Here is a 56,101-nt window from a genome sequence, read left to right on the forward strand (position 1 = left end):
GTGATCCGTTCGCTGTTAGGGTATGAGTACGCCGTTCCCGAAAACGTGAATATCATGCCCGAGTACATCCCTATCGCAACGCAAATTCCACACGCAGTGGGTGTCGCATGGGGCTGTACGCTGCAGAACGACGATGACACCGCTGTGTTGTGCCACCTCGGGGACGGCGCGACGAGTGAAGGGGATTTCCACGAAGGGTTGAACTTCGCCGGTGTGTTCGACGTTCCTGTCGTGTTCGTTTGTAACAACAATCAGTGGGCGATATCGGTTCCGCGTGAACGCCAAACAGCCAGCGAGACGCTCGCGGTAAAGGCTCACGCCTACGGATTCGACGGCGTTCGAGTCGATGGTTTGGATCCTCTCGCCGTGTACCTGATTACGCGGAACGCGCTGAAGAAAGCGAAAGCCCCGAGCGATGGGGAACGGCGCCCGACGCTCATTGAGTCGGTCCAGTATCGGTATGGTGCCCATACAACCGCTGACGATCCAACTGTTTACCGGGAGGAGACAGCCGTTACGGAGTGGAAAGAGCGTGATCCACTCAGCCGCCTCGAAACGCACCTGTACCGAGCAGGACTCCTTGATCGAGAACAGCAGACCGCCATCGAAAGCCGAATCGAAACCCAGGTTCAAACTGCGATCGACACGGCGCAATCGGTGTCGATCGATCCCGAACGGGTGATCGAACACACGTACGAATCGCTTCCCGATCGGCTTCAGGAACAACAAGCGGAACTCCTCGCGTTCGGGGACCGCAACGACGATGCGTCCTCAACCGAGGAATCCTGATGCTGTTCAGGTCCGGATTTGTCTGTGCGCGTCCGAGATACGTGGACGCTATTCGTCCGTGACCTTCACGAGCTGCTTTCCGATGTTCTCTCCTTCGAACAGCCCAAGGAACGCGTCGGGTGCGCTTTCGAGTCCTTCCGTGACGGTCTCGCGGTAGGTGATGTCACCGGTTGCGACCCACTCCCCGAGGCGCTGGGTCGCTTGCTCGAATCGAGGCGCGTAATCGCTGACAATGAACCCACTGACTGTCGCGCGGACCGGCAGGAGCTGGGGTAGCTTTCGCGGCCCAGTTACCACTCCCTCCTCGTTGTAGTGAGCGATCTGTCCGCACACGGCGACGCGGGCGTCGGTGTTGAGCTTGGTGAACACGGCGTCGGTGATCGGTCCGCCGACGTTATCGAAGTATACGTCTACACCCTCTGGCGCAGCGTCGTCGAGTGCTGCGCGGTAGTCGTCGGTTTGCTTGTAGTTGATCGCGGCGTCGGCTCCGATCTCTTCGAGATACTCAACCTTGGTATCGCTGCCGGCGAAGCCAACGACACGGCACCCTGCGATCGACGCGATCTGAACAACGGTGGAACCCACCGCTCCGGCCGCGCCCGAAACGACGACGGTATCACCGGGGGTTGGCTTGCCTTCTTCGAGTAGTCCGAAGTACGCCGTCCGACCGGGCATGCCGAGCACACCGAGATACGTCGAGAGTGGTGCCAGATCGGGATCGACTGGGTGAAGGGCGCTACTGTCGGTCACTGTGTACTCCGCCCAATCGAGTTCGCCAGTGACGTAGTCGCCGTCGTCCCACTGATCGGTCTCGGAGTCGACGACGCGACCGACGACGGCTGCCTGCATCGGGTCACCAACGTCCCACGGTTCTGCGTACGATTCGCCCGCTCGCATCCGATCGCGCATGTACGGATCGACGGACAGGTACACCGTCTGTACCAGCACTTGGCCGGTCTCAAGCTCAGGGATCTCGGTCTCTTCGAGTTCGAACGTCTCCTTGTCCGGAACGCCCTCGGGGCGCTTTGCGAGCACGTACCGCCGATTTGTTTCGTGCATATTGGTGTTTCGAGAGGATCACATTATGTCTCCGCGATCCCGGAGAGTGTCACCGGATTCGAAACTGTCCCTCTCACCCACTGATCGATGACCGTTCTACGACAGTTGTATGACAACAATGATGTGTCTGTGAGTAGCATACAACATTGTATCAGGTTTTTCGTATAAGTGGTCGTGTCTAATTCCACAGCATGAACATGTGACTACGCACACTCTTTTCGACGGCAGCAAGAATTTCTGACGCACTCTATCGTATCGCGTTGCTCTCTGTCCTCTCGATTCGATCGAATCCGAACGGCTATGATCTAAAATCACAAATATATCTTCAGAACAAACATAACTCTGACAGTCATACGATATTCATCGATCGCCCCTGCCACGGAGCGACTGGATTCGAGTACTTGACGGCGACGAAAACGGTGCGGTGATCCCGAGCGTAACTCGTTGCTAGGCATCTTCGAAAACCATATGTATCTTGTCACCGTTCAATGTGTATTCACAGCTGATCAGTACGGCAGGCTTTCACGATGAGCCTCTTTTTATACGTCTTCTGATGTGTGCTGCTCACTGGGGAAGACGGATTTCATATAGTGGTATGTGATGTACACACATGACAGCGTTGTGGTTAGCAGAGCGAGTAAATGTTCGACTCATACACAGTCCGAACACGGTTCCCCCAATCATGGGTGTAGGTGTCGATGATGTCCTGTGCGACGTCCCCCCGGAGATACTTCACGATCCCGCGATCACCGGTCCGGTCGCGCAGGTAGGTTGTGAAGAAGTGACGGAAGTAGTGGGGTGTGACGTTCTCCGAAGCACCCCCGCCAACGCGGTACCATCCGTTCTGTTTGGCATGCTTTCGGACGAACGCCCGCACCTGTGATGGTTCGAGACGGTGTCCCCAGCTTCGTCCCGTATCCCCAAACAGCGGCTCTGCGGACGAAGGGGTATCGGGACGGATCGCAAGCCATCTGATGAGCGCCTCTTTTAACTCCGTGTCGATGGGGATCATCGTCACTCGCTTTCGTTTGTTCGAAGCGGTTCGCTCTTCTCCGTTGACTGTCTGTCCGGCAGCGATGTCGTTCGAAATGAACAGGGTATCAGTTCGCCCGTCCAGTTGCGGTCGGTGGGTGTAGTCGTACTCTGCACGGACGGCAGGCGCGTCGAGGTTGAGATCCCGGAGATCGAGATTGCAACACTCCCCGACGCGCAGTCCCGTTTTCAACAGCAACAGCATGACGGTCCGCTCTAACGGATGAGTGATTTCATCGAGGAACGTGCGCATCTCTTCGATAGAGATCTCACGCCGGGTCGGGTCCGTGTTGATGGATTCGTCCATTTCTGCCATCACGAGAGTCATCGGATTCGTATCGAGCTCCCCTGTTTGGGTCATGTAGGCGTAAAATCGGTGAACGTAGGACGCATACGACGCCACAGTGCTCCTTGCGAGTGAATCACGAAGCGAATGGACGAACGCCATACAGTCGCGCTGGCTAGCCGTCGCTGGCGTGGCGTCTCGATCGATCAGAAACTGCTCGAAACGACGGAGCACACGCTCGTACGCCGTGAGCGTGCGCTCGGATTTTCCGTGATAGGTGAGGTCCTCGATAAAATACGTGATGGGATCGGCCCCATCCGAGTCAATTCGTGCGTTCATCCTGTATCGTATACCCCCCGTTTCGGCCGCTGTATTTGACCTGGTTGGTTTCTTGGAGTGAATCGAGCGTCGCTTCGAGTTGCTCTTCGATGTCGTCGGTGACACCGGCGAGGAGCTCCTCCCAATCGAGATAGTCACGATCGGAATTCCGGAGTACATCGAGGACACGTGTTTCGAGGTCGTTACCCCTAGGGGTAGCATCCGAAGAACCGGCCTCCGGTGGCTCCGACGATTCCCAAAATCCCCGGCGACCAGCCTGCACCATTGACCGGACGAACTCGCTTTGGCTCATGTCGAGTTGGTCAGCGTTAGCAACCCAGCGCTTTTTCTGCCACTGTGGCATATGTACTTTTATCGACACAGTGTCGTCGTCTTCCACCATGACTGTTGGGTCTCCCCCGCCGCACATCAATCTGTCCCTATCTATTGGGATAAGGATTCTTATCCCGATGCATGTCGAAGGATATCGGATTTATATCTTAGCTCATGTGGTCACTATATTCGAGGATTACCCCGTGATATAGGATATATCGCCCGCTCCGAGTCGACCACGGGTGACTGCTACTGCAATCATCATCGCATCGCTTCGATTCTCATCTTCCGCATCATCGATATTTTCAGATTTCTTTCTCGGTCTGAGGGATAAACAGCGGTACACTTGGAAAACCGAGTCGGTTCTGTCAACTGTGCTTAGAGTGACTACCGGAGCATTGTGCAGTAAGAATCTTACACAGAACTGCCGATTCCGATAGGTCGTTGAGTCGAAAATCGTCTTGTTACTTATTCAGACAATATAATACATTGATAAATTACATATAACTGTATAGAATTGGATCGATCGTTTACTCACACTGTCTCAGCTTCTACGGAGCGTCTCGTGCGTTCGCAGTTTACAGAACCGTCACAATGACACGACAGCATCCATAAACTGTTCATACCAAAAAATACATGGTATTCGTTTATTAATTCCATCCAATGGTATCCCGTCGCGCATTTCTCGGTGGAGGTGGGTGTATGATAGCGACCGTCTTCGCTGGATGTCTGAATAGTAACGGTTCATCGATCACACCTGGGACGAATACAGAAACTGATTGGCCTGTTTCCCGGGCTGATACTGCCAACACGGGTCATGTTCCTGATGCGAAAGCACCACGGGAATCTGTTCGGAAACGGTGGAGTGTTGCGGACGGAACGGCAACTGGGACCCCTGTGATCGTGGATAAGAAGGTGTATCTCCCGACAGCAGGTACGCTCCGTGCTCTGGACGCCGAAAGCGGAAACGAACTGTGGCGGTTTCCCCTTCCAAACGGGAAGAATCCATCATCACCCATCGTCCACAACGGTCGGGTGTATACAACGAGTGGCAAACATCTGTACGCTCTTGATCCGACGACGGGTGTCCCCTACTGGTCTCACACTACCGATGATCACGAATACACTGCCCTCACAGTTGTCGACAGTGAAGGGGTTCCGACTCCACACCTTGTCGTCGGCACGAGGGGTGGCACAATGCTTGGAGTTGCTCCCCAAAGTGGAAAACAGATGTGGCAAAAAGATCTCTCAAGCCCGATCTCGGCATTTGGGTTCCGGTCATTCGTTCTGTACGTGGGTACTGACGAGGGAACGGTGTACGCGCTTTACTGGAAAGAGAACGACACACTCCCACATGAAGCGTGGCGCAGTACGGTGGACGGTGCTGTGAGGACGGCGATACCTTGCTCGGACGGCGTCGCAGTCCACACTTCCGGTGGTCCACTGTGGTTACTTCAAGGAGGAGAATCAGCTGGGACGACTCTCTGGACTATCGATCGTGAACGCTCGACTGTCGCCCCTGTTTACACCAATCCGATGTTCTATACGGTCGGTTCCGAGGGAATTACGGCGACCCGAGAGTACAACGAACAGACCGACTGGCAGATCGATAGAGGCTACGACGCAGTCGCCCCTGTCGCTGCCGGGGACACCTTGTATCTCAGTAGCGGTGACACGGTCCACGCGTACGCGGCTGACGGTGGTTTCGGGATCGGCTCGATACGCACAGGCGCAAAACGGTGGTCCTACTCGACACCCGACGCTGTCACGGGACTCGCGCTTGCTGACGGTGCCCTCTTCGTCGCGTGTGATGGATCGAATCAAACCCTGTACTGCCTCGAACCGGCGTAACGATCCCATGATCGCTGATCATGTTGTACAATTAATCTATCACGGCCTGCACGATCACACACTGTCTTTAGGTCTGTCCATCAGTCGTCGTTTGATGCTCCATCACGTTTTATATCATCCTCCTCGGTAACTTCGATACTGGGGAATGATACGAACCATCGTCCACACCGTATACAAGATATAATTCGTACTGACACTATCGACAGGATAACAGCCAATCGACATCGGTTGGCGACCACTTTGACGTACATGTGGGTTAGTCGCCGGTCGACTGGGCGTATCCTGATCCGTTCCTTCAGTACTACTGTGGATGATGCGTTCGTTAAGTTATAATCTGAACCCAGAACAAGACAATCATGACACGAACACTTCGAACCGTACTGACCGTTGTTCTGCTTGCGACGCTCCTCGCAGGCGGCATGGGTACTGCTGCTGCCGAACAGACCGACATCGACAGTGGGTGTGATACTATCGTCAACGACGACGATCTGGTGGACGCCGACAACGTTGTGAACGACATCAACGCCAACGTCTTGGGACTGCAGTCTGACGACTCCGAAATCGGCCAACTCACCGCGTAACGGAGTCACTCGAATTTTTTATCGCTCGTAATTCTGATCAAACATTTGCGCAGACAGCGGTACTGGGTCTCCGTCAGTGAGATTGTACTGCGAGAAATCCTCAACGCCGGACGCTCGAAGGACTTCCTCGTCATAGAGTGCGTTTCCAGTGAACTGGTCGGGATCACGAGCAAGGATTTCGAGTACCGCGTCCGCTACAATGTCCGGTGACCGCCAGTCGTCCTCGGTGCCCATTCCGAAATACCGCGTTGCGCGAGTATCGATAGCGGTGACTGGCCAGAGAGTGTTGGCTGCAATCCCATCGCTGGCGAGTTCCGAAGCAAGCGAAAGGGTTACAAACGTCATACCGAGTTTCGACCACGAATACGCCGCACTGCCCGGCGACCGGTCTTTGGTGATCGGCGGTGCGTTGGTCAGAATGTGACCACCACCGATCTCGCGCAGGTGCGGAATGAACGCCCGACTGGTGAGGTACGTTCCGCGGACGTTGACATCAGTCATTAGATCGAATCGATCAGCTGGCATTTCATCGACAGAGGCCAATTGGATGGCGCTCGCGTTGTTGATGACGATGTCGATCTCACCGAACACGTCGATTGCCTCCTCGACAGCAGCCTGCACGTTCTCCTCGTCCCGGAGATTCAGTCGCACAGCGTGAGCGTCTACACCGCGCTCTTCGCACTCGTGGGCGGTCTGGTGGATCGTTCCGGGCAACTCTCCACCCTCTTCGGTCGTCTTTCCCGTCGAAACGATGTTACACCCTGCCTCCGCAAGACTGAGCGCGATCTGTTTCCCGATCCCTCGTGTCGTCCCCGTAATGAATGCGGTCCGTCCGTCGAAATCCGGCACTGTCACCATACCCGCTACTTGATTCGGTCACGGATAAGCGATGTGAGTGCGACAGAATCGGCCGCACTCATCCATTCGAGCTTGTATCCGGTGGTTTATAGAAGGAAACAGCTCTTCACTCGGTAATTTCTTGTTGTTGTGTCCGAATCATATCTTCGACCTGTTCGTGGCTAGTGGTGCCTGGCAGCGAGAGGATGCCTGTTGCACCAGTACTGTCAATCTGGACCGTCCCTTTGCCGAACACCCATTCGGCCCACGATTCATCGGTTGAGAGGCTGTGAATATCTGACATTCGAGCTTCATTGGTCGTTCGCCGCAGGATGCCGGATTTTTTATACACACGCTCTGTTGTCACGACGTATCGAGTGTTCTTTCGGTCAAGGTACACGTATCCACCGACAAGTGCTGCGACCCCGATGAACGGAATGCTCATACCAATATCGCCTGTAAGCACGCCCAACACTCCGAACAGGGCGAAGAATGCCCCGATCCCGATCAATTTCAACCAATTCACCCAGTGCGGGTGGATGTTTTCAAGTACGAGTTCTTCTTCGAGCAGTGGTACTCCCTCAGTCGACGCGTCATGTGTGTCGGGGAGCTTTGTTTCTGACATACACGTGTAGTTTCACACCGTATCTAATAATGATACATCAAAAGGATATATTTTCCTATTAGTTTATATCTTATGGATATTGGAGCACATTAATGAGATACAGAAACGAAGTTTGACACTCTATAGCTACATGAGTCCAACAGCATCCAATATTTCCTCTCTTAATCTATATCAATAAACAATAAATATATTTATGTGTCAGTATTCAATGTTTTATACTGATGTTACAGTTAGAGAAGATGTCGGTAGAGGTTATCGTCTCGAACGTCGTTTATTCGCCAGCGAAATCAGGATCCCGGCGTTCCATGAACGCCGACGCGCCTTCCCGGTGATCGTGTGTTTCGAACACGGCGGCCTGGTGAGCGGCTTCACGGGTCATCGCCTGTTCGAGTGACTGTTCGAGACCCTGATTGAGTGCGCGTTTCGAGGTTTCGAGGGCGACGGTGGGACCCTGCGCGAGCTGATCGACGAATTCGGTCGCTCGTTCTTCGAAATCCTCGTGGTAGACATGATTTATGAGACCGAGCTGCTCAGCCCGATCGGCATCGAGCACTTCGCCGGTGAAGACGAGTTCTTTCGCAGTGTTGAGTCCGACGAGTCGCGGGAGCAGGTAGGACGTTCCTGTGTCGATCGCAAGCCCAACGTTCCGGAAGCCAAAGCCCATCTTCGCGTCACCACTTCCAAGTTGGATATCACACGCGATAGCGAGGTTCGCCCCCGCTCCGAACGCGACGCCTTCGAGCAGCGCGACAGTCGGGAGATGACACTCATACACCCGCCGAATAGCGCGACTCGTCCGCTGGTGAATCCGTCGGACGGCCTCGTACAGTTCCACATCGCCGCTCATCCGCTCCATCATCGCAGAGACATCGCCACCCGAACAGAACGCATCGCCAACACCCCTAATCACGACGGCACGAGCGTCGCTCTTTTCGATCGTGCGAATCGCTTCGATAACGCCGGTCGCTACGTCTTCAGAGAGTGCGTTTCGCATTCCGGGATTGTTCAGCGTGATCGTCGCGGTTCCGTCTTCGATGTCGAGCAGGACTGCATCCTCGCTCATTGGAAGAGCCGTGTCGCCCACCAGCATAATTCTTCCGACCTACTGAAACGATCGGCTCACAAGCGCGTGTTCACACTCGTTCGATGAGCGTGGCGATGCCCTGTCCAAAGCCGATACACATGGTCGAAAGCGCGATGTCTAAGCCGGTACGGTCGAGTTCGTGGGCGAGTTTCGTCACGAGCGCAGCGCCGGTGGCTCCGAGTGGGTGCCCATGGGCGATCGCTCCGCCGTTGACATTGGTTCGGTCCCAGTCCGCGCCGGTTTCTTCGAGCCACGCACAGATCACGGGGGCAAACGCCTCGTTGACCTCGAACAGATCGATGTCGTCGATCGTCATGTTGTTTTGATCGAGAAGTTCCTGCGTGGCTGGAATGGGTCCCGTGAGCATCGTGATCGGATCGACACCGACCACGTGGCTGTCGATGATCCGGGCCATCGGCTCCCAGCCGTGTTCGGCAGCCGCATCGGCGCTTGCCATCAACAACGCTGATGCGCCGTCTACGATTCCCGAGGAGTTCCCCGGGTGAACGACGCCGTTGCCTGCTGATCGAAACGCGAGCGGGAGGTCGTGAAGCGTCTCCTCAGTTGTCTCGGGACGTGGGTGTTCGTCTCGTTCGACTGTCACCGATTCGCCGTCGAGTTCCGTCTCGACCGGAACGATCTGATCGTCATAGTGGCCCGCCTCCCACGCAGCATCCCACCGGTGTTGGGAATCGACGGCAATCGCGTCGACATCTGCCCGCGTGAATTCCCACTGCTCTGCGATCCGTTCGGCCCCCTCTCCTTGTGTCGTAAGCTCATCGAACTGCTCGAAATACGTTTCGGACAAGGAGTTCCCATCTGAACCCATCGGGACACGAGACATATGCTCGACGCCACCCGCGACGATCACGTCGTGTGCTCCCGCTTGTATCTGTCCAGCCGCGAAGTTGACGGCCTGTTGGCCCGACCCACACATACGATTGAGTTGAACGCCCGGAACGCCGTCGCCCCACCCAGCGACCATCGACGCAATCCGACCGATGTTCAGTCCCTGTTCTTCGATTGGAGTGACACACCCATAGATCACGTCTTCGATGAGTTCCGGATCGAATCCGTTGCGCTCTTGAAGCGCTACCAACGGCTCAGCCGCCAAATCTTGCGGATGGGTGTCGCTGAACACACCTGATTGCTTGCCGAACGGAGTGCGGACGCCGTCGATGATGACTGCTTCTCGCATTACTGTGCGATATCGTCCGATCACTCAAATAGTTCATCTAGAGGATACAAGCCGATTTATATATAGAGTTAGTTTCATAAGTTTCTTACCACAGTTATTGGGATCATATTACAAATATATATTGTATTGTACGTGGTTGTTGCTTATATCCAATAGAAAGGAAACGTTCCATGATTACAATTTATAAATAAAAATCCAAAGTAGATATATCCTAATTAAATTGGTATACAATTCAGCCTTTCCACAAAGCGTATAATGGCGACCGACTGATTGACGATACATGCAACGCCAGTCGACTCGACGGACGTTCCTCACGGCAGTTGGTGTTGTTGGGGCAATGTCGGTTGCTGGATGCTCTTCACTTCCAGGGAACGGTGGGTCAACGTCCGCTAGTCCTACCGACACGAGAACCACAGGCAGCGGAACGAGCGACGATTCCAGCGTACCTGAAACAGTGGTTGATGACTTCGAGGATATTTCGAGGTGGGAGGTCACTCACGGTCGGTTGCGAAGCACCGGTCAGGACGTGTTCCAAGGCAACCAATCACTAGTGCTCGAACCAAAAAACGGCGCGAGCGAACCAGTTGCCAAGATCTCCCGTGCGTTCTATCCGGAGGTACTGGATCTCAGCAGTCACGATCTCTCATTGGCGGTGAAGGTGAACAAACCAGACAGTATCAAGATACGAGCGGAGATCATCGCGCCCGCTCAAAGCGCGATGCTCACCTCCACTCGACACATTCCCCTTGAACTCGATGGATGGGTCCGATTTGATCTCGGCTACACCGGCAAGCGAGGTAATCCGGTGTTAGACAACGTAACCAATGTAAACCTCCAGATCGGACCTGTGGACAAATCCTTTCAGGTGTTGGTCGACGATCTGCGAAAGATACCGAAACCGGATACCGGGAAAGTGATGTTCCAATTCGATGATGGACACGTGAGCGCGTATGAAACGGCCTATCCGACGTTGAAGCAGAACGGTTGGCCGGGCGCAGTCGCTGTCGTTTCTGACGCAGTAGGTGCCCAAGACCGCATTACTGAAGCCAACATGCGGGAGATGGCCACCAACGACTGGGATATGATCGGCCACGCTGGTGAACTGCTCCCCGACCACTCATCCCAGAAGCAACGGCAGATACTCCAGCAGACCAAGGAATATCTTGAGGTGAAAGGATTCACGGACGGTGCCCGTCATTTCGTTGCTCCCTACAGCCGAGTCGATAGCGCCACTCTTGATCACATCAGTGATCTGTTCGAAACCGGTTACCTCTTCGGCGCAGGTCCGAACAACGCCAAGCATCCGAGTAATCCCGCGTTCATCTCCCGCGTTCAGGGACCGTCGGCAGACGGCGCGAGTCAGATCATTGATATGGCCGCCGAATTCAACCAATTAGCCGTCATCTCCTACCACGAAATCGGAGGCGAGGGCGTTTCCGTTGAGACGTTTGAGCGGGTTGTCGACCACGTCGCTAGCAAAGATGTTGATGTCATCACCCCTTCACAACTCGTCGACAGCGATAGCTGGTAACAGCACGCGTGTTATCGGTTGCTGTTCGTTCGGCCGTGGTATTTTCCGGTAACTGGGACGCACTGACGTTATCGCTATCGGGCGACGCTCGCGCGTAGACGTGCTTTCTCCTCCGTACTGATCGATAGTTCCGTGTTATCCTGTCATACGTTATGGCAAAAACGACCTCGGTCGGGTAGCACCGACATGACTGGCCGCAAGCCAGAGATACAATCCTTGGGAGATCTTGTATCACAAACCATGGAAAAATTATGAACACTGTTGAACGGTGGAAACAAAATAAACATCCATTAGACGTTATCGATGACGTATACGAGTACGCCCAAGAGGGATTGACGTTCGACGAGATCGAAGCCCGTGCCGGTGAGGGTGAGTGGGAGCGGTTGAAGTGGGCGGGGCTGTACACCCACGGCCAGCACCGGGGGTATTTCATGCTCCGAACGAAGGTACCAGGCGGATATCTCACGCCCGAGCAGGCCGAAGTGATCGGTACCGTCGCTGAGGAGTTCGCTACTGCTCCCGAAGCGTTCGGCGGGAACGAGCAAAACGAGGAGTGGGGTGACGGCTTTCTCGACATCACGACCCGTCAGGACGTGCAGATGCACTGGATCGAGATCGAGGACATCCCCGAGATATGGGAGCGATACGACGCTGTGGATCTCACGACGGTTCAGGGATGCGGTGACGGCGCACGAAACGTCTTGGGCTGTCCAGCCGCCGGTCTCGACGATCACGAGTGTTTCGACGCTCAGCCGGTCGTGAACGCGGTTTCGGACTTTTTCACGGGGAATCGGGAGTACGCGAACCTCCCCCGGAAGTTCAAAATGACGATCACGGGCTGTCGAGAGGATTGTGCCCAATCACAGATCAACGACGTGGGATTAACACCGGCAAAGCGACAGATCGACGGCGACTGGTACTACGGCTTTCACGCCCGCGTCGGTGGCGGGCTGTCGGATGGGCCGCGGATGGCCTCACCGCTCGACGTGTTTGTCCGTCCGGAGGATACGGTCGAATTCTGCCGTGCCGTCGCGCAAGTGTTCAAAGAGCTTGGCGACCGCAACAACCGCGGGGTGTGCCGGATGCGGTATCTCGTCGAACAGCTTGGTCCGGAAACGTTTGAGAGAGCCGTTCGTGATCGGTGTTCGGTTCCCCTACGCGATCGCGGCGTGGATCTCACCGAAGGATACACCGGTGATCATGTCGGTGTTCACGAACAGGACGCCGACGGACTGTCGTACGTCGGCTTCAACGTCATCACTGGACGGATCGGTGGATCGGAGTTCGCGTCGGCCGCCCGCGCCGCTCGTCGATACGGTACCGAGGAAGCCTCGATTCGGTTGGCGACCGACCAGAACTTCCTACTCAGTCACGTGCCGAACGACGCCATCGATGACCTCGTCTCCGAGCCGTTCGCTGTCGACTACCAGCCCGATCCCGGTCCCTTTTCCCGTGGTGCAGTCGGCTGCACCGGCAGTGAATTCTGTAACTACGGGATCATCGAGACGAAACAGCGCGTCAAACGATGGGCGCGGGCATTGGACGAACGCATCGAGACGCCGGCCGAGTTGGATGTCGTTCGGATGCACATGAGCGGCTGTTCGGCCTCCTGCGCCCAACCACAGATCGCTGACATTGGGTTCCGAGGCGAGACAGTCGCGGTAACCGATCCCGAGCGAAGTAGTAACGAGGAAGGCGACACCATCGTCGAAGGGATGGATGTCGGTCTCGGGGGGAGCCTCGGCGCGGACAACGCCTTTATCGACTGGATCGAGACCGCTGTTCCGGCTGACGCCGTGATTCCGGCACTTGAACAACTGTTCGTCGTCTACGCCGAGGAACGCGTCGAGGGTGAACGGTTCTATGAGTGGTGTCGCCGGATGGATAACGACAGGCTTCGAACACTTATGCAACGCGCTGACGCGCCGGTTTCGCGGGGTGTTTCCCGTGGGGACTGATCCAGGGTCCTCTGAGGAGCGATCCCTGCCGGGCGTGCCGACCGTTGCCTCCGACGAACACGCGCTCGCGGACGGGGGAAGCGTTCCGACGAACGTCGATCGAGACGGCGATCTCGGTCCGATCGAATTCACCCAGCCAGCGAAAAACGCCAGTCAGGACGTTACACACGGCCAACCCGATGAGCGCGTGGGCGTTCCCGATGGCGTGGCGCTCGATACCCCAGGCTACGGCATCCGCAACGAGATGAACGAGATCGAAACGCCCGACGAGAAAACGTGGTTCATGGAACTCGACGAGGCAGTCATTCAGGATGACCGGTGTATCCAGTGTGGAACCTGTGTCGCGTCCTGTCCGTCCGATTCAATCGGGATCGGCGCGGATGGACTCCCAAAACTGGTGAAGATGTGCACGGGTTGTTCTCTCTGTTGGGATTTCTGCCCTCGGGGTGGGCTTCGGTACGAGCGTCAGTGGAAGATCACCGGCGGCGAGGACAACGTGAGCGGTGCGGGCGATCCGATCACCGAGTTCTCAGCGAAAGTCAACGATGAGTGGCGTGAGAACGCTCAGGATGGCGGTGTCGTCACGAGCGTCCTAATCCACCTGCTTGAAGCCAACGAGATCGACGGCGCGCTCATCGCAACCGAATCTGAGACGGACCCGTGGAAAGCCGAGTCGTTCCTCGCAACCACACCGACAGAGCTGATCGAGAACGCCGGGAGTTTCTACAACCAGACAATGGCACTCGGCAATCTCGACATCGCCCGCTGGGAGCACAAACTCCCGGACAAACCGCCGGAGGAACTCTCATTGGCGCTCGTGGGAACGCCGTGTGAGATCGAAGGCGTTCGGGCGCTCCAGGATTTCGACTGGGACTATCAGTCCCAAGACGCGTGCGTGCGCGCGATCGATTACACGATTGCGTTACTGTGTACGAAGAACTTTAACTATCAGAAACTCATCGGGGAGCAACTCGAAGCGAAACGAGGGATCGATCCGAATGACATCGGCAAGCTCGACGTGCTTCACGGGAAAATGATGGTGTACGACCGGCAGGGAGAGATGGTGCTCCAAGCGGACGTCGAACAGTTCCACGACGCGGCGCTCAAAGGCTGCGATGAGTGTGCGGATTTCTCGGGACTCTGTGCGGATCTGGCCGTCGGTTCGGTCGGAAGCAGCGAGGCATACTCTAGCGTCATCGTTCGTACTGAGGCGGGTATGACAGCGTGGGAACTGACGGCTGAGGACCTCAATTTTCACGATCTCGAAGACCGCAGCGCGATCGGGAAACTCCAAGGCTGGGACAAAAAGAAGGCCTTCGACTCGCTTGAACGACCGTTCGATCCCGACGCCCCTCGGTTCATCGAATACACAGACCACGCAGACCAGTACGCCACTAAAACTAATCCCCACGACGCCGACCACTGATCTGACGGGGATCAATTCCTCATTTGAGGAATACAAATAAGTATTTGAATTTTTATTAGTAGTACAGGAAGATACATGGGTGTTCTTCAAACGCCCGAGACCGCTGTTCTCACACCAAATGGTACATCATAGTTGCTTGATCAGTTTCGAAAACAACCGCAACGGTTATACGACTATTACTGTTCATACCAACAATGCATCCGATACTCCAGACGAATACTGCTAATACAGTCGACGAGTTGGTTGTGGAGCTCCTAGGAATGGCGCTTAAAGCGCTTGGGACGATGGTAACGTTCGTCGCCGCGTTCGTGTTGCTGTACTACGCGCTGAAACGGGTGTTCAAGCCCCGTCTTCGGCATGTTCTAGAGTCGCGTGGAGTCAATCCGACAGTGCTCAGCCTCACGATGAGTGTTACGGAAGCGGCGGCCCTTCTCATAGCGATCGCGGCCGCTTCGACCATCGCGGAGTTTGGGGTCGTGATGTCCGCGTTTGCGACGCTCACGGGAGCGGTCGCGCTGGCAGTCGGGTTTGCCGCCCAAGACATCATCAGCAACTTCGTGTCCGGCATTTTCATCCTTCGTGACGAGCCGTTTCACGTCGGTGACTGGATCGAGTGGAACGACAACGAGGGCGTCGTGCGTGACGTTCAGCTCCGTACGACGAAGATCGAGACGTTTGACAACGAAGTGATCACTGTTCCCAACTCCCATCTTGCGAACAACGCGGTTACGAACCCCGTTTCGAACGACACGCTGCGGATCACGTTCTTGTTCGGGATCGACTACGACGACGACATCGAACACGCAAAGCAGGTCATCCTTGAGGAAGCACGCAGCACGCAGGGCGCGGTCAGCGATCCGAGTCCTGTCGTCAGGCTCACGGAGCTTGGAAACTCGTACGTCGGATTGACGGGCGCGGTCTGGATCGACGACCCGACACACAGTGACTACGTGAAGGTTCGATCCGATTTCGTTCAAGCAGTCAAAGAGCGGTTCGACGCCGAGGGGATCGACATGCCCTACCCCTTCACCGAACTCACTGGTGAGGTTTCAATCGCCGAACCCGCCGCACCGACCCAACGCGACGCGACAGTCAACGACTGAACCGGCGTACCCCCGTTTTGCCGATCACCGAGAAACGAGTAGCGATCGGTCGAGGTCGGCAACGCTCGTTCTGCCGGTGTTTGCGAGTGTGAGATCCAACTCCGCTCGGATATTTTCGAGTACCGATCGAACACCGTCGGCACCGTCGAGTGCCAACCCGTACACGACGGGCCGACCGATGCCCACCGCGTCGGCACCGAGCGCTAGCGCCGTGAGCGCGTCGGCTCCCGACCTGACGCCGCTGTCGAAGAACACGGCGCTCCGTCCAGCCACCCGTTCGACGATTCGGGGAAGCGCGTCAAGCGCGCTGAGCTCCCCGTCGACTTGCCGCCCGCCGTGATTGGAGACGACGATCCCGTCCACGCCGTGATCAACGGCTGTCTCGGCGTCGTCAGGGTGGAGCAACCCTTTAACGACCACCGGAAGATCAGTCATCGAGCACAGATCCGACACCGCGTCCCACGTGATCGTTGGATCACCGAACGTGTCGAGGAAGTGCTGGACTGCAGCGTCTTCGTTTTCCGACGGTGGCTCCGTAAGCCCGTCACAGAACGCCGGATCACTCGTGTAGTTCGCGAGCCCGTGCCCATCGAGCATCGGGAGATATCCTTGTTCGAGGTCCCGCTCGCGCCAACCCAAAAGCGGCACATCGACCGTGAGAACGATCGCGTCACAGCCGGCGTTCTCGGCTCGCCGCACGAAGCTCTCGGTGATCGACCGATCCGACGACCAGTACAGTTGGAACCACGTCGGTGTCTCTCCCAGTTGGTCTGTGATCTCCTCGATCGGGAACGACGAAACCGAACTGAGACAGATCGGAACGTCGAGATCCGCGGCGGCTCGGGCGGTCTCAAGGACGCCGTCCTCGTGGACGATCGACTGCACGCCGATAGGCGCGATCTGCATCGGAAGGTCCCACTGTTGTCCGAACACGTTAACGCTGAGATCACGTTCGCTCACGTCCCGTAGCAGTCGCGGCACGACGCGCCACTCATCGAACGCGCGGCGGTTCTCGGTCATCGTTTCCCCGCTACCGGCACCGCCAGCGACGTACGCCGCTGCCCGGTCGTCCATCGCCTCGGTCGCTGCCGCTTCGAGCGCGGTCCATCGGACCGGAATCTCCGGTGGCCGGTCAGCAAGCGTTCCCATCGCGTAGATCTCTTGTTGACGGTGCTCTCCGTACGGCTCACTCGGATCAAACGTCATATCGATGTGTTGAGCATGAACGGGCCGAGCGATTCAGCGAGAACGCGCTTCTGTCGAGTGGCCCATCGGGCACGCAAACGGTTGTGTTCCGGCTCTCGATCGGGATTCTGTTGCACGATGTTCCCCTTGTGAAAGGATACGGATATCGTTACCACCGTTCATACTGGGGCGTTTTTCAGCAGAGGAGTGCGCCCTGACTCGCTTCAGTGTTGGCTCCACTCCACTTTCGAGATGCCACCGTCGTACTCCTTTTCGAGCACGACTGTGACGGCGTCAGGGGTAACGTCCGATGGAATATCGAAGCTAACCCATCCCGTCCACGGTTCGTTCGCTCGGATTGAGCCCTTATTGCGGGCTGCGTGGTAAAAATCACCTTCGATGGGCGAACCGATCGGACCCTTCAGACGCCCGGACTCGGGGTGTACCGTGCCGTTTGCTCGAATCGAGAAATGATCGTCGTCAGGCATGTTCAGGACATCACCGCTGTCGGGAACGAATTCGACGTACGCAAAGAGGAACGCGTCGCCGTTGTCGGGCGTATAGGTGGTGTTCCTGTTAACCCACAGATCTTTCGCCGTCGTGTAAGAAGAATGTTTCTGCACCTTACGAACCGTAGTTGAATGCGGACACCGTTACACTCACTGGCGTGTCAACGGTTGCGTTTTCCGGCGGTTCGATCTTGTAATTGGTAAACTGTGCCGGTCCATCGACAATCGTCGGTTTCGGTGTCGTAGATTTCTCGTTACTATTGATAGAAAGCATACTACAACCAGCTAGTCCTGTGGGTCCGAATCCACTCACTGCAGCGAGATACACGCGACGATTCATCATGTATGGATCACTATTTATATTAAAAAACATTTCGATAACATACCGTATTATAACCAGATTGTCCAGTATAACTACCGATGCGCTACTTACATCCCAGCCCGCGATCGGCGTGATTTAGCCGTTCACAGCCGTCCTCGGTGACGACCACCAGGTCCTCGATCCGAACGCCGAACTCGCCGGGGACGTACACTCCGGGTTCGATGCTGAACACCATCCCCGGTTTCAGGGTACGGTCGTTGTCAGCCACGATGTACGGCTCTTCGTGGACATCGAGACCGACACCGTGGCCGGTCCGGTGGATGAACTGCTCGCCGTATCCTGCCGATTCGATGACATCGCGCGCTGCGTCATCGACCGCGCTCGCGGTGACGCCGGGCGCGACGGCGTCGACTGCCGCCGCTTGTGCGTTTCTGACGATCTCATGCACATCAGCGACTGCCGCCGGTGGGTTCCCATCGAAGACGAGCGTTCTTGTTTGGTCGCTCGGGTAGCCATCAGCGCGCGTCCCGAAATCTAACACCACAGGCTCACCAGCACGGATCTCGCGGTCCCCGTGGCGGTGGTGTGGATCCGCGCCGTTGGGTCCGGATCCGATGATCGGCGCGAACGACACGCCCGTTCCGCCCGCCGCCTGCAGTTGCTTCTCGATGACGGCCGCGAGTTCGGTTTCAGTCAGTCCAACCGCGTCCGAGCCGAGTTCCCTGAGCGACGCAACTACCTCGTCGGTGATCGTCGCTGCCGCTCGGAGGGCGTCAAGCTCCGCGTCGTCCTTGCGACGTCGAAGCGGCCCGAGCACCTCGCTCGCAAGCCCGAACGTCGCTGCCGGAAACAGCGATCGAAGCTCTTGGGTAAACCGTGCCCCCATCGTGTCGTCGACAAGGAGACGGTTCTGCGGATCGATCGATGAATCCTCCACGACCGTTTTGATGAGTGTGAGGGGATCATCGCTGTCCGCCCACGTTCGCACGTCGGCCACCCACGTTTCGGCACGCAGTTGTTCCCCATACAGTTCAGGAACGACGAACACCGGCTCACCTCTCGCAGGGACGATGAAAAACAGGTGTCGCTCGCTCGGTTCCTCCACAACCGATGTCGTGTACTGGAGGTTTCGGCTCGGAAACAACACGACTGCCTCCGCTTTCTGGTCGCGGAGCCGTTGCTGACAGGCACGTGTTCGGCGCTCGAACGGTGTCATACACCGGTTTTCGATCGGCAATCATTAGTCCGTCACGTATCGCTGTTCGAGTTCGCGCCGCCGAGGGTGTTCTTAATGAGAAGATGACACCCTCGACGAAGACGTTCGGACGCTGCTTGGCGGGAGATGTCTAGCTCCCGTGCGAGATCCTCAAGCGTAATCGTCCGCGGAACGGTGTAATATCCCCGACTCATCGCCTTCTGCAGCGCGGTTTGCTGTTTCGGTGACAGTCCATACCGCCCTATCCGAGTCGACCCGTCGTCTTCGTACAACCCTTGAAGTGAGAGGGAAACGTCGTACTCGTCACATATTTTCCGAAACTGTCGGATTGCCCTCCGGTCAGGGAGTCGCATTCTGGTCTTGACGCCGTCTTCGCTGGCTAAAACCGAGAGCCGCGACGTGCCGGCTTCGAGTTCTGCTGGATACAGCACCATCTCTGATCGTTCAGTGACCTGCACCCGGTACAGCCGACGATCGCCCGTGTCCTCGATCCGTGTCGAGTCCTCGACGGTGCGGTCGGACGCGAGTGCCGACTCGAACGTCTCGAAATCGTCGCCGTTTGCCCACAGAAACAGGATGGGTTGCTCAGAGTGTTCAGCGATCGCCTGTTCGACTCGCAACTGCATATCCGGAACCGTCGAGAGCGAATCCATGAGTGGGAAATTCGGATTGAAGAGACGAAACTCAGCGATAAGACTCATAACCTAAGTGGGACACCGATCGATAAAACATTGATCGTACGCCGTCACCCAGTTGTTGTGTCGTCCGTACATTCGTTCGATCATTATAGCTCGAAAATCATGTCCCAGTGTCGTAGCACGGTGGCGACGTTCGTCGACGGACGTCTCAACGCTGAAGGCGGTGGCCTGCTTATTTCGGTCATGAGCCATCCACGACACCGGATTGCGCGGGCGCTCGCCGAAAGCGACGGATCAGTGTCCGGACCGACGCTTGCAGAGGCGCTTTCGGTTTCACGGACAGCAGTATGGAAACAGATCGAAGGACTCCGTGAGGAGGGATTCGAGATCGAAAGCGACGAGAGCGGCTACCGGTTGGTAGCCGTTCCAGAACGGGGTTCGACAGCACTGTCGTTAGGTCTCGACGCGCCATTTGAGATCGAGTATCACGAGGCGATCGACAGCACGAACCGGCGTGCGCGGGAACTGGCAGAGGACGGCGCGACGGACACTGTGGTCGTTGCCAACGCACAAACCGCGGGTCGCGGGCGTCTCAACCGATCGTGGGAGTCCCCTCCTGGCGGCGTCTACGTGAGCATCCTTAGCCGTCCCGATCGTCCGCCCGCTGAAGCCCCCCTGTACACCCTTGCTGGGGCAGTAGCGACGACGCGCGCGGTGCGCGAAACGGGACTCGACGCGCGGATCAAGTGGCCCAACGATGTGCTCCTCGTTGCGGACGACACCGAGTCTAAGATCGCGGGGATTCTGACTGAAATGCAGGGTGAGACCGACCGTATCGCGTGGCTTACTGTCGGTATCGGCGTAAACATGGACGATCCGGGAATCGAGGGAGCCACTGGTCTCCGGGCGGAACTCGACGAGCACGTCTCATTGCGGGCGTTCGTTCAACGCCTATTGGAATCGTTCGAGGCGCTGCGCGAGCAGGATCCTGAATCGATACTCGCCAGTTGGCGCGAGGTTGCTGCCACATTAGGCCAGCGCGTTCGCGTCGAAACGCCGGACGGCGTCGTCGTCGGGCGCGCCGTCGATGTCGAACCGCCGGGTGCGCTCGTTGTCGAAACGAACGACGAAACTGTCAGTCTTCACGCCGGAGACTGTGAACATCTGCGGTGTGCACAACTCCACTGAGCGGCGATCCATCACGTAGTGACTGGTGTGGACAGCCATCAAATATTGCGTGGCATCGAATCCTCACGCAACATTGATTTTTCATGGGCCGCATACGATCGGGATAATGGCTGATAGCGAGGAGAGTGATGTCTCGAACTGGCGAGAGGCTGAACGCCGACACGGCACTGATGATGAGGCGATTGGTGTATCTACGCTTGGACGACTGTTCGAAGGGAGTACTAGTCGCAACCGTGACCGGATTGCACAGATGTACAAAGGCGGTGTGTACGACCGTTCGCTCGTTTCGGCGGGGGTGATCGATGCCTCGGCCGCTGGGCGGTACGCACAGTTGACCTACAACGAGATGCAACACATCGTCCACAATCTCGCCGCCGGCTTTCGAGATCAGGGGATCGAGCCGGGTGCCCGCGTCGGACTCTTTGCGAGCACCCGAATGGAGTGGGCGCAAGTCGATTTCGCGCTGCACGTCGCGGGCGGCGTTGTGACCACGGTGTACACCGAATCCTCGTCGGACCAAGTGCAGTATCTCCTCGGAGATTGTAGTGCCTCGGCAGTCGTTGTCGAGAATCAGGAGCTGCTAGAGCGCGTCCTCGCTGTTGAGGACCAACTCGACCTTTCCCTGATCGTCGTCATGGACGAGTTTACTGGCTACGAGAACCGAGAAGACATACTCACGCTTGGTGAACTCCACCGCCATGGCGAGGGGATTTCATGGCCGTTGAAGCTCGAAAGCTGGCTCAACGAACGTGATGTTGACGATTTGGCGAGCATCATCTACACCTCCGGAACGACCGGAAAGCCAAAGGGCGTGAAACTCACTCACAGACAGCTCAGATCGAACATCAACCAGATCAGAAAGCGGCTCGGTCCGCGCCCGGACAAGGATCCTGATCTCCCCGTGTTCGACGAGGAGGTGACAACACTGGCGTTTCTGCCCCTCGCTCACGTGTTCGAGCGGACCGCCAATCACTTCCTGATATTCGCCTCCGGAGCGACGGTGGCGTACGCCGAATCATCGGATACGGTGGCGGACGATCTCCAGACCGTCCAGCCGACGAACATAGCGAGTGTGCCCCGTATTTATGAGCGGATCTACGACAGTATGCTTGAACAGGTCAGCGGGTCATCGCTCAAAGAACGCATCTTCGATTGGTCCGTTGGCGTCGCCCGCGAACACGCCCGCACCGATTCCCCCGGGATCACCCACCGGATAAAACACGCACTGGCCGATCGATTAGTGTATAGCGACGTGAAAGAGAAGCTCGGCGGAAACATCAACATCTTCATCAGCGGCGGCGGGAGCCTCTCGAAGGACCTCTCTGAACTGTTCTTGGGGATGGGTGTTCGTATCGTCGAAGGATACGGACTCACCGAAGCCGCTCCTGTGGTGAGCGTCAATCCACTTGAGAACGTTCAGCCAGGAACGCTCGGGCCGCCCGTGCCTGGTGTTGAGGTCGCGATCGATCAAACCGTGCTGAGTGAGGAGCAAAAACGGCGTACAACGAGCGATATCGGTGAACTGCTGGTTCGCGGACCGAACGTCACGGAGGGCTACTGGAAAAACCAATCGGCGACCGAAGACGCGTTCACCGACGGCTGGCTTCGGACTGGTGACATCGTTGAACAAACTGAAGACGATTATCTCGTCTTCCACGACCGAATCAAACAGGTTCTCGTTCTCTCGACGGGGAAAAATATCAGTCCTCGACCTATCGAAGACGAGTTTGCAACCAGCGACCGGATCGAACAGATCATGGTCATCGGAGACAACGAGAAGTTCGTCGCTGCGTTGATCGTTCCGAACTTCGAAACCATCGAACGGTGGGCCGCCCACCACCAGATCAATCTCCCTGACGACAAAGCAGCAATCTGTCAGAATGATCGGGTAAAACGGTGGATCCTCGAGGAAGTCGATATGGTAAACGAGCACCTCGAATACGAAGAACGAATCAAGATGTTCGAACTCATTCCCGAGGAGTGGACGCCTGAGAACGATCTCCTCACTCCATCGCTGAAGAAAAAGCGCCGCAACATCTTACAGCGGTATGCCGGACAGGTCGACCGGATCTACGCCGACCAAAAACGTCCTGCCCTCCCTGAAAGTTGAGCTTCACCCAATCAACGTGATATCGACGATTTCGTGGATGCACACCCAACCCGTCGGCCTGAGAAAGCCGATCGGCACCGCTTTTGACGGTTATCAGTACAAAATAATAATAATGATGATGATATAATTTATATAGGAGGTGGTGTTGCACTGTTCGATCGGGTATAACGACTGCGCGTTCTTGAACTGACGTTCGTTTCGAGAGTCGAGAGACGGTGGTGACCACTTCAGTTTTCGAGACACGCGGTTACTGATCGGGATCGTCTCGCGCGAGAAAGCCGTGATAGGAACAGACGTACTCGTGTCGAATTATCTGTTCGTCTTCGATTTCGAGTCCAAGATCGTACAGGTCTTTTCCGATTCGACTCAGATCCTCGTGATCGGCTCCGAGAACGTTGATATAGACGTTTTCGTGTCCGCTCATGATCTCGCGCACCGCTTCAACGCCAGAGATTTCGAGCGCCTGTTTGGCGAGTGTTTCCCGTTCTAGGATCAGTGCTGAACGGATCAGTTTCGCGTACAGCGGAAATCCCGCTGCCTCGTAGTCGATATCGACGTGATAGCCGGTAATGATCCCTTCGTCTTCTAACCGTTGCAGCCGTTTTCGGACCGTACTGGAAGAAACGCCCTATTCTTCGGCGATGTCTCCCGAGGAGGTGTTCCGGGCGTCTTGCTGGAGGGAATAGAGGATGTAGCGATCGAGTTCGTCGAGCCTCCCGTTTTTCATCACCATCCAGTAGTGAGAATCCAGTACTGAATGTTTTGTGTGAGTGTCGATCAGTCGACGAGCGTCGAGAGAACGCGTGATTCGGCCTTTCGGAGGTGCTCATCGATCGTTGAGGGAGCGCAGTCGAGTTCGTTTGCGAGCTTTTCGTGTGTCGTTTGGCGTGGAATCTCATAATACCCCGTCTCGACCGCTAACTGGAACACTTCGGCTTGGCGTTCGGTGAGTAACGACAGGAGGTACGGTCGTTCGGGCGAATACTGACCCACCTGCTCGACAGAGATCTGGATATCTTCCGGAAGATCTTCGAGTGCTCGGCGTAACATGTCGTGGGTCCCGACGACGGTCACGCGAAGTCCGCCGCGATCGGTGAACGCGAGCGGCGTATCGATGATGAGTGCGTATTTCTGGGCAAGCGCCATCAGCTTTCCCGCTGGCTCTCCGGGTCGAACGTGGAGGTACAGGTGAAACACGTCTCCCTCTACGTCGAGAACGTCGTGGGCGATGACATCGGTAATCTCGGTAAGGACTCCCTGAAGCTGAGGCGCGTCACCGCGAAGTCGATACAGCATGACGCCAGTGCCGTCTCCGAGTGCATTGATATGCAGTAATGCCTCACGGGTCACGTGTACGTTCTCCGCGATGATCGTATCTACCGGATGAATGGATCCCTCTTCGGGAGTCAGCGTGAAATCGAAGTACCTCATCAGTGGCTCATCCGTGCTATCCAGAATATACCGCATGATTGTTTATCCTTTTCGTTCCCACTATCTTTCGTCACGGAGAGTATCCGACTGATTATTCGCCTTCGACACCTGTCACCCGAACGTCTTCGTCGTCGATATCATCGACAGCATCGAGGAGTGCAGACTGATCACCAGTGGCTTCATAGTAAAAGACGACATCGAACGTGCCGTTTCGGAGCAGCTGCTGGCACTCCCAAACGAACGCGTCATCGGCAAGCGTGAGTCCTTGGTGTTGGTTCAGCCCAAATTCTGGATCATCGTTCCCGGAATACACGTACGTCTCGCCCGCGTCGGCGTGTTCTGCGATCCGATCACCAACCGCAAGTGTGAGTTGGTGAAGACGAGACTCTTGGTCGTTGCCCAGTTCCGTATGGACGATGAGCCCGTTCAGTTCGATCTCGCCCGGTTCGAGCAGCGCTTTCGTTCGTGCGATGAGATCTTCATCGAGAACGTTGTCCATACCCGCATATGGACCGCTGATCCGTATACTTCTCACGATCACACGATTGGTCTTGCCACTCGACGATTATCGTATAAAAAACCGCGTTCAGTCTACTGCAGACTGTGTTACAATCGAGTGAGTTCCGAGGCGCGCGGGCCTTTATCGGCCTGCTCGATCTCGAACTCGACTTCTTGGCCTTCTTCGAGGTCAGGACCTCCGACGTCTTCCATGTGGAAAAACACGTCCTCGTCAGCGTCCTCAGTATCGATGAAACCGTAGCCTCCCGTATCGTTGAAGAAATCAACCGTACCAGTTGCCATGATTAGAGCCTCGTTAGTTCTTTTGCACGCGGGCCTTTATCGGCCTGCACTATCTCGAACTCGACTTCCTGACCTTCTTCGAGGTCAGGACCTCCGACGTCTTCCATGTGGAAAAACACGTCCTCGTCGGACTCGTCAGTATCGATGAAACCGTAACCGCCAGTGTCGTTGAAGAAATCAACCGTACCGGTCGCCATTGCGTTTTACTGGTGGTGACGCCCCTATTAAAATCCTCTGGGTGATGATTCCCGCGCGGACACCAACCACCGGTCACAAGTTTCATACGCTCAGACGGACACCTCCTGGTATGTTACGACGGTTTCGTCGGTGGGCGCTCGACCTGTACGAGCGAAATCTCGAACGCGAGTTCTCCGGCGTACCGAGCCACATCGCTGTCATTCAGGACGGCAACCGCCGATACGCCGATAAACGCGGCGAGGGAACGGCGTTCGGCCACCGCGAAGGAGTGAAAACCACGGAATCGATACTCGAATGGTGTGCGGATCTCGGCGTCGAAGAGCTCACCTTATACACTTTTTCGACTGAGAATTTTAATCGTCCGCCAGACCAGCGCAAAGAGCTGTTTGATCTCATCGAATCTAAGCTACGAACGTTCGCAGACGAATCTGAGATCCACGAACGGAAGGTACGTATCCGTGCGATCGGACAGATTCACCGGCTTCCGAGTCGGGTACGGGACGCAATCGACTACGCCGAATCGAAAACCGCCGAGTACGACTGTTTTCATCTGAACGTCGCGCTCGCGTACGGCGGGCGCGCGGAGTTGCTTGACGCCGCCCGTGACGCCGCTGCCGCTGTCGACCGCGGCGACCTCTCGCCTGATGAGATCGGTGTCGACGACATCGAAGAGCGGTTGTACTCCCACTCCGGGCGCGATGTCGATCTCATCATCCGAACCGGAGGCGCAGAACGCACGAGTAACTTCCTCCCGTGGCACGCCAACGGTAACGAGGCCGCCGTGTTCTTCTGTACGCCGTACTGGCCCGAATTCAGACGGATCGATCTCTTACGCGCGATCCGGACCTACGAGTCACGTCAACAGTCCTGGCGCAGAACGCGCGTCCAACGCGCGATCACGTTGGTACGTGTTCTCGGATCGGACGACGGACTCCGGTCTCGTCTTCGTAGACAGGTAGGCGAATTCGACGGATTCGATATCGAAGACGAACCCGCTCCTAAGCAGTGAGTGCACGCTTTACGCGCCAAACCGTCGTTGTCGCTCCTGAAAATCCAAAATCGCGCGCAGATAATCCCGCTTTCTGAAGTCTCGCCAGTTGATGTCGGTGAAATACAACTCGGAGTACACCGACTGCCAGATCATGAAATCCGACAGCCGTTCGGCACCGGTTTTGATGATGAGATCCGGGTCCGTAGGAAAGACGAGGTGTTGCTCGATCTGTGTCTCGTCGATCGCGTCGGCGGTCAACTCACCCTGTTCGACGCTTCGAGTGACCTGTTGTACGGCCTTCGCAAATTCAGCTTTTCCACCGAGTCCGATGCTCACCTGAATCGGCGTGTCAACCCGCTCGTTGTCATCCGGAACTCGGATCGCAAGCTCGCGGGGAGTTTCAATTTCAGAGAGGGCGCTTTCGAGCGTCGGTACTGCGGCTTCGTCGAGCACACTCACGTACACCATGACGCGCCGGGCACCGTTCTCGAACGCCCACCGAAAGAATGCCTCAAGCGTTGAGTACGCCCCCGGATTGAGGAGGTCCCGTTCGGTGATCACGAGCGCGATGCTTTGGGGAAGGTCCGCATCGTTCCACCTCGTCCGAGCAGCGAGATACCGGTCGTATAGGGACACGTGTGTAGAAAGCGGATAAACAAGCCTAAACTTCACGGCCTTGATCGCCATGCCGTCCCCCCGTTCTATACCCCTACGAGAATGTGGCCCACCATGATAAATTTTTCATTAATGAATTTTTTCATAATACGAGCTGAACGACGATCTGGCACCCGAGAGGATTAAGTGACCGACAACAAAATCGAGGGTGTGGCATCCACAGTCCGGCGGGCGGTCGGGTTCGCCTTCGTTGGGTCGTTTGCCCTTCTCGTGCCGGTATTCGTAGCGTGGGGCGAACTCCGGACGATAGTCGGTCTCATCCCGATCGGTTCAGTTCTCGATCCAGTTCAGGCGATGACGATCGTGGTCAGCATTCCGTTTCTCGCAGTTACAGCCCTTTCACTGATCACGACTCACGGTCGGTTGTTCGATCTGTTCGCGTTTCCGGCCGACCACGAAGAAGGGCGACTGTATGGGCTTGCGAGTTTCTGTTTCGTGACGGCGGGATTGACAGTGTTCGCGCTCCAGTTCGAGCTGTCTCTTCCTGCGTTCGTCGCCAGCGTGTTCTTACTCGTGTATGGGAACCTCGCAGAGAAAGCGGCTCGCCAGTCCATGACGGATCCGTTCGTGTTGACGACCGTCTTCGCCGGGGCGGCCTTCTGTATGGGAATTATCGGGCAAGTCCTCACGATGTCGATTCTAGGAACATCACTGTCGCTGTCGCTTGTCGTTTTTCTTGGGGCGAGCGGCAGCCTCTTGGCCGCGTTGTTGCGGTCGATGTTGTTCGATCGAGACGATCCGATCGTTCTACTCTCGGTGGCGTTCGCCCTCTGGCTGTTCGCTGATCTTCCGATTTCGCTCGATAGGATTCACGTGGTCGGTGGACTCTGTCTCAGCCTCGTGTTCGGGTATCTTTCGTACGCGCTCGAAACCGCGTCGGTCACCGGAATGCTGTCCGGTGTCTTACTCGCGTTGTTGACCGTCGCTCTCGGGGATTATGGCTGGTTTGCGGTGTTGATCTCCTTTTTCGTTGTCGGTGGGCTTTCGACCAAGTTTCGGTATGAAAGCAAACGTCACCGTGGTCTCGCCCAAGAGAACGAGGGCGCACGCGGCAGCGGGAACGTGCTTGCCAATTCGGCCGTCGCTCTCATCGCTGTTATCGGGGCAGCGGCACACACCACGCTCGGCATTCCCGAATCGGTGTTCTTGTTCGCGTTCACAGGCGCGATCGCTGCAGCGATGAGCGATACGCTGTCAAGCGAGATCGGCGGGTTGTTCGGTCCACCACGACTCATCACGACGATGCGGCCCGTCAAACCGGGAACAGACGGCGGTGTGACGTGGCAAGGTTTCGCCGCCGGCGTCGGCGGCGCGGCCATCGTTGCGACGATCACTGTGGTGTTCTTCGATATCACTGCGCCCGGTGCGGGTGTCGTTGTTCTTGCCGGGGTCGTGGGTATGACGGTCGATAGCCTCCTTGGTGCAACCGTGGAGGGACCACTGCTCGACAACATGGCGGTCAATTTCCTCGCTACCCTCTCTGCGGCACTCGTCGCCGTTGGGACGTCGCTCGGAACCGGCGTCGTGGTACTGTGATTCGAAACGCTGTTCCCGCTGATCAGTCCGCTCTTGAGACGATCCAACGCGATTCGCTCGCTTCTCCCTGGCCAGAACTGCTTGACACCGCCGTTCAGGCACTGGATCTCGACCTGAAGGGACCGCTCTGTCTCGTGGCGACGCCGTCTGAGTCGAACACGCCAGTCGGCTACGTACTCGCTGTTGAGGGCCATCCCCCCGAGGAGTCGGACAGTTACGAGGGGACTGAAGGACAGTGTTACGTGGCGGAGATCGCCGTCGCAGCCGATCACCGTCGTGAGCGGTATGGCTCTGCGCTCCTCACAGCTGTTGTCGATCGAACCGACGCGGAGGAGGTCGTTCTGACTGCCCGAGCTAACGCCGACGCCACCCGATCGTTTTACATCGCTAACAGCTTCCGTGTTGTCGAGCGGCTTTCCGGGTACTACGACAGCGATGGCGAACCGGAAGACGGTCTGTTGTTTTCGAAGCGAGTGTGAGTCCGATCAGATGGGTTGAGAGACGGTTAGGATTCCGCTTGGACGAGTTGGTCGGCCGTTCGGATCCGAACGCTAGTCGGCTGTTTGACGAACGCCGCCGTTTCGTGCGCAACGATCTGCGCTACTCCTCGCTGAGCAGCGATGTCGAGCACCCGCTGGCTCAACTCGCCGTCGAGAACCACTGCCGCTGGAACCGACTCGCACGTTTTGATCCGATTGAACGCTTCGTTTGCGTCTCCAGTATCGAGCGTGTCGAACTGCTCATCGAGCAACCGAACCGAACCGGTGTTCTCGACGATGACTGCTCGAACGTGTCCGCGGAGCGTTTCCGGTTCGGTCGGTGGCGCGGGCGCGTGTTCTTCTGACGGTGTTCGTTCGTCTGTGACACCCGTCTCGGTCACCACTGACGATTCTCCCGTTTCGGCGTCAGCGTCGGTGTCGTGAGCGTCGCCGTCTCCCGACTCGGACACGGGTGGGGTCGCAGCCGGTGGAGCCGGACGAGCACTCCCGTCCGTTGCCGCCATCGCGTCGCGCGGTGTGTTTGCGTCGGTAACTGTCTCGTAGGGAACCTTCTCCCGGAGCGCTTTCATCACAGCACTCCGAGAGAGGTCTTCGACGTTCTGTCCGGGAGGCGTGACAGCGACGTAATCGACGGTCGTGACCTGCCCGAGTTCTTTGAGGATGAGATCACCGCCGCGGTCACCGTCGAAAAACACCGTGACAGTGCGCTCGGCCGCGAGTTCGGTGATCGGCGCAGGGATGTTCGTTCCCTCGACGCCGATCGCGTTTTTCACGCCGTACTGGAGCAGCGTGAGTACGTCCGACCGACCTTCAACGACGATGATAGCGTCTGAGTCCTCAACGCGCGGACCGGCTGGAAGTCCTTCGTATTCGGTGATGTCCTCAACTCGGATTGAGCGACGCACTTCCTCAACGAGTTCCTCGCTGGTGAGAATTCCACCGTCGAACGCCTCCCCGAGCAGCGTTTTCGCTCTGTCGACGATCTGTCGGCGCTTTGCGGCTCGAACGTCCTCAATGCGGTCAATCTCGACGCGAGATCGACACGGACCGACTCGTTCGATCGTCTCAAGCGAGGCTGCGAGAATCGCGGTTTCGACCTGATCCAGACCGCTCGCTATCGTAACGGTTCCGAACGATTGACCTTGTTCGGAATCGATCTCGACATCGATGCGACCGATCTTTGAGGAGTCCTGAAGGTCACGGAGGTCGAGTTCGTCCCCGAGCAACCCCTCGGTCTGTCCGAAGACGGCCCCGACAACATCACTCCGTTCGACCACCCCCTCTGCAGTGATATTGGCGTGGATAAGGTATTTCGCTGTATCGTACATGATTGTGTGAGTGCCCGCGTGGGCGTGATTGTGATATCGTCCATGCCCTGCGCATGAGACACCCTAAAATCGGGGCTATCGATACATAAACCATACGGGATAGCTTTTTCGAACGCTGTTTCCACCCGTCTGCTGTCGGATTTCGAGATCGACAACAAGAGCTTATATGGCCGCTCTCTGGTCGGGTCAGTCGACCACCGACATTTGCCGGTGCCGACAGTCACGTTGGGTTTCAAGGTGGTCGTCGCAGTACTGACAGGTATGCACGAGCGAGATTTCATGGAGGGAACGCGCGGAACGATGGCAGTCGACTGGGAAGAACGCATCGACGTGAACCGACTCCGAACGGAGCGCAAAGAACGCGCGCTTGAACAACTACAGGACAGCGGGATGGGAAGCATGCTGTTGGTTTCGGATCCCAACATCCGGTACATGACGGGGCTTGCGATGACCGGCGGCAGCGGGGCGGACCACTACACGCTACTCACCGAGGAAGGCGATGTCGTCCACTGGGATACGGCGGATCACGCGAGCAATCAACGGTTCAACTGTCCGTGGCTCACTGACATTCGGTATGCCTGCCCCGGTCTCGGAAACGTTCCGCGCGCGTCCGGACGGTCCTCCGCCCGGCGGTTCCTGTTGGAGACGATGGTCGATGGGATCGTCGGAGCGATGGACGAATACGGCGTGAAAACGGAGCCGATGGGGATTGATGTCGGCCACCACGGACTCGTCAGCGCGTTCGAAACACGGGGTGTCGATGTGCGGACTGAAGAATGCACCCGCGTGATGGAGACTGCCCGAAGAATTAAGACCAGAGACGAGATCGAATGCCTTCGGCAGGTCGCGGCGATCTGTGAAGCGGGCTTCGGACGCATCACCGATGAAACTCGTCCCGGAAAGCGAGAATCGGAGGTGTGGGGAGCAGCGGTCAAGGAACTGTGGCGACACGGGGCACAGGTGCAGGGCGGCTACCTCACTTCGGGACCGAACACGTGGCCCAAACACCAAGCCAACACGACCGACCGGCTGATCCGACCCGGAGATCTCGTGTACGCCGATTTTTACAATATCGGTTATCTTGGGTATCGATCGTGTTACTACCGGACGTTCAGCGTCGGACAGCCCACCCAAGCCCAACGCGACGCCTACGAGACCGCTCGTGACAACTTATACGACGTGCTCGAACGGATCGAGCCGGGTGCCACGACGGATGAGATCTGTGAAGGCTTTCCCGACATGGATGGTGAACACGCCGAGTGGTACGACGCGAACGAGCACTGGCAACTCACCACCAATCACTGGGCGCACGGGCTGGGACTCCAACTGTATGAGGTGCCCCTGATTTGGCGCGGACTCTCTCCCGACCACCCAATCGAAATCGAGGAGGGAATGACGATGGCCGTCGAAACGATGGAACCAGCCGAAAGGCAGGGTGTCCGAATCGAGGAGATGGTCGTCGTCCGCGAGAACGGTGTCGAAATTCTTAGCCAATGGCCGATCGAAGAGATAACGACAATTGATTATTAACTAGTATTCAATGATATGTGGTTAATCAACAGATTACATTCCTAGAGGTGTTTCACAATCGTTTTGTTGGTTGGCTCGGTCTGTATCGATGTCGTCCATCAGACCTGACCCACTCGCCGAACACGGACGGCACGGAGTCCCGGTGTTGACCACTCCCGGTCTTTTTACGGGTGCCACCGGTCAGTTTCTTGGGGAGTTTCATTCCCGAATCGCGCTACTTCAGGTATTTTTGCCACATACCTCCACAAGATTCATAACAATACAGTAGAAATAATAAAATGGACGATGGGACGATATAACAACCGTGCCCTTAGAACTGTACGTCATTGACCCATCGTTCTGCACGCTCCCTAACACGTTTTCCCTACGGACGGGTGGCGTTCGATCACCTGTCCGGTTCACCCCTTTCCGTAAACAGAGTATCCGCTAGCGGGCCCAACCGGCTATGCCGTTTTTTTGGAGTCTCCTCGTCTCTTTCACTTGACTCCGATCTGTTCTCTAATTTCGTCTGCGTGATCGAGCATCACTTGGACACCGTTTGTCCAGAAGAGCTGGTTCGGTTCGAGTCGCTCCCCGTATCGTTGATAGAAATCTCCGTCCAGCTCATCGTACAGTGAGATGATCTCATCCGCAAGTTCGTCAGGCAACCGCATCTGTACGGTCGTGCCTTCTTCCTCATCATTCGAATCAGAAGGCAACCCCACCGTTCCACGAACTTCCACGTGGCTTTGTCCGCTTTCTTGGGCGTCGTTGACCCAAACGAATTCACTCGAATCGGGCTGGTCCTCGACCATCATCTGCTATGTGGAAACTAATACAAATATACCTTGGGAGTTGCTGGTGTGTACTATACGTTACCCATCAACTTGTGATCAAATCATCGGTGAATAGGGATGACCGCCGGGAAAACCGGTGTATTGGCACGAACGCTTTTTGTGAGTGTACACCTACGGATAAGATGCGATGGATATCGACAGCCACGCCGGGGAACTCGCCTCCGATCTCGGCGTCGAAAAACAGGAGGTCGCAGCGGATCTTGAGACACTTCTGGAGTACGACGTTCCCCTGAACGAGGCCAAACAGAGCCTTCGTCGAAAGCATGGTGGGGGCGGGGGCGGAACGGCGCCGACCGTTGCTTCGATCGGTGACGTTGCAACCACGGATTCGAGCGTAACGGTCACTGGTCGCGTTCTCACCAACGGAACGCGAACGATCATGTACAATGGAGAGGAACGAACCATCTCGGAAGGTGAGATCGCTGACGAAACGGGCGTGATCTCCTACACAGCGTGGGAGACGTTCGGTTTCGCGGTCGGTGATACGATCACCGTTGGCAACGCTGGCGTCCGCGAGTGGGACGGTGAACCGCAACTCAATTTCAACGAGAACACCTCGGTTACGACAGAGGCGGCGTCGCTTTCGGTTCCGTACGAGATCGGTGGTGAGCGCTCTCTCGTCGATCTCGACCCCGGTGACCGTGGCGTCGTCGTCGAGGCAACAGTGATCGAGTGCGAACAGCGAACGATCGATGGACGTGATGGTCCGACCGACATTCTGAGCGGCGTGCTCGGAGATGATACTGCTCGACTTCCGTTCACTGATTGGGACGTACACGCGACGATCGAAGCTGGTGCGTCGGTTCGTCTCGATGACTGTTACGTTCGGAAACACCGGGGCGTACCGTCGGTAAACGTCTCAGAGTTCACGACGGTCACGCCGTTGGATCGTTCGATCGCGGTGACTGAAACGGCGCCGACGATGGAACTCGGGACGGCGATCACCGAGGGGAGCACGTTCGATGTCGAATTACGAGGGACCGTAATCGACGTTCGTGATGGCTCCGGACTGATTCAGCGGTGCCCAGAGTGCAACCGGGTCATCCAGAACGGGCAATGTCGAAGCCACGGCGCGGTCTCCGGTGTTGACGACCTCCGAGTGAAGGCCATCTTCGATGATGGAACGGGGACAGCCACCGTCGTTCTCGGCCGGGAGCAGACCGAACGAGTCTACGGCGGTACACTTGCGGATGCCCGAGAGCAGGCCCGCGACGCGATGGACAAGGATGTCGTCACCACTGCGATCGCTGCGGAGATCGTCGGACTAGAACACCGCGTCCGGGGATCGCTCAGCGTCGACGACTACGGCGCGACGCTCGACGCCACCGAATTCGAGCCGCTCACGGACGATCCGACGGATCGTGCTCAGGCCCTCCTCACAGAGGTGAACGGATGAGTCACAGTTCATCCGAGGAACGCACCGTTGCCCCTGGCGGTCGGGAAGTCGCCCGCCGCTTGTTCGCGGCAGAGTACACGGACGCGACCTACTCGTATTCGGAAAGTGACGAAGAACGGGCACCCAACTACGTCGTTACGCCGACCGGCGCGCGCATAAACCGCCTGTTCGTCGCCGGTGTGCTGACTGAAGTCTCACCAGCCGGCGAGAGTATGCTCCGCGCGCGCGTCGTTGATCCGACGGGCGCGTTCGTCGTGTATGCAGGCCAGTACCAACCCGACGCGATGGCGTTTCTCGACGACGTCACCCCGCCAGTGTTCGTGGCCGTTACCGGCAAAGCCCGGACGTTCTCGCCCGATGACACGGATGTCGTGTACACATCGATCCGGCCGGAGGTGATCACTGAGATCGACAGTGACACCCGTGATCGGTGGACGGTTTCGACAGCGGAGCGAACCCTCGAACGGATCGCTACCGTTGCTGGTGCGCTTCGGAGTAATCACGCGAGTGATTCGGAACTCACGACCGCTCTCAAGGACGCAGGCGTCGATCCGAGCCTCGCAGCCGGCGTTCCGCTCGCGCTCGAACAGTACGGTACCACTGAGGCGTACCTTGCAGAGCTACAGCGACGCTCGCTCGACGCGGTGCGACTTGTTGCCGGCGAGATCGACGCTGTCGACGAACTCGCCCATTCACCCGATCAGAAAGCGCCCGACGTGTCGTTCACCCCGGTGATCGATCCTGCGCTTCGTCCTGCGACGACGCCGGATCGGGAATCGACGCCGGAACCGGCGTCCATCGGCCGTGAGACCCGAGAGGAACCAGTGTCTGACGACTCGATGGAACCGACACCCTCTCTTGAAGACGACGCCGAGGAGTCCGACGCGGCGTTCGATATGGAAACGGACATCGATGAGGAGTTCGATCCCGAGGAGTTCGAACTAGACGCCGAGATCCGAGATGCGGTAGAATCGGAGTACGGAACGGAATTTTCGACGGCTGCCGAAGTCGACGCGTCCGAGGAGTCGTCGATTGACGAGGAGGGCGGTGATGAGCAACCAGACCACTCCGACGAGGAGAGTGAAGCGACAGCGGCCGACGCTCCCGCCGAACGCGACATAACGTCTGTGTTGCTCAAAACGATGCGCGATCTCGACGACGGCGACGGTGCGGATCGGACACGGCTCATCGAACAAGTAAGCGAGACGACTGGCGCGTCCGAGACAGCGGTTTCCGAGGCGATTCAGGACGCGCTGATGAGTGGACAGTGCTACGAACCCGATGACGAGACGCTGAAACCGATCTGATTCGATGGCTTCCGTAGAGCCGGTACCGAACGAACCCGCGGCAGTTGCCGCTGTCGATTCCGAGCGTGCGCTCATTGTGGCGGACTATCACGCCGGGATCGAGATCGAACTCCGTCAGGAGGGCGTTGAACTCCCGAGTCGTGCGACCGACCGCCGGGAATCCGTTCTTTCGTTGCTCGATCAGACGAACGCGGACCGGCTGATCGTGTTGGGTGATCTCATGACCGAGATCGGAGCGCCACGCCCACCGGAACGCGACGAGCTTCGAACACTGATTACACGGGTCACAGAACGGGTTCCGATGACGATCGTGAAGGGCAACCACGACGGGTCGATCGAACCGATCGTTGACGCGGCTGTGAGCGAGTTTGATCCACCTCACGAAGTCCATGTTACACCGACAGACGGCTACCGAACAGGGAACATTGGATTCATCCACGGACACACGTGGCCGTCAACAGACGTACTCGACGCTGATGTGATTGGAATGGGCCACGAACATCCAATGGTCCGACTGACTGACGCAGTCGGCGGAAGCCGGACGGAACGGGTATGGCTCCGGGGAGCACTTCGTTCGGAGCCGTTCGAAACCCACTATGGAGCCTCGATCGACGTTGCGGGTGAACTCGTCGTGTTCCCCGCGTTCAACGATCTCACTGGCGGAACGTGGACCAACACCGGACAGGAGTTTCTCGCTCCGTATCTTCCAGCGGGTGTCAGGTCAACTCAGGCGTATCTACTGAATGGAACCCGACTCGGACAGTATGACCGGATCTGAGACCGATTTTCACCGAGAAAATGAGACGACAGGCTCAGATATCGCTGCCGACAGTGCCTGTAGAAGTCCGAATCAGTTGCCGCGGGAGGACCGAGCCTGTCGAATCGATGCACCGTCACGGAGCTTGTCTTCGCAGTTTGGACACACACGAACGGACTCCATCCCGTTCGGTGCGAACACTCGTACATAAGCATCCGTCACGAACGATCCACAGTTCTGGCACTCTGGCATCCTCTGAAGCAATTCCATTGGTGCACATACATCTTGCGTATTTGAACGAGAAGAAATAATGTTCTTATCCGAAAGACTGATCTGTATTGATATATTTATGATATGTCTGCTCTACTCGTCGTAAGATATTCGAGGATGCGTTCCGATTCGGCCATTGTGATGTCCTGTTCGTCGTCAACGAGGACGGGAACAGACCGCTGTCCTGAAACACGTTTGACTTCATCGCGTTTCGAATGCAGTCCCTCTACCCACGCGCTGTCGAAATCAACATCGAGTTCGTTCAGGCGGTCGACGACCCGTTCACAGTAGGGACATCCTTCGAGCCGGTAGAGTGTGACACTCATACGGACAGTATGTCGTGATAGAATAAATAGTCGTGGGCGGCCGTTCGCCGTCCCGAATACCGGTGGCTACAACCGATCGAGGTACTCCTCAAACGTGTCGGCCGCGCGTTCGTACGGCCCTGTTCGCCGGATGTCGAGTCCAACCCGTTCGAACAGTTCCACGGATGGGTGCCGTCCCGTTGATTCAAGGAACGCTCGGTAGGTCTCCGGATCGAGCGCGCCGGTATCGAGTCGGTCACGAACAGCAAGCGCCCCGACCACTCCGAGCACATACTGGTATGAGTGATACACCTCTCGGGTGAGACTCCCAGCGAGCCACGCCCGGTCAGCGCGTTCGGGCCAGTCGACTTCCGACTCGAACGTTTCTAAGCAGTCAGCATACCTCTCGGAGATCCGCTCGGTGGTGAGTGCTGTTCCTTCTTCGACAGCGCTCGCCAGTCGGTGGGTGAACGCGGACCGCATCGCAGTGCGGTACAGCATATATCCGACCGACCGAAGCAGCCTATTCTGAGCGTAATCGGCAAGCGCACCACCCGCATCGAGACAGTGCTCGATCAACAGGAGTTCGTGAAGCGTACTCGGGATCTCCGACACCGGGCGTGGACTTCCGACGTATCGCAACGGTCCCGTCCGAAGCTGTTCGATGTGGAGTGCGTGACCGAGTTCATGGCACAGGATGAACATCGATTCGACATCATCTTGATAATTCATCAGAATGAACGCGCCGTCGTCGGCAGAGGACGGACAGTATCCGATGTCGTTTCGTCTGTGCTCGTGTGGATACGCGTCAATCCGGGCGGCGTCGAAAAACGCTCGGGCTGTCTGCTGGTAGTCACTGCCAAACGGTGCGAGCGCCGCGACGATCTGGTCGATCGCGGTCTCGAACGGGATCGTCGGCTCTGGTGTGTCAGTGATCGGTGCGCGGAGATCCCACGGCAGAAGCTGTTTGACCCCGAGTCGATCGGCCCGGAGCCGTCGGGCGCGGTGCCACGGACCGAGGTTCGCTTCGATTGCCGTGAGCAGCGTGTCGTGAACGGCGGTGGGTAACGTGAGGGTCAGCCCTGTCTCTGGATAGCACGCGCGGCGAAACTGCAACTGGCGCACTGAGTCATAGCCACGAACGGCCGCGAGCGTGCTCGCAGCGGTGATCTTTTCGGCGTATGCCGTTGTGATTGTCTCTGCATACCGGTCAAACGCCGTATGATAGGCGTTGTACACCCGCTTTCGGTACGCCCGGTCGGGATGAGTGAGTCCCCGCCGAAACCGGCCGGGAGTGATCTCGACCCGAGTGCCGTCGGGCCGTTCTACTGTGGGCGGATCGAAATCCTCGGTCGTCACCGCGTTAAGGATCCGATCCGCTGCCGTTCGGGACTCCTCGTGCGCCGCGATCACCTTCTCGACCGCGAGATCACGCGCGTGATCGGCCTGTTCGCGGAGATTCCGGTAATAATACGTGTGCTCACCGAGATCGAGATCTGGATCTGCCGTTCGGAGCGTCGCGTACACGCGGGCCATCGTGGACTCGAACGTCGATTCAACGTCTCGAAACCGTCGCAGTCGGTCCTCGGCCGCCCCGTCGTCGGTGTGTACGTTGCAAACCAACGTTGCGTACAGCTCTAAGCGCTGCTTTCGGCGGTACCACGCAGCGATCCGGTCAAGCAGGTCGATCCACTCCTTTGTGGCCGTGGGCTGATCCCCGTCGAAAGCGGACAGTTCCGACTGGAGCGCGGTGAGGCAGTCGTCCCAATCGGCGGGTGTAGCGAAGATTTGGGTGAGATCCCACTGATACTGATTGTCGATGTCGTTTCTATCTGGTAGTGACATGTATGTCTCTGGTAATAATCGAACGCGATACGAACGCACAGCTATCGGTGTGCTACCCGCACGAAAAGGAGGTTAGCAGGTCATCGTTCGCCTGTGTTATCTCCTTGTTTGTGGTCATAATATAAATATATGTGGGTGTGAACAGGACCAAACTGATTCCTGTGACAGACGCTATCCGATCCGTGTTCCCGGTTGTCCACCTCCCAAGAACGGTTCGAGTCCGTTCTGATCGAAGACGAACGCGGACGTTTCGAGAGCAAGTAGTGCGCGCACTTTCCCAGCCATCCCACCAGTCACGTCAGTGGCGTCACTCCCACCGAGCGCGTGGGCTACGTCCTCGAAGTCGTCGATCTCTGGAATCACGTGCTCACCGTCGAGCACGCCGGGCACTGCAGAACACAGTCCGACTCGGTCAGCGGACAGCGCTTCAGCGAGCGCACAGACCAACTCATCCCCACTGAGAACGGTTGCCCCCGTCTCTTCGTGGGCGATCACGTCGCCGTGCAACACGGGAACGAACCCGTCAGCAAGCAACGTTCGCACTTGCTCTGTCGGGAGTCGTAGCTCTCCCTCCGCCGATCGATGAGCGATCGACAGCGGGTGCACTGGTATCGCAGGCACGCCCGCAGCGGACAGCGCGTCGACCACGGCCGTGTTGAGCCGTTTCATCGCGCGGTGAACGTCTCGAACGGCAGTATCGTCGCGGGTACCGGTCGTTTGACTGACGCCGTGAGCGGCGGCGTGGTGGTGGCCGAAACTCCCGCCACCGTGAACGATCACGATATCGGTGTCGTACGCAGCGATCGTGGAACATACCGCGTCGAGCACCGACCAATCGACGGTTTCGGGCGTGTCCTTGTCTGTGATGACGCTGCCACCGAGTTTCAACACGACAGTCATTCTGATTCCACCCGAACCCCATCGTGGTCCAGTTCGGCGCGGAACGTTTCCTCACAGCCCGGCGTGTACTGGAGGGCGGTCGCCGTATCCGGTGTGGGATCGAGCGCAACGATACAGCCGCCGCCGCCTGCCCCCGTCAGCTTCGCACCGAACGCCCCCGCGTCGCGGGCTGCCCACACCATCGCGTCTAACGATCGGGAGGACACCCCGAGCGCCGACAGCAGTCCGTGGTTGAAGTTCATCAGCCGACCAAGCTCCTGTTGGTCTTCCGTGGTGATCGCTCGCTCGCCTGTACGGACGATATTACCGATCGTTTCCACCGTATCCGCAGCGAATTCGTACTCCTCTTTGAGGCTTCGCACGCCAGCCACCAGCGTGCCAGTGTCGCCAGCCCCTCCATCGAAACCAATGACGAACGGGAGTTCCGGTGACTCCTCGATCGGTCGACAGTCGTCGCCTTCAACGCGGACCGCCTTCCCCATCGCGGAACAGAACGTGTCGGCCCGTGAGGCCTGTCCGTCCTGAACGTCGTATTCGACGCGGTAGGCCCGCTGTGCGATCTCCTCTGGGGTGAGTTCGACGCCCATCTCTCGTGTGGCAGCGTCGATGGCCGCGACGACGACCGCAGCTGACGATCCCAGTCCGGCTCCGAGCGGAATCTCGCTCTCGATGGTGATCGTAAATCCGGTAGTGTCGACCACCTCCTTTACCTGCTCAACCGCTCCGTCGACGTAGCCCACAGCGGCCTCGATGAGCGGGTGTGGAACGTCGATATCTGTCGATTCGTCCACTACGCCGTCACCGTATTCGACGGAAAACCCGTCAATCGTCAAATCACGGGCCTGTACTCGAATCCGATCATCGTCCCGTGCTGTCGCAGTAACTGTCGCTCGTCGGTCGATGGCACACAGCATCGCTGGCTCACCGTACACAACGGCGTGTTCACCGAGAAGATACACTTTCCCCGGCGCGCTCGAAACGGTCATACCTCACCTTCCGGAGCGAACAGTTAAAACCATCTGAAAGCTCCTCAGATACACGATCAACAGTCCATTGATTGCAGAGATCTTCAGGGGTTGCACACGTCTTTTCTCCTGATGGGACGTACGGTGAGTCGTATTATGCCATCAGCACTGTTCATCGTCAGCGAAGAAGGCTACTGGGGCGAAGAGTGTATTGAGCCGTTAACGGCACTTTCGGACGCGGGTGTCGACATTACTGTATCGACGCCGTCGGGAGACCCACCGGTCATCGACGAACGGTCGGTTGATCCCGAGGAAGTCGGTGCCGAGACCGCTGAGCACCTCCGTTCCGTTCACGAGACCGACGAGCGATTGAACGATCCAGTTCCGCTTGCCGACGTCGACGCCGACGCCTACGACGCCGTGGTGTTCCCTGGCGGCCACGGAACGGTATGGGACATCAACCACGACCGCCACGCACAGCGAGCACTCGCCACGGCCGTGGCAGGAGAGACGAGCGTCGCGCTCGTCATCTGTCACGCAGTCGGGATCTTCGCGTTCGCCCGAACGGAAGACGGTGAACCGCTCGTTGCGGGACGGGATGTGACTGGCTTTCCTGACGCATGGGAGGAAGGGATCGTAGACGAACACGATCGACTACCGGATGGTCGAAAGATCCCCTACTGGGTCGAAGCGGAAGTCACTGCTGTCGGAGCCAACTGGGACGCCGAACTCGACGCCGACACCAGTGTCACTATCGATGGCGATCTCATCACCGCACGCGGCCCGGAATCCTCAACAGCAGCCGCTCAAACGCTACTAGAAGAACTCGGGATCGAATAGACACCCTCGTTACCGTCGCTCACATTCCCTCTTCGAAATCTTCGAGCGCGTACGTGGGTTCACCGCCACGGTTGTCGATCACTTCGTTGGCGAGCAGCCAGTAGACGACCGACAACGCACGTCGACCTTTGTTGTTTGTCGGAACGACGAGATCGACGTTTCCAGTCGTGTTATTCGAGTCGCACATCGCCACGACAGGAATCCCGACCGTGATAGCCTCTTTGACAGCCTGTGCGTCACCGATCGGGTCGGTGACGACGACCACGTCCGGTTCGATGTAGCCTTCGTACTCCGGATTCGTGAGCGTCCCCGGAATGAACCGTCCGGTACGGGCGCGCGCACCGACCGCGGTGGCGAACTTCTCGGCCGGGAACCGACCGTACTGGCGCGATGACGCGACGAGGATCTGATCGGGTTGGTAGTTCGAAATGAACTGTGCTGCCGTCCGGATGCGAGAGTCAGTTTGGCTCACATCGAGCACGTACAGCCCGTCGGTTCGAACGCGGTGAATGAACCGCTCCATCGACTCTGTCTTTTGTTGGGTGCCAATGTGAACACCGGCAGCCAAGTATTCCTCGACTGGGATGAGGAGATCTGCTTCCTCGTCCGGCATCACATTCTCATCAAGCACCGGCTGGTCGTCCTCGGCGGAGTCGTCCTGTTCGGGCGTCTCCGCCGGTGGCTCTGCTGATTCGGTTTCGCTCTCTGCTTTAGTTGTCATATCGGTCTCCGTGTCGGTTTCGGGAGCCTGAGCGTCGTCGTCGGGCTCCTCTAGTCCTTCTTCGTTGTTGCTCATACGTTCGTCTCGATTCGGATGAGTTCGTTCAGTTTCGCCGTTCGCTCGCCGCCGACCGCGCCCGTTTTGATGTACGGTGCTGCGGTCGCCACTGCGAGGTGTGCGATGGTGGTGTCTTCGGTCTCGCCGCTCCGGTGTGAAATGACCGGCGCGTAGCCGTTTTCGACGGCCAACTCGACGGCGTCGAACGCGTCGGTCAGTGTTCCGATCTGGTTCGGTTTCACCAGAATGCTGTTTGCGGCTCCGCGCTCAATGCCATCCTCAAGCCGGTCGGTGTTCGTTACGAACAGGTCATCACCACAGATGAGCGTCTGCTCCCCGACCTTCGAGGTGAGTTCCGCGAAGCCCGCATAATCGTTTTCGTCGAGGGGATCTTCCACGTAGACGAGATCGTACTCCTTGACGAGATCGGCGACGTAATCGATCTGTTCGTCTGTCGTTCGGGCGTCGTCCGCGTACTGGTACTGATCGCCATCGAACAGTTCGGACGCCGCAACGTCGAGTCCGATTTCGATCGTAAAGCCCATCTCGTCACCGACGGTTTCGGTCGCCTCGGCCATGATCTCGAACGCCTCGCTGTCGGCGATCGGCGGTGCCCACGCGCCTTCATCTCCTTTCTCGGCCGCAACTCCCTGTTCGGAGAGGCGGTCTCGGACCTCGCCATGCACGGCCGCGTTGGCGTGAACGGCGTCGGAAACGCTCGGTGCGCCGACCGGAACCGAAAGGAATTCCTGAATATCTGTTCCGCCGGACGCGTGCTCGCCACCACCGATCACGTTACCGAGTGGTGTCGGGTACGTGGATCCACGGAACGTTCCGCCGAGATGCTGGTACAGCGGTGCGCCAAGCATGTCAGCGCCCGCTTTCGCCGCCGCCATACTGATTGCGACGGCGCTGTTCGCGCCGATCTCACCGAAATCGTCGGTCCCATCCGCTTCGTGGAGCAGTTGATCGACCGAACGCTGATCACCGGCGTACACTTGTCCTTCGAGCCTCGGAACGGCCAACTCCCGCGCGTTGGCGATTGCCTCGTCTACGGGGAGTTCGATCGCTTCGTACTCGCCTGTGCTCGCGCCACTCGGCGCACTCGCGCGACCGAACCCACCACTTTCGGTCGACACGTCGGCTTCGACCGTCGGATTCCCCCTCGAATCCAGCACCTTTCGGAGCCGAACTTCAGTGATCAGTGTCATCGTGCTTCCTCCGTATGGTTGCCCGTTTCTCGTTTCACGGTGAACGGGAGCACCCCTGCGTCGTACTCCTCGGCTGCGACGAGGATCGGCTCACTCCGTTCTGACTCGATAAGAACGGGCGCACCATACGTTACCTGAAGCGCACGTGCGCCGATGATGCGTGCCTTCTCGTACCGATTGTGTCGTTGTTGTGTCGACATGGTTACTGGTAGGGGGAGACGATATCGACGAGATCCTTATGGGAGACGAGCATCCGTCGACAGCACGGTCGTTCGATACCGAGGTCGTCGAGCACGATCTCCGCAGATTCGTCGTTCTCCTTCGTTCGCTCTTTGAACTCCTCCCAGTGCTCGCCAACGACCTTACCACACGTGAAACACCGAACGGGTACCATCATACGTGATCACCTCAGCGGTAGGATTTTTGATACCGAGCACGCGCTCCGGGACCGCCCCACTTTTTGGCCTCCGACTGTCGGACATCGTTCACCAGCAGTGAACGGTCGAAGTTCATGAAGGCGTCGCGCAGTTCGGCGTCGTTCGTGTGATCGACTAGTCCGCGCGCGATAGCCGTCCGAACGGCGTCAGCCTGCCCACTGACGCCGCCACCGGACACCTCTACATTGATGTCGACGTTATCACGCATCTCCGAGCTGGCGATGCGGAACGGTTCGAGCATTTTTAGTCGGGACTGTTCCGGTTCGACCAGTTCGATTGGTTGTGCATTGATACGAACACGCCCATCGCCGTCATCGACCGTGGCGCGGGCGATTGCCGTCTTTTTCTTGCCACTCGTGTTAGTTACCATGTGACGTTAGCCCCCAGTCGTTCGCTGATGTCGCTCAGCTGAACAAATTTGATGTTCGATAGTCGATCGAGAGAGGTGTCTTCGAGCACCTCTGATTCTTCGTCTTCGTAGGGATCACCGACGTAGCACCGGACGTTTTCGAACGCCTGTCGCCCGCCTTGACGCTTGTACGGCAACATCCCACGGATCGATCGCTTGAAGATCCGGTCGGGCCGCTTGGGGTAGTACGGTCCTCGATCGGAGCCGATGTCGAGCCGCTTTTCGTACACCGACATGATATCATCGTCGTTGCCGGTGATCACTGCGCGTTCCGTGTTGACGACGGCGACGCGTTCTCCTTCGAGCGCGCGATTCGCAACGGTGCTTGCTACCCGTCCGAGAATGCAATCGCGGGCGTCGACAACCACGTCGGCGTCGAATTCTGCGACGCTCATCGAATCACCCGGACACCGGTGCCGTCGGGATTGCGTTCGAGTGCCTGTTCGAGATCGATTGCCTCACCGACTTGACCGATTTTCGTTTTCGCAGTCCCGGAGAAATCAACAGCAGCGACGGTAACGTCCTTTCGGAGCACGCCACTACCGAGTACTTTCCCGGGAACGAGCACTGTTTCGTCCTCTTTGGCGTATCGCTCGATACGCCCGAGGTTGACCTCAGCGTGGGTCCGGCGGGGTTTTTCCAACCGTTCGGCAATATCACCCCACACGGAACCACCGCCTCTGGCTGCCCGTTTGCAGTCGGCGATGAGACTCGTGAGTCTCGGATTCGTCTTGTTCATGATTCTGAGAAATGCAGGGAGCAGGATTTGAACCTGCGGACCTCTACAGGACAGCGCCCTGAACGCTGCGCCGTTGGCCTGACTTGGCTATCCCTGCTCAGTGTGTGTGTAGTTTCTGGCTCCCACATACCACTTTCGGTACGTCCGCCTTCAACCGATCGCACCCACCACGTACTCACAGTCCGACCGGTTGTGGTGGCCGAGGGTTGAATCGTGGCCGATGTGGGTGTGGGATGCATGGTGTTGTTACAGGGAAACTGCTTGTTCGAGTTCGTCCGCCCGGTCGAGCAACGTGTCGGTGGCCGTGAGCACCAACTCGTCGATGCTCATCGAACCGTCGCTCTCGACGTGAAACACGAACGACTCCGGTACGTCGCGTACGTCGACCTCTTTGTCAGGGTATCGCTGTGCGAGGTCGTTGTCGAACGTTTCGGTAGGAACGAGCTGCCCGTTTTCGGGCGTGCCGTTACCGGCACTGACGGCGTGTTCCGCCGCACTTTCCTCGATGACGCCACGAAGGACAGTGGACTCCTCGGAACCGTCATTGAACGCGTCTTGGTCTCCGACGACATCGACCGTCTGGAGGTGTCGATAGCCGACGGCGATTCCGCCTTGGTTTTTGGCGTGCTCGCGCCCGCGTCCCATCACAGCGTCGGCTTCGAGCTCTAAACGCTGTGGGGAGTCTGCCGTTTCCGGATATTTCAGCTCTATGATCGGAATGTTCTTGTCTGCAGGTTCGACGAGTTCGTGATTCGAGACGAGATCACCGGAGTAGGCGGTGTCCGGTCCCTCGACATCGAGCGCAAGCGTAACGCTGTCGCCTTCTTCGAACTCGTCTGGTGGCGTCGTGAGCGGGACCAGCCCCAACCGAAGGGCGATCTGCTCGTCGAACATCACCGAGGAATTCTCGATGATCCGGACTGAGTCGATCGACAACGTCGGCACGTCTGCGACGATTGCCCGTCGAAGACCGTTTGCGAACGCGGGTGTCACCCCTCGGACGACAAAGCGCGCCGTGCGCTCGCCGCGGTCGATGAACTGCACCTCGAAATCTCCCGCCATTTCAGAACCCGCTGTTTTTCGGTGGCCGCGTCCCATCGTGTGGGATCGGTGTGACATCTTCGATACGTCCGATCTCCAATCCCGCGCGAGCGAGCGCACGAATCGCTGCTTGTGCGCCCGGCCCGGCGTTCTTTTGGAGGTTGCCACCCGGACCACGGACCCGGACGTGGACGCCTTCGAGTCCCTGCGCTATGATGTCCTCAGCAACGACTTCCGCCATCTGCATCGCGGCGTAGGGCGACGCCTCGTCTCGGTTCTGTTTCACAACCGACCCACCACTGGATTTGGCGAGCGTCTCCGCGCCCGTCTCGTCCGTAATGGTGATGATCGTGTTGTTGAACGACGCGTGAATGTGAGCGATACCCCAACGTTCGTCTGATCCTGAACTCATGTTATTCCTGTCCCTCCGCCCGCGCTGGGTGGAGCTCGTCAGCAAGCGGGCTGTTTTCGTCGTATGCGATGCTGTTCTCCTCCTCCGTACTCACGGTGTAGGAGGGGGTCGTCACACGGTGTCCATCGATCGTAACGTGTCCGTGGGTGATGAACTGGCGCGCTTGCTTTGGCGTGTTGCCGAGCCCCTTGCGGTAGACGATCGTCTGGAGCCGCCGTTCGAGCAGATCGGTCACTTCGAGACTCAACACGTCATCGGCACCGTCTTCACGGCCGAGAATGCCGATCCGTCGGAGGCGGTCCAGAAACTCCGTCGCCTCTTCAGTGATCGCCGCGACATCGCCCTGCTCGCGGCCGAGTAGCAACCGGGCCTCCCGACGGAACGATCGAAGTTCCGACTGGGTGCGCCACAGTTCTTCTTTGTTCTTCAACCCATACTGGCCGATCAGCCCGCTTTCCTCAGCGATCCGCTCGCCTTGGTAGGGATGATTCGGTGTTTCGTAGAACTTCGTGTTTTTTCCGAGTGTCATTACTCAGCTTCCTCCCCCTCTTCTTTGATCGCTTCGACGTTGACGCCGATCGTTCCCTCCGTACGGCCTGTGGACTTTGTGCGCTGTCCACGAACCTTTTGGCCCCGCTTGTGTCGGATGCCTTTGTAGGAGTCGATCATTTTCATTCGGTTGACGTCCTGTCGAATGGTCATTTCGAGATCGTTACCGGTCTCGTGGGTTGTTTCCCCTGTGAAGTAGCTCCGGCGGTGGTTTGTGAGCCACTCCGGAACGGTATCCGTGTACGATTCGACCTGATCGACGATAGCGTCGATCTCCGATTCGTCGAGCCGTCCGAACGTCGTGGTACGGTCGATACCGACTTCTTGGCAGATGATTCGTGCCGTTCGTCGCCCGATACCGTTCATTTCGCTTAACGCTCTCTCGGCGGATTTCGTTCCGTCGAGATCAGTTTGTCCAATACGGACGAAGTAGCGAATATCCTCCTCGTCCGCTTGTGTGTCTTCGGAACTCATGGATGGATGATCAAACGTCGTGGCGGGGATTCGAACCCCGGAGGCTTAACGCCACTGAGTTAGCAACCCAGCGCCTTGGGCCAAGCTTGGCTACCACGACCCGCACCTTCGCCCGCGAGGACTCGGGGGATATCCCCCTACATTCATTCGATTGCATTCGTACCAACCCCGCCGTCGTACTTAAACACACCGATGATCACAGAACGGTTGTGGCTCGCTCACACGACGACGGATTCCCTTCCACTCACCCGTTTGGAGTTCGAGTGCTGCGATAGCTGCCCACTGGTGATATCGTAGTGTTCAAATAGGTTTGTGTTGCTCGATTGTTCTTAGACGTACTCACAGTACGCGATCGGAGATGTTGCGTCGGTGAACAATGTGATGGACTTCAACTACGTGTCGATGTACTCCTCGTTGAGCACCCACTTCTCGTCGTCTTTGATCATGTACTCGCCGTAGTAGGGCACGCGATCGTTGACGACGTCCCGGAACGCCGTTCTGATTTCGGGTTTCGTCATCTCACCCATGGGTTTGAGGTCGTCGTTACGGTTGAGACAGCCCTTGAGATAGCCATTGTGGGTCACCCGAACCCGGTGGCAGTTGGCACAGAATTCCTCGTTGCCGACCGGATCGACGACTTCGACCAACCCGCCGTCGATCCAGTAGCGCCGTCTGTCGTGCATCTCGCGGTGTTCGATCCGGTCGGCTTGATCGGTGAGCCATCCATGAACTCGGTCGATGTCGATCGCCCAGTCGGGTCGGCCGGCGAGTTCGGGCATGTACTCAATGAGTTGAAGCTGTAGCCCCTCGCGTTCAGCGACGTGCTCGACCATCTCCGGGACGTACCCAGCTGTCGCCTCGAAAACGACCATGTTTAGTTTGACGGGCGTCAGCCCGGCGTCGACTGCTGCCATCACCCCCTCGATAACGTCGTCGTACGCACCGCTTTGGGTGACCGCTCGGAACGCTTTCGGGTCCAAGGCGTCCTGTGAAACGTTCACGCGGTCGAGTCCCGCTTCGACTAACCCCTCGGCGCGACCGGGAAGGAAGGTTCCGTTGGTGGTCAGCGAAACCGACATCGAGTCTGGCGTCTGGCGAACGATCGATTCGAGATCCTCCCGAAGCATCGGTTCCCCGCCGGTGAACTTGACCGCCTCCACGTCGAATTCCTCGGCTACTTCGAGAAACCGAACCACGTCATCAGCAGTCATCTCCGCGTCTTGTGGTTCCATCGGCCCACGCGTATCACCGAGCCCCTCGTTGTGACAGTACACGCAATCGAGGTTACAACGGTCAGTGAGCGAGATCCGAACCCCGGTCACTTCACGGCCGAATCCGTCCACGAGCATGTGGAACCCTACCTCTACGCACGGTTAAGCCTCGTGCTATTTTCATCCCGACTGATTTGTTCCTCGCTGGAATGAGCCGCCGTGTACTCGCTCACAGCCTTGATTTGGTGGTTCACAATCCTTATTCACGGGCCAACGGTAAGCAGGGATATGGACAAACAGGACGTTCTCGACCGGCTCACAGCCGTCGAGGATCCCGATTTTGGGGACGACATCGTTTCTCTCGGATTGGTCAATACAGTTGATATTGATGGCGAGACGGTCCACATCTCGCTTGCGCTCGGTGCGCCCTACTCACCGCGAGAAACGGCGATCGCAAACGAAGTCCGCCAAGCGCTCTCTGACACCGCGTTGGACGTGACGCTCTCGGCGTCGGTCGAGACGGGTATCACGCCCGACGAACAGGTGTTGCCGAACGTGCAAAACATCATCGCGGTCGCCTCGGGGAAAGGCGGCGTCGGCAAGAGCACGGTCGCGGTGAACTTGGCTGCCGGATTAGCCGATCGTGGTGCCAGCGTCGGACTGTTCGACGCCGACATCTACGGGCCGAACGTTCCACGAATGGTTAGTGCCGACGAACGACACGGGCGACCGCCGAGGAAACCATCATTCCTCCGGAACGGTTCGGCGTGAAACTGATGAGCATGGCGTTTCTCCTCGGGGAGGATGATCCGGTCATCTGGCGAGGCCCGATGGTTCACAAGATCATCACTCAGCTCTGGGAGGATGTCGAATGGGGAACGCTCGATTACATGATCGTCGATCTTCCCCCTGGAACGGGTGATACACAGCTCACGCTGTTACAGAGCGTTCCGCTGGCTGGTGCAGTGATCGTCACGACACCCCAAGCGGTCGCCATCGACGACGCGCGCAAAGGATTACGAATGTTTGGCGAACACGACACTCCCGTGTTGGGGATCGTCGAAAACATGAGCGCGTTCCAGTGCCCCGATTGTGGTTCGACGCACCAGATCTTCGGTGAGGGCGGTGGGCGCGAGTTCGCCGATGATGTCGACATGCCGTTTTTGGGGGAGCTACCGCTCGATCCGACCGTTCGGGAGCGGGGGGACACCGGCGACCCGGTCGTTCTCGAATCTGACTCGACGACCGCCGATCACTTCCGCTCGTTCACCGAGAACGTAGCGAACAACGTCGGCATCGTTCGGAGACGGAAACACCGGTCTCACTCATGAGCATCGATGACGATCCGGAAACCGCAGTGACGCTACGATCGATCGCAGAGGAGATTCGCCAGTCCGAGGGCACGAACAACGAACAGATTGCCGCCATGCTGTATCGCGTTTCGGACCTGTACGATCCCGCCGAGTCCACCACGACACAGGACATCTATCTGAACATGCGAAACATCCTCAACGTCAAAGAGCGCGGCGGGCTCCACCGTGGCTCGGATTCGAAGTGAACAGCGGTCGAGAGCCACGGTCACGGTTTTGAAGTAAGATATAGGGTGCTTGACTGTTTATGGGATCAACATGGGATGGTTCCGTGATCACCTCTTCGTGATTTCGTTGGGCGCGTTTCTCCTTTCTGTCCTCACATCGGCTCTTGTGGTGAGCTTTGGGGGATTTGTTGTCCTCTCGGCGTTGCTTTCTGGTTCGTTACCCCTCGACGTGCTGGTCGGACTGTGGCCAGCGATTCCGGTGTTGGCCGTGACGCTCACTGTTGCGGTTCTCTCCGGTCTCGGCGTCGGCTGGTCGGCACTCAGTCGGCTCTCGCTCCCGTCGCTCGACGGCCGAGCGGTCTCCGAGCGGATCCATCCAATCGTCAAAACGCTTGAACAGAAGAACAGTACGCTCGCGTCGCTCTCGCTGTCGGAGTATGTCGCTCCGCCAGAGCCGTCGGATGAAGAGAAAGTAGAGCGCTTGAAACAGCAGTACGTCGAGGGAACGATCGATGAACGCGAGTTCGAGCGGCGCGTCGAACGCCTCACGTCGGTCGACACCGCATCGGTCGACACGGATCGAGACCGAATCGTCGAGCGCGGGCGGTGAGCAGTACCCTTACGCCTGTCGTGATTTTCTGAGCGGACTGACGCGCCGTCCGCCGAAGGTGTACAACCAGAGACAGGCCACTCCTACCAGATACGCACCGACAACCGGCAACGAAAACAGAAGCATCCCGAAGACGCCACCGGGGGCGGCGACCGAGATGACGCTGATGATGATGACCACGGCCTCTCGCCAGTATTCTTTGATCATCGAGAACGGAACGAAACCGCTGCGATGGAGGAACACGAGCGTTGTCGGGACCGTTGCAAGCAACCCTACACCGATGGTCGTGAAAAACACCAACCAGCCGGCGGCGCTGATGCGGTATTTGATCAGCATTCCAGAGTTGATGGCATCGTACGCCAGCCACGAGATGATCGTCGGCGCGACGAGGGCGTATCCGATGATCGTTCCGACGACGAGCATGACGAGTGAAGTCGTCGTCCACATGAAGATGATCCCGCGATTGCCGCTGTTCCGCGAGACGAAGCCCCGCTCTTTCAGGGCGGGCCAGATGTAATAGAGCAGAACCGGCAACACGGCGACAATCCCGGCGACAGCAGCGATCTTCACGTTGAAGATCAGTCCTTCGACGGGGTGTAGTGGGACGATATCGACCTCACTGGCTTTGACACCTTCGGGAAGCCGTCGCAGGAAGTCCCGCTGGAGCGCTCCCAATCCGCCCCGGTACATCGCCGTGAACACTCCGCCCATCACGACGATGAACAGGCCGATGATCCGGAACGTCTTGGAGGTGAGACTGCTCAGAATGAACTGGATGTCGTAGAAATACCCACCGATGTCGTCCTCCGACTGTTCCTCTTCAGTGAAGGAGCTGACCACGCCCGCCGTGGTTCCGGTTATAACGTTGCCGACATCGTTGTCCGAACCCGACTCCTCGGCAGTCGCTTGTGTGGCGTCGTCGGTTCCACCAGCGGCTGACGGAGATTGGTCCTGTGGCGGTGGAGAGCCACCACCGCCGCCAGCGTTGGCCGTCTCTTGGGCAGCGTCGAACCGATCGAGAACTGCTTCTGCTTTCGTCGGATTTCCTCGCTCCATCGCCTGATTGGCGTATTCGAGCGCCTCCTCCTCACTCATCGAGGTGAACACCTCCGGTGGGGCGACGGCGATGCTGTCAGCGTCGAGTCGGGAGAGATCCACCTCGCTGGGATCGCCAGCGCTAGCGGGTGCTGGCGAGTATCGTGCTTCCGTGGGATCGACCGTGTTGAACAGTTGTATGAAATACGCAGTGGTTCCGGCGGTGAGCGCGACTACCGCGCCAAGTGCAAGCATCGCTGGCTGACGTGACAGCGGAACGAACGACTCGATCGGCGGCAGCTGTGGGAGTCCGTACGTCGTGAGATACGAACTCGCCATCGCGCCGTACCCCCGTGCGAGACTCCAGTAGACGAGCGCGCCGGCCAACAGCATACTTCCGAGTATGATGTTCCAGTTTTTCACCGCGATCATGAGGAGTCCGAACTCGTCGCTCGAATACTTGATTGTGAGGATGAACCGCGTCAACAGGAGGCTGAACATGTACAGGAACAACAACGGTGTTGCCCACATGACCTGTGTGAACGGATCCGGTGGGGTGAACACCGCCCCGAGCGTGTAAATGATCACGACCGCATGCCGCCATTTATCTCGGAACGTCCGATACGGCACGATGTTACTGTACGACAGCAACACCATGAACAGCGGCAGCTCCGCTGCGATCCCCATCCCGAGGGTAATCAACATCAGAAACCGGAACCACTTCACGAACGAGTAGTGGGGAGCTAATCCCGACTGCTGTGCGTTCGAGATGAGGAAATCGAACAATAGCGGCAGAAAGAACGAGTGAGCATACAAGAGTCCCAAGAAGAAGAGGACAGTGACGCCAACACACAGAAGAATGAGTTGCCACAGAGATAGTGGGTTGTCCGGAAGCCATCCCCGATCTCGCAGCGTTTTCCGGGAGACGTACAAGAGAACCGGGGTGGCTATCAGGATCCCACAGATCATCGATACTTTCGTCTGGAGAAGAACGACATCGAACGTGGTGAGCGCATTGAGTGTTGCTTCTGTGTCTGTTACGGTCCGCTCTTTGAGATACGCGAACACCCATTGGCGAAGGGCGTAAAACGCCCCTACAAATCCGATGGCGAACACGATGAAGATCTTCTGGAGCTCAGTTTGAGCGTCCGACAGTACCTCTCCGGCTGCTGCGCGTCCATCATCGATCGTTCGGAGAGTGCTCTCGTCGATCGCCCCGGCCATAAACCGTCTTGTTCATCGGTTGTTGTCAATCTTCCCTCTTTGTCCGCGCCCGCCGCTCCTTTTCAACTATAATACCAGATTATTTAATGTGTTTTCCGATGTGTTCCTTCTTTTTGGTGAGTATTTCCCCACTTCGATACAATAAAAGAGAAAGTATTTAACGGCAACTTGAATACCGGCCGGTATTACGATGACGTTCTATCGTCTCACGTTTAAGCCCGCAGTCGGACTGTATGGACAACATGATCCGAGTGTGGCCCTTTTCGAAGACGATCAACTCGTGTTTGCTATCGAGGAGGAGCGACTAAGCCGCGAGAAGCATGCCGTCAACTCTTTTCCGGAAAACGCGATCAGGGCGTGTTTAGAGCATCAGGATCTCTCTCTCAGCGACATCGATGAGATTGTCCTTCCGTATGAGCCGTCGCTTCGGTGGAAGATACTTCCCCATTACGTTCGGGCGTCGCTATCGCTCGACGAGCGGCTCAAGCAGTTCGTCTCTCTTGGAAGTACGGTGGTCTCGCAGATCCGTGGACGGCTGTATCCGACTCGTCAGATTGAAAACAAACTGGCGTCGATCGGCACCCCGGTGCCCCCCATTGAAACCCATCCTCACCACGCGTGTCACGCCGCGAGCGCGTTTCATCCTTCAGGGTTCGATGAGGCGCTCGTTCTTACTCTCGACGCCAAGGGCGAGTACGACGCGACCGTCGTCTGGAAAGGAACGGCAAACGGGTTAGAACGAATCCGAACGTACAAGCATCCAAACAGCTTGGGGCTGTTTTTCGCTGCTATCACCGAGTATCTCGGCTTTCGAATGTTCAACGGCGAAGGGAAAGTAATGGGGCTTGCCCCCTATGGACGATCCAATCATGCGATCGAAACTGGTCTTCGGGAGCTGATCGACACTGGGGCCGATTACGACGTGACCGATCTCACGAAACATTGGGGGGCTGACGCCGGTGTCGCGGAGCTTGAGTCGGTGTTCGACCGTCCCCGACGAACTGATTCGGGAGAGTTCACCCAATGGGAGAAAGATCTGGCGTTTGAAGCCCAGTCACTCCTCGAAGAGATCGTGCTTGATCTCACTGAGACGTACTGCCGACAGCTCGGCGTGAGTGATGTCGCGCTCGCTGGCGGGGTTGCGCTCAACTGCAAGCTGAATCAGAAAGTCGGCTCGCTCGATGTCGTCGATGACGTGTTCATCCAACCGGCAGCCAACGACGCCGGGTTGGCGCTGGGCGCCGGATGGTTCGATCAAGCGCCCCGGACCGTAGCGACGATGTCGGACGTGTACTTCGGGCCATCCTTTTCGACGCCGGCGATCAAACGCCGCCTTGACGCCAACAAGATCGAGTACACCGAGCCGGACGATCTCGAACACCACGTTGCAGAACGGATCGCGGACGGCGGACTCGTCGGCTGGTTCCAAGGCCGACTCGAACTGGGTCCTCGGGCGCTTGGCAACCGGAGCATCCTCGCTGATCCACGAACGATCGCTTCCCGTGATCGGGTTAACAAGCACGTCAAACACCGCGAAGAATGGCGGCCGTTCGCGCCGTCGATGCTCGAACGCGCGGCCGAGGAGTATCTTGCAAGCGACGGTAGCACGCCCTTTATGATCACTACCGCCGACGTGCGGGACGATCGCGTTGATGACATGGCGGCTGTGATCCACCCGGCAGACGAGACGACTCGGCCACAAACCGTACGGGAAGAACAAAACCCTCGATACGCTCGGTTGCTGTCCGAATTCGAGTCGATAACCGGCGTGCCCGTGCTGTTGAACACCTCGTTTAACGATCACGGCGAGCCGATCGTGACAACGCCCAATCAAGCGATTAAGGATTTCTACGGCATGGGACTGGATTATCTCGTGCTCGAAGACATCGTTATCGAGAAGACGTAGCTCTTGGGACTCAGGCAGTCTGTCGGCAGGTGTTCCCCAACTCGTCTGCGTTATGTTAGCGTCAATGGTGTACGATTCGAATCGGATACACCACTGCCGATGGGCGACAGGTTCGATTTCCAGCGATCGAGCGTCGTGATACCGCGACCCCCGGAACTGTTATCCGTGGGCAGACAGTATGATCGGCTGCAATGGCAACCGGAACGGTCGATTTCTTCAACGACACTGGCGGCTACGGATTCATTTCTACCGAGGATGCAGACGACGACGTGTTCTTCCACATGGAGGATGTTGGTGGTCCTGACCTCGAAGAAGGAACTGAGATCGAATTCGAGATCGAACAGGCTCCGAAAGGACCGCGCGCGACGAACGTCGTTCGAGTCTGAAACACAGTCGCTTCACAGCGACAACGCTATCACTTTCTTTCGAAGCTGCTCTTCATAGCGACGCCGACGGAATCCGCACGGAGTGCGACAGCGTTCCGATCCCGTCGATTTCAATCTCCACTTCGTCGCCGTCGCGCAGAGGTCCGACACCCGCAGGCGTCCCGGTCGAGATGATATCGCCCGACTGGAGCGTCATGAAACTCGTAAGCTCCTCGATGAGTTCCGCAACGGGAACGATGAGTTCCTCGATGGTTGAATCCTGCTTGCGGTCACCGTTAACCCACAGCCGGATTGATGCGTCGCTCGCAACGTTTTCGGGTCGGGAGATGACGGGACCGATCGGCGCGGAGCCATCAAACGCTTTTCCGCGAACCCAGTTCTGTTCGATCGATTGATCGTCACGGTTCGAGATGTCGTTAAGACACGTGTATCCCGCGATCACGTCCATCGCGTTTTTCGCCCGGACGTTCTTACACGTGTCACCGATTATAACGGCTAACTCCGCCTCGTAATCGATCCGTTCTTTTCCTGCCGGAAGCGTGATCGTGTCGC

Annotated in this window: 59 protein-coding genes, 2 tRNA genes and 2 pseudogenes (1 of these 63 cut by a window edge); 22 read left to right on the forward strand and 41 right to left on the reverse strand. The window is 57.5% G+C overall.

Features of this window, described 5'->3' with window-relative positions; all coding sequences use genetic code 11:
• The coding region (locus EIK79_RS16235; protein ID WP_124956580.1) for a thiamine pyrophosphate-dependent enzyme at positions 1–789 on the forward strand (789 nt) is incomplete at its 5' end.
• A 48-nt stretch (positions 790–837) separates the two neighbouring features.
• Here EIK79_RS16235 and EIK79_RS16240 read toward each other — a convergent pair.
• From EIK79_RS16240 to EIK79_RS16250, 3 genes are all read right to left on the reverse strand, one after another.
• A complete protein-coding gene (locus EIK79_RS16240) occupies positions 838–1,848 on the reverse strand; it encodes an NADP-dependent oxidoreductase (protein WP_124956582.1) in 1,011 nt (336 codons plus the stop codon).
• Positions 1,849–2,473: 625 nt separating this feature from the next.
• The gene (locus tag EIK79_RS16245; RefSeq protein WP_124956584.1) at positions 2,474–3,505 is read right to left on the reverse strand and encodes a tyrosine-type recombinase/integrase; all 1,032 of its coding nucleotides are present in this window, start codon (positions 3,503–3,505) and stop codon (positions 2,474–2,476) included.
• Positions 3,489–3,887, reverse strand: a complete 399-nt coding sequence (locus EIK79_RS16250; RefSeq protein ID WP_124956586.1) for a DUF5805 domain-containing protein — start codon at positions 3,885–3,887, stop codon at positions 3,489–3,491. Before EIK79_RS16250 ends, EIK79_RS16245 begins: the two co-directional genes overlap by 17 nt.
• Before the next feature lie 593 nt (positions 3,888–4,480).
• On the opposite strand from EIK79_RS16250, the gene EIK79_RS16255 reads away from it, so the two are divergent.
• Complete coding sequence (locus EIK79_RS16255) at positions 4,481–5,668, forward strand: outer membrane protein assembly factor BamB family protein (RefSeq protein ID WP_124956588.1); 1,188 nt, start codon at positions 4,481–4,483, stop codon at positions 5,666–5,668.
• A gap of 356 nt (positions 5,669–6,024) precedes the next feature.
• Positions 6,025–6,249 (forward strand): hypothetical protein, encoded by a 225-nt coding sequence (locus EIK79_RS16260; RefSeq protein WP_124956590.1) that lies wholly within the window; start codon positions 6,025–6,027, stop codon positions 6,247–6,249.
• Positions 6,250–6,267: 18 nt separating this feature from the next.
• On the opposite strand, the gene EIK79_RS16265 is transcribed toward EIK79_RS16260, so the two are convergent.
• The 4 genes from EIK79_RS16265 to EIK79_RS16280 all read right to left on the reverse strand — a co-directional run bounded on the left by EIK79_RS16265 (position 6,268) and on the right by EIK79_RS16280 (position 9,993).
• A complete protein-coding gene (locus tag EIK79_RS16265) occupies positions 6,268–7,107 on the reverse strand; it encodes an SDR family oxidoreductase (RefSeq protein ID WP_124956592.1) in 840 nt (279 codons plus the stop codon).
• Positions 7,108–7,213: 106 nt separating this feature from the next.
• Positions 7,214–7,711, reverse strand: coding sequence for a PH domain-containing protein (locus EIK79_RS16270; RefSeq protein ID WP_124956594.1), 498 nt, complete (start codon positions 7,709–7,711; stop codon positions 7,214–7,216).
• Between the two features lie 271 nt (positions 7,712–7,982).
• Positions 7,983–8,774 (reverse strand): enoyl-CoA hydratase/isomerase family protein, encoded by a 792-nt coding sequence (locus EIK79_RS16275; protein WP_124956596.1) that lies wholly within the window; start codon positions 8,772–8,774, stop codon positions 7,983–7,985.
• A 70-nt stretch (positions 8,775–8,844) separates the two neighbouring features.
• On the reverse strand, positions 8,845–9,993 hold the full coding sequence (locus EIK79_RS16280; protein ID WP_124956598.1) for a thiolase family protein: 1,149 nt from the start codon (positions 9,991–9,993) through the stop codon (positions 8,845–8,847).
• A 280-nt stretch (positions 9,994–10,273) separates the two neighbouring features.
• Here EIK79_RS16280 and EIK79_RS16285 point away from each other — a divergent pair, with 280 nt between their 5' ends.
• The 4 genes from EIK79_RS16285 (at position 10,274) to EIK79_RS16300 (ending at position 16,011) form a co-directional block, all read left to right on the forward strand.
• A complete protein-coding gene (locus EIK79_RS16285; protein ID WP_124956600.1) occupies positions 10,274–11,524 on the forward strand; it encodes a polysaccharide deacetylase family protein in 1,251 nt (416 codons plus the stop codon).
• Between the two features lie 251 nt (positions 11,525–11,775).
• The gene (locus EIK79_RS16290) at positions 11,776–13,482 is read left to right on the forward strand and encodes a nitrite/sulfite reductase (protein ID WP_124956602.1); all 1,707 of its coding nucleotides are present in this window, start codon (positions 11,776–11,778) and stop codon (positions 13,480–13,482) included.
• A gap of 34 nt (positions 13,483–13,516) precedes the next feature.
• Positions 13,517–14,908, forward strand: a complete 1,392-nt coding sequence (locus tag EIK79_RS16295) for a Coenzyme F420 hydrogenase/dehydrogenase, beta subunit C-terminal domain (protein WP_233738237.1) — start codon at positions 13,517–13,519, stop codon at positions 14,906–14,908.
• 194 nt (positions 14,909–15,102) lie between these two features.
• Positions 15,103–16,011, forward strand: coding sequence for a mechanosensitive ion channel family protein (locus EIK79_RS16300; RefSeq protein WP_124956606.1), 909 nt, complete (start codon positions 15,103–15,105; stop codon positions 16,009–16,011).
• A 24-nt stretch (positions 16,012–16,035) separates the two neighbouring features.
• Here EIK79_RS16300 and EIK79_RS16305 read toward each other — a convergent pair whose 3' ends face one another.
• The 5 genes from EIK79_RS16305 to EIK79_RS16325 all read right to left on the reverse strand — a co-directional run bounded on the left by EIK79_RS16305 (position 16,036) and on the right by EIK79_RS16325 (position 19,944).
• Positions 16,036–17,217 (reverse strand): alpha-hydroxy-acid oxidizing protein, encoded by a 1,182-nt coding sequence (locus tag EIK79_RS16305; RefSeq protein WP_124956608.1) that lies wholly within the window; start codon positions 17,215–17,217, stop codon positions 16,036–16,038.
• 203 nt (positions 17,218–17,420) lie between these two features.
• Positions 17,421–17,819: a hypothetical protein gene (locus EIK79_RS16310; RefSeq protein WP_124956610.1), complete on the reverse strand. Its 399-nt coding sequence runs from the start codon at positions 17,817–17,819 to the stop codon at positions 17,421–17,423.
• 1 nt (position 17,820) lies between these two features.
• Positions 17,821–18,045, reverse strand: coding sequence for a hypothetical protein (locus EIK79_RS16315; protein WP_124956612.1), 225 nt, complete (start codon positions 18,043–18,045; stop codon positions 17,821–17,823).
• A gap of 85 nt (positions 18,046–18,130) precedes the next feature.
• Positions 18,131–19,243 (reverse strand): M24 family metallopeptidase, encoded by a 1,113-nt coding sequence (locus EIK79_RS16320; protein ID WP_124956614.1) that lies wholly within the window; start codon positions 19,241–19,243, stop codon positions 18,131–18,133.
• Between the two features lie 32 nt (positions 19,244–19,275).
• Positions 19,276–19,944: a bacterio-opsin activator domain-containing protein gene (locus EIK79_RS16325; RefSeq protein ID WP_124956617.1), complete on the reverse strand. Its 669-nt coding sequence runs from the start codon at positions 19,942–19,944 to the stop codon at positions 19,276–19,278.
• A 180-nt stretch (positions 19,945–20,124) separates the two neighbouring features.
• Here EIK79_RS16325 and EIK79_RS16330 point away from each other — a divergent pair, with 180 nt between their 5' ends.
• Positions 20,125–21,069, forward strand: a complete 945-nt coding sequence (locus EIK79_RS16330) for a biotin--[acetyl-CoA-carboxylase] ligase (RefSeq protein ID WP_124956709.1) — start codon at positions 20,125–20,127, stop codon at positions 21,067–21,069.
• 106 nt (positions 21,070–21,175) lie between these two features.
• Entirely contained in the window at positions 21,176–23,179 is a 2,004-nt protein-coding gene (locus tag EIK79_RS16335; RefSeq protein WP_124956619.1) for an AMP-dependent synthetase/ligase, read from the forward strand.
• A 247-nt stretch (positions 23,180–23,426) separates the two neighbouring features.
• Here the strand turns inward: EIK79_RS16335 and EIK79_RS16340 are convergent.
• From EIK79_RS16340 to EIK79_RS16360, 5 genes and pseudogenes are all read right to left on the reverse strand, one after another.
• A pseudogene (locus EIK79_RS16340) lies at positions 23,427–23,906 on the reverse strand (Lrp/AsnC family transcriptional regulator).
• Positions 23,907–23,956: 50 nt separating this feature from the next.
• Positions 23,957–24,610, reverse strand: coding sequence for a helix-turn-helix domain-containing protein (locus EIK79_RS16345; RefSeq protein WP_185715685.1), 654 nt, complete (start codon positions 24,608–24,610; stop codon positions 23,957–23,959).
• A gap of 91 nt (positions 24,611–24,701) precedes the next feature.
• Positions 24,702–25,109 carry a DUF5778 family protein gene (locus EIK79_RS16350; RefSeq protein ID WP_124956621.1) on the reverse strand — a complete coding sequence of 136 codons (408 nt, stop codon included), beginning with the start codon at positions 25,107–25,109 and terminating at the stop codon, positions 24,702–24,704.
• 107 nt (positions 25,110–25,216) lie between these two features.
• Positions 25,217–25,411 (reverse strand): cold-shock protein, encoded by a 195-nt coding sequence (locus EIK79_RS16355; protein WP_124956623.1) that lies wholly within the window; start codon positions 25,409–25,411, stop codon positions 25,217–25,219.
• A 2-nt stretch (positions 25,412–25,413) separates the two neighbouring features.
• On the reverse strand, positions 25,414–25,608 hold the full coding sequence (locus EIK79_RS16360) for a cold-shock protein (protein ID WP_124956625.1): 195 nt from the start codon (positions 25,606–25,608) through the stop codon (positions 25,414–25,416).
• 110 nt (positions 25,609–25,718) lie between these two features.
• Between EIK79_RS16360 and uppS the strand changes: the two genes are divergently transcribed.
• The gene (gene uppS, locus EIK79_RS16365) at positions 25,719–26,618 is read left to right on the forward strand and encodes a polyprenyl diphosphate synthase (RefSeq protein WP_124956627.1); all 900 of its coding nucleotides are present in this window, start codon (positions 25,719–25,721) and stop codon (positions 26,616–26,618) included.
• 9 nt (positions 26,619–26,627) lie between these two features.
• On the opposite strand, the gene EIK79_RS16370 is transcribed toward uppS, so the two are convergent.
• Positions 26,628–27,236, reverse strand: a complete 609-nt coding sequence (locus EIK79_RS16370) for an undecaprenyl diphosphate synthase family protein (RefSeq protein WP_124956629.1) — start codon at positions 27,234–27,236, stop codon at positions 26,628–26,630.
• A 189-nt stretch (positions 27,237–27,425) separates the two neighbouring features.
• On the opposite strand from EIK79_RS16370, the gene EIK79_RS16375 reads away from it, so the two are divergent.
• Both EIK79_RS16375 and EIK79_RS16380 read left to right on the forward strand, forming a co-directional pair.
• Complete coding sequence (locus EIK79_RS16375) at positions 27,426–28,811, forward strand: DUF92 domain-containing protein (RefSeq protein WP_124956631.1); 1,386 nt, start codon at positions 27,426–27,428, stop codon at positions 28,809–28,811.
• Positions 28,808–29,290, forward strand: a complete 483-nt coding sequence (locus tag EIK79_RS16380) for a GNAT family N-acetyltransferase (RefSeq protein WP_124956633.1) — start codon at positions 28,808–28,810, stop codon at positions 29,288–29,290. Before EIK79_RS16375 ends, EIK79_RS16380 begins: the two co-directional genes overlap by 4 nt.
• Positions 29,291–29,316: 26 nt before the next feature.
• Here the strand turns inward: EIK79_RS16380 and dnaG are convergent, their stop codons facing one another.
• On the reverse strand, positions 29,317–30,639 hold the full coding sequence (gene dnaG / locus EIK79_RS16385; RefSeq protein ID WP_124956635.1) for a DNA primase DnaG: 1,323 nt from the start codon (positions 30,637–30,639) through the stop codon (positions 29,317–29,319).
• A gap of 261 nt (positions 30,640–30,900) precedes the next feature.
• On the opposite strand from dnaG, the gene EIK79_RS16390 reads away from it, so the two are divergent.
• Positions 30,901–32,169 (forward strand): M24 family metallopeptidase, encoded by a 1,269-nt coding sequence (locus tag EIK79_RS16390; RefSeq protein ID WP_124956637.1) that lies wholly within the window; start codon positions 30,901–30,903, stop codon positions 32,167–32,169.
• 476 nt (positions 32,170–32,645) lie between these two features.
• On the opposite strand, the gene EIK79_RS16395 is transcribed toward EIK79_RS16390, so the two are convergent.
• Positions 32,646–32,963, reverse strand: coding sequence for a hypothetical protein (locus tag EIK79_RS16395; RefSeq protein WP_124956639.1), 318 nt, complete (start codon positions 32,961–32,963; stop codon positions 32,646–32,648).
• A 169-nt stretch (positions 32,964–33,132) separates the two neighbouring features.
• On the opposite strand from EIK79_RS16395, the gene EIK79_RS16400 reads away from it, so the two are divergent.
• Genes EIK79_RS16400 through EIK79_RS16410 form a run of 3 tightly spaced genes read left to right on the forward strand, consistent with a single transcriptional unit; the run spans position 33,133 to position 36,486 of the window.
• Positions 33,133–34,401 carry a Single-stranded DNA binding protein gene (locus EIK79_RS16400; protein WP_124956641.1) on the forward strand — a complete coding sequence of 423 codons (1,269 nt, stop codon included), beginning with the start codon at positions 33,133–33,135 and terminating at the stop codon, positions 34,399–34,401.
• Positions 34,398–35,708 carry an RPA family protein gene (locus EIK79_RS16405; RefSeq protein WP_124956643.1) on the forward strand — a complete coding sequence of 437 codons (1,311 nt, stop codon included), beginning with the start codon at positions 34,398–34,400 and terminating at the stop codon, positions 35,706–35,708. Before EIK79_RS16400 ends, EIK79_RS16405 begins: the two co-directional genes overlap by 4 nt.
• Positions 35,709–35,712: 4 nt before the next feature.
• Complete coding sequence (locus EIK79_RS16410) at positions 35,713–36,486, forward strand: metallophosphoesterase (protein WP_124956645.1); 774 nt, start codon at positions 35,713–35,715, stop codon at positions 36,484–36,486.
• A 72-nt stretch (positions 36,487–36,558) separates the two neighbouring features.
• On the opposite strand, the gene EIK79_RS19450 is transcribed toward EIK79_RS16410, so the two are convergent.
• The 5 genes from EIK79_RS19450 to mvk form a co-directional block, all read right to left on the reverse strand.
• A complete protein-coding gene (locus tag EIK79_RS19450; RefSeq protein ID WP_449405149.1) occupies positions 36,559–36,717 on the reverse strand; it encodes a DUF7563 family protein in 159 nt (52 codons plus the stop codon).
• 95 nt (positions 36,718–36,812) lie between these two features.
• On the reverse strand, positions 36,813–37,061 hold the full coding sequence (locus EIK79_RS16415; protein ID WP_124956647.1) for a glutaredoxin family protein: 249 nt from the start codon (positions 37,059–37,061) through the stop codon (positions 36,813–36,815).
• Between the two features lie 66 nt (positions 37,062–37,127).
• Positions 37,128–38,885, reverse strand: a complete 1,758-nt coding sequence (locus EIK79_RS16420; protein ID WP_124956649.1) for a M3 family oligoendopeptidase — start codon at positions 38,883–38,885, stop codon at positions 37,128–37,130.
• A gap of 171 nt (positions 38,886–39,056) precedes the next feature.
• Positions 39,057–39,785, reverse strand: coding sequence for an isopentenyl phosphate kinase (locus EIK79_RS16425; protein WP_124956651.1), 729 nt, complete (start codon positions 39,783–39,785; stop codon positions 39,057–39,059).
• Entirely contained in the window at positions 39,782–40,771 is a 990-nt protein-coding gene (gene mvk / locus EIK79_RS16430; protein ID WP_124956653.1) for a mevalonate kinase, read from the reverse strand. Before mvk ends, EIK79_RS16425 begins: the two co-directional genes overlap by 4 nt.
• A 135-nt stretch (positions 40,772–40,906) precedes the next feature.
• On the opposite strand from mvk, the gene EIK79_RS16435 reads away from it, so the two are divergent.
• A complete protein-coding gene (locus EIK79_RS16435; RefSeq protein ID WP_124956655.1) occupies positions 40,907–41,590 on the forward strand; it encodes a DJ-1/PfpI family protein in 684 nt (227 codons plus the stop codon).
• 19 nt (positions 41,591–41,609) lie between these two features.
• Here EIK79_RS16435 and rpsB read toward each other — a convergent pair whose 3' ends face one another.
• The 14 genes from rpsB to moaA form a co-directional block, all read right to left on the reverse strand.
• Positions 41,610–42,386, reverse strand: coding sequence for a 30S ribosomal protein S2 (gene rpsB, locus EIK79_RS16440; protein ID WP_124956657.1), 777 nt, complete (start codon positions 42,384–42,386; stop codon positions 41,610–41,612).
• A complete protein-coding gene (eno, locus tag EIK79_RS16445) occupies positions 42,383–43,579 on the reverse strand; it encodes a phosphopyruvate hydratase (protein ID WP_124956659.1) in 1,197 nt (398 codons plus the stop codon). The genes rpsB and eno overlap by 4 nt, the downstream gene beginning before the upstream one ends.
• The gene (locus EIK79_RS16450; protein WP_124956661.1) at positions 43,576–43,779 is read right to left on the reverse strand and encodes a DNA-directed RNA polymerase subunit K; all 204 of its coding nucleotides are present in this window, start codon (positions 43,777–43,779) and stop codon (positions 43,576–43,578) included. Before EIK79_RS16450 ends, eno begins: the two co-directional genes overlap by 4 nt.
• Positions 43,780–43,781: 2 nt before the next feature.
• Positions 43,782–43,976, reverse strand: coding sequence for a DNA-directed RNA polymerase subunit N (locus EIK79_RS16455; protein ID WP_124956663.1), 195 nt, complete (start codon positions 43,974–43,976; stop codon positions 43,782–43,784).
• Between the two features lie 11 nt (positions 43,977–43,987).
• Entirely contained in the window at positions 43,988–44,386 is a 399-nt protein-coding gene (locus EIK79_RS16460) for a 30S ribosomal protein S9 (protein ID WP_124956665.1), read from the reverse strand.
• The gene (locus EIK79_RS16465; RefSeq protein ID WP_124956667.1) at positions 44,380–44,820 is read right to left on the reverse strand and encodes a 50S ribosomal protein L13; all 441 of its coding nucleotides are present in this window, start codon (positions 44,818–44,820) and stop codon (positions 44,380–44,382) included. Before EIK79_RS16465 ends, EIK79_RS16460 begins: the two co-directional genes overlap by 7 nt.
• The gene (locus EIK79_RS16470) at positions 44,817–45,164 is read right to left on the reverse strand and encodes a 50S ribosomal protein L18e (RefSeq protein ID WP_124956669.1); all 348 of its coding nucleotides are present in this window, start codon (positions 45,162–45,164) and stop codon (positions 44,817–44,819) included. The genes EIK79_RS16465 and EIK79_RS16470 overlap by 4 nt, the downstream gene beginning before the upstream one ends.
• A 12-nt stretch (positions 45,165–45,176) precedes the next feature.
• Positions 45,177–45,261 (reverse strand) — tRNA-Leu (locus tag EIK79_RS16475).
• A gap of 149 nt (positions 45,262–45,410) precedes the next feature.
• The gene (locus tag EIK79_RS16480) at positions 45,411–46,226 is read right to left on the reverse strand and encodes a DNA-directed RNA polymerase subunit D (protein ID WP_124956671.1); all 816 of its coding nucleotides are present in this window, start codon (positions 46,224–46,226) and stop codon (positions 45,411–45,413) included.
• Between the two features lies 1 nt (position 46,227).
• A complete protein-coding gene (locus EIK79_RS16485) occupies positions 46,228–46,617 on the reverse strand; it encodes a 30S ribosomal protein S11 (RefSeq protein ID WP_124956673.1) in 390 nt (129 codons plus the stop codon).
• Between the two features lies 1 nt (position 46,618).
• Positions 46,619–47,146: a 30S ribosomal protein S4 gene (locus tag EIK79_RS16490; RefSeq protein WP_124956675.1), complete on the reverse strand. Its 528-nt coding sequence runs from the start codon at positions 47,144–47,146 to the stop codon at positions 46,619–46,621.
• The gene (locus EIK79_RS16495) at positions 47,146–47,640 is read right to left on the reverse strand and encodes a 30S ribosomal protein S13 (RefSeq protein ID WP_124956677.1); all 495 of its coding nucleotides are present in this window, start codon (positions 47,638–47,640) and stop codon (positions 47,146–47,148) included. The genes EIK79_RS16490 and EIK79_RS16495 overlap by 1 nt, the downstream gene beginning before the upstream one ends.
• A gap of 15 nt (positions 47,641–47,655) precedes the next feature.
• Positions 47,656–47,740 (reverse strand) — tRNA-Ser (locus EIK79_RS16500).
• A gap of 292 nt (positions 47,741–48,032) precedes the next feature.
• A complete protein-coding gene (gene moaA / locus EIK79_RS16505) occupies positions 48,033–48,989 on the reverse strand; it encodes a GTP 3',8-cyclase MoaA (protein ID WP_124956679.1) in 957 nt (318 codons plus the stop codon).
• 150 nt (positions 48,990–49,139) lie between these two features.
• On the opposite strand from moaA, the pseudogene EIK79_RS18855 reads away from it, so the two are divergent.
• From EIK79_RS18855 to EIK79_RS16520, 3 genes and pseudogenes are all read left to right on the forward strand, one after another.
• Positions 49,140–50,182, forward strand: a pseudogene (locus EIK79_RS18855) (Mrp/NBP35 family ATP-binding protein).
• Positions 50,179–50,409, forward strand: a complete 231-nt coding sequence (locus EIK79_RS16515; RefSeq protein WP_124956681.1) for a hypothetical protein — start codon at positions 50,179–50,181, stop codon at positions 50,407–50,409. The pseudogene EIK79_RS18855 and the gene EIK79_RS16515 overlap by 4 nt, the downstream one beginning before the upstream one ends.
• Positions 50,410–50,479: 70 nt before the next feature.
• Entirely contained in the window at positions 50,480–50,998 is a 519-nt protein-coding gene (locus EIK79_RS16520; RefSeq protein ID WP_124956683.1) for an SHOCT domain-containing protein, read from the forward strand.
• A 9-nt stretch (positions 50,999–51,007) separates the two neighbouring features.
• Here the strand turns inward: EIK79_RS16520 and EIK79_RS16525 are convergent, their stop codons facing one another.
• Entirely contained in the window at positions 51,008–53,257 is a 2,250-nt protein-coding gene (locus EIK79_RS16525; protein WP_124956685.1) for a twin-arginine translocase subunit TatC, read from the reverse strand.
• Positions 53,258–53,447: 190 nt separating this feature from the next.
• On the opposite strand from EIK79_RS16525, the gene EIK79_RS16530 reads away from it, so the two are divergent.
• Complete coding sequence (locus tag EIK79_RS16530; protein ID WP_124956687.1) at positions 53,448–55,163, forward strand: carbamoyltransferase family protein; 1,716 nt, start codon at positions 53,448–53,450, stop codon at positions 55,161–55,163.
• 191 nt (positions 55,164–55,354) lie between these two features.
• Positions 55,355–55,549, forward strand: a complete 195-nt coding sequence (locus tag EIK79_RS16535; protein ID WP_124956689.1) for a cold-shock protein — start codon at positions 55,355–55,357, stop codon at positions 55,547–55,549.
• A 52-nt stretch (positions 55,550–55,601) separates the two neighbouring features.
• Here the strand turns inward: EIK79_RS16535 and EIK79_RS16540 are convergent, their stop codons facing one another.
• Positions 55,602–56,101: the 3' portion of a fumarylacetoacetate hydrolase family protein gene (locus tag EIK79_RS16540; RefSeq protein ID WP_124956691.1), read on the reverse strand. The gene runs 283 nt beyond the window's last position; only the last 500 of its 783 coding nucleotides appear in the window; its start codon lies beyond the right edge, outside the window; its stop codon occupies positions 55,602–55,604.

The sequence above is a fragment of the Halocatena pleomorpha genome (assembly GCF_003862495.1).
Lineage (GTDB): Archaea > Halobacteriota > Halobacteria > Halobacteriales > Haloarculaceae > Halocatena > Halocatena pleomorpha.

Bases quoted from the DNA above. Each gene is read 5' to 3' on its own strand.
- EIK79_RS16495 (WP_124956677.1), bottom strand. From the start codon at position 47,640: ATGAGTTCCGAAGACACACAAGCGGACGAGGAGGATATTCGCTACTTC.
- EIK79_RS16345 (WP_185715685.1), bottom strand. From the start codon at position 24,610: ATGAGGTACTTCGATTTCACGCTGACTCCCGAAGAGGGATCCATTCAT.
- EIK79_RS16515 (WP_124956681.1), top strand. From the start codon at position 50,179: ATGAGCATCGATGACGATCCGGAAACCGCAGTGACGCTACGATCGATC.
- EIK79_RS16330 (WP_124956709.1), top strand. From the start codon at position 20,125: ATGAGCCATCCACGACACCGGATTGCGCGGGCGCTCGCCGAAAGCGAC.
- EIK79_RS16450 (WP_124956661.1), bottom strand. From the start codon at position 43,779: ATGTCGACACAACAACGACACAATCGGTACGAGAAGGCACGCATCATC.
- EIK79_RS16260 (WP_124956590.1), top strand. From the start codon at position 6,025: ATGACACGAACACTTCGAACCGTACTGACCGTTGTTCTGCTTGCGACG.
- EIK79_RS16460 (WP_124956665.1), bottom strand. From the start codon at position 44,386: ATGGTAACTAACACGAGTGGCAAGAAAAAGACGGCAATCGCCCGCGCC.
- EIK79_RS16465 (WP_124956667.1), bottom strand. From the start codon at position 44,820: ATGAGCGTCGCAGAATTCGACGCCGACGTGGTTGTCGACGCCCGCGAT.
- rpsB (WP_124956657.1), bottom strand. From the start codon at position 42,386: ATGAGCAACAACGAAGAAGGACTAGAGGAGCCCGACGACGACGCTCAG.
- EIK79_RS16435 (WP_124956655.1), top strand. From the start codon at position 40,907: ATGCCATCAGCACTGTTCATCGTCAGCGAAGAAGGCTACTGGGGCGAA.
- EIK79_RS16395 (WP_124956639.1), bottom strand. From the start codon at position 32,963: ATGGTCGAGGACCAGCCCGATTCGAGTGAATTCGTTTGGGTCAACGAC.
- EIK79_RS16320 (WP_124956614.1), bottom strand. From the start codon at position 19,243: ATGACACCGTTCGAGCGCCGAACACGTGCCTGTCAGCAACGGCTCCGC.
- EIK79_RS19450 (WP_449405149.1), bottom strand. From the start codon at position 36,717: ATGCCAGAGTGCCAGAACTGTGGATCGTTCGTGACGGATGCTTATGTA.
- EIK79_RS16255 (WP_124956588.1), top strand. From the start codon at position 4,481: ATGGTATCCCGTCGCGCATTTCTCGGTGGAGGTGGGTGTATGATAGCG.
- EIK79_RS16335 (WP_124956619.1), top strand. From the start codon at position 21,176: ATGGCTGATAGCGAGGAGAGTGATGTCTCGAACTGGCGAGAGGCTGAA.
- EIK79_RS16325 (WP_124956617.1), bottom strand. From the start codon at position 19,944: ATGAGTCTTATCGCTGAGTTTCGTCTCTTCAATCCGAATTTCCCACTC.
- EIK79_RS16285 (WP_124956600.1), top strand. From the start codon at position 10,274: ATGCAACGCCAGTCGACTCGACGGACGTTCCTCACGGCAGTTGGTGTT.
- EIK79_RS16480 (WP_124956671.1), bottom strand. From the start codon at position 46,226: ATGGCGGGAGATTTCGAGGTGCAGTTCATCGACCGCGGCGAGCGCACG.
- EIK79_RS16470 (WP_124956669.1), bottom strand. From the start codon at position 45,164: ATGAACAAGACGAATCCGAGACTCACGAGTCTCATCGCCGACTGCAAA.
- EIK79_RS16305 (WP_124956608.1), bottom strand. From the start codon at position 17,217: ATGACGTTTGATCCGAGTGAGCCGTACGGAGAGCACCGTCAACAAGAG.
- EIK79_RS16400 (WP_124956641.1), top strand. From the start codon at position 33,133: ATGGATATCGACAGCCACGCCGGGGAACTCGCCTCCGATCTCGGCGTC.
- EIK79_RS16520 (WP_124956683.1), top strand. From the start codon at position 50,480: ATGGGATGGTTCCGTGATCACCTCTTCGTGATTTCGTTGGGCGCGTTT.
- EIK79_RS16415 (WP_124956647.1), bottom strand. From the start codon at position 37,061: ATGAGTGTCACACTCTACCGGCTCGAAGGATGTCCCTACTGTGAACGG.
- moaA (WP_124956679.1), bottom strand. From the start codon at position 48,989: ATGCTCGTGGACGGATTCGGCCGTGAAGTGACCGGGGTTCGGATCTCG.
- uppS (WP_124956627.1), top strand. From the start codon at position 25,719: ATGTTACGACGGTTTCGTCGGTGGGCGCTCGACCTGTACGAGCGAAAT.
- EIK79_RS16490 (WP_124956675.1), bottom strand. From the start codon at position 47,146: ATGACACTCGGAAAAAACACGAAGTTCTACGAAACACCGAATCATCCC.
- EIK79_RS16530 (WP_124956687.1), top strand. From the start codon at position 53,448: ATGACGTTCTATCGTCTCACGTTTAAGCCCGCAGTCGGACTGTATGGA.
- EIK79_RS16405 (WP_124956643.1), top strand. From the start codon at position 34,398: ATGAGTCACAGTTCATCCGAGGAACGCACCGTTGCCCCTGGCGGTCGG.
- EIK79_RS16535 (WP_124956689.1), top strand. From the start codon at position 55,355: ATGGCAACCGGAACGGTCGATTTCTTCAACGACACTGGCGGCTACGGA.
- EIK79_RS16355 (WP_124956623.1), bottom strand. From the start codon at position 25,411: ATGGCAACTGGTACGGTTGATTTCTTCAACGATACGGGAGGCTACGGT.
- EIK79_RS16290 (WP_124956602.1), top strand. From the start codon at position 11,776: ATGAACACTGTTGAACGGTGGAAACAAAATAAACATCCATTAGACGTT.
- EIK79_RS16525 (WP_124956685.1), bottom strand. From the start codon at position 53,257: ATGGCCGGGGCGATCGACGAGAGCACTCTCCGAACGATCGATGATGGA.
- EIK79_RS16265 (WP_124956592.1), bottom strand. From the start codon at position 7,107: ATGGTGACAGTGCCGGATTTCGACGGACGGACCGCATTCATTACGGGG.
- dnaG (WP_124956635.1), bottom strand. From the start codon at position 30,639: ATGTACGATACAGCGAAATACCTTATCCACGCCAATATCACTGCAGAG.
- EIK79_RS16270 (WP_124956594.1), bottom strand. From the start codon at position 7,711: ATGTCAGAAACAAAGCTCCCCGACACACATGACGCGTCGACTGAGGGA.
- EIK79_RS16240 (WP_124956582.1), bottom strand. From the start codon at position 1,848: ATGCACGAAACAAATCGGCGGTACGTGCTCGCAAAGCGCCCCGAGGGC.
- EIK79_RS16455 (WP_124956663.1), bottom strand. From the start codon at position 43,976: ATGATGGTACCCGTTCGGTGTTTCACGTGTGGTAAGGTCGTTGGCGAG.
- EIK79_RS16250 (WP_124956586.1), bottom strand. From the start codon at position 3,887: ATGGTGGAAGACGACGACACTGTGTCGATAAAAGTACATATGCCACAG.
- EIK79_RS16350 (WP_124956621.1), bottom strand. From the start codon at position 25,109: ATGGACAACGTTCTCGATGAAGATCTCATCGCACGAACGAAAGCGCTG.
- EIK79_RS16425 (WP_124956651.1), bottom strand. From the start codon at position 39,785: ATGACTGTCGTGTTGAAACTCGGTGGCAGCGTCATCACAGACAAGGAC.
- EIK79_RS16275 (WP_124956596.1), bottom strand. From the start codon at position 8,774: ATGAGCGAGGATGCAGTCCTGCTCGACATCGAAGACGGAACCGCGACG.
- EIK79_RS16420 (WP_124956649.1), bottom strand. From the start codon at position 38,885: ATGTCACTACCAGATAGAAACGACATCGACAATCAGTATCAGTGGGAT.
- EIK79_RS16315 (WP_124956612.1), bottom strand. From the start codon at position 18,045: ATGAATCGTCGCGTGTATCTCGCTGCAGTGAGTGGATTCGGACCCACA.
- EIK79_RS16280 (WP_124956598.1), bottom strand. From the start codon at position 9,993: ATGCGAGAAGCAGTCATCATCGACGGCGTCCGCACTCCGTTCGGCAAG.
- EIK79_RS16245 (WP_124956584.1), bottom strand. From the start codon at position 3,505: ATGAACGCACGAATTGACTCGGATGGGGCCGATCCCATCACGTATTTT.
- EIK79_RS16300 (WP_124956606.1), top strand. From the start codon at position 15,103: ATGCATCCGATACTCCAGACGAATACTGCTAATACAGTCGACGAGTTG.
- eno (WP_124956659.1), bottom strand. From the start codon at position 43,579: ATGACACTGATCACTGAAGTTCGGCTCCGAAAGGTGCTGGATTCGAGG.
- EIK79_RS16360 (WP_124956625.1), bottom strand. From the start codon at position 25,608: ATGGCGACCGGTACGGTTGATTTCTTCAACGACACTGGCGGTTACGGT.
- mvk (WP_124956653.1), bottom strand. From the start codon at position 40,771: ATGACCGTTTCGAGCGCGCCGGGGAAAGTGTATCTTCTCGGTGAACAC.
- EIK79_RS16485 (WP_124956673.1), bottom strand. From the start codon at position 46,617: ATGAGTTCAGGATCAGACGAACGTTGGGGTATCGCTCACATTCACGCG.
- EIK79_RS16410 (WP_124956645.1), top strand. From the start codon at position 35,713: ATGGCTTCCGTAGAGCCGGTACCGAACGAACCCGCGGCAGTTGCCGCT.
- EIK79_RS16390 (WP_124956637.1), top strand. From the start codon at position 30,901: ATGCACGAGCGAGATTTCATGGAGGGAACGCGCGGAACGATGGCAGTC.